Annotated in this window: 59 protein-coding genes and 1 pseudogene (1 of these 60 running past the window's edge); 29 read left to right on the plus strand and 31 right to left on the minus strand. The window is 70.1% G+C overall.

Annotated elements, in window-relative coordinates; genetic code table 11:
• The 4 genes from A5730_RS14905 to rimP all read right to left on the minus strand — a co-directional run.
• A partial coding sequence (locus A5730_RS14905) for a translation initiation factor IF-2 N-terminal domain-containing protein (protein WP_197506264.1) occupies positions 1–742 on the minus strand: 742 nt, incomplete at its 3' end.
• 63 nt (positions 743–805) lie between these two features.
• Positions 806–1189: a YlxR family protein gene (locus tag A5730_RS24375; protein WP_197281099.1), complete on the minus strand. Its 384-nt coding sequence runs from the start codon at positions 1187–1189 to the stop codon at positions 806–808.
• A 94-nt stretch (positions 1190–1283) separates the two neighbouring features.
• Positions 1284–2339: a transcription termination factor NusA gene (gene nusA, locus A5730_RS14910; protein ID WP_067901663.1), complete on the minus strand. Its 1056-nt coding sequence runs from the start codon at positions 2337–2339 to the stop codon at positions 1284–1286.
• A complete protein-coding gene (gene rimP, locus A5730_RS14915) occupies positions 2336–2863 on the minus strand; it encodes a ribosome maturation factor RimP (protein ID WP_067901666.1) in 528 nt (175 codons plus the stop codon). The genes nusA and rimP overlap by 4 nt, the downstream gene beginning before the upstream one ends.
• 204 nt (positions 2864–3067) lie before the next feature.
• Between rimP and A5730_RS14920 the strand changes: the two genes are divergently transcribed.
• Positions 3068–3604: a hypothetical protein gene (locus A5730_RS14920; protein WP_067901873.1), complete on the plus strand. Its 537-nt coding sequence runs from the start codon at positions 3068–3070 to the stop codon at positions 3602–3604.
• The gene (locus A5730_RS14925; protein ID WP_055400388.1) at positions 3601–4047 is read left to right on the plus strand and encodes a ferritin-like domain-containing protein; all 447 of its coding nucleotides are present in this window, start codon (positions 3601–3603) and stop codon (positions 4045–4047) included. The genes A5730_RS14920 and A5730_RS14925 overlap by 4 nt, the downstream gene beginning before the upstream one ends.
• 21 nt (positions 4048–4068) lie before the next feature.
• Here the strand turns inward: A5730_RS14925 and A5730_RS14930 are convergent, their stop codons facing one another.
• From A5730_RS14930 to mqo, 8 genes are all read right to left on the minus strand, one after another.
• Positions 4069–5817, minus strand: a complete 1749-nt coding sequence (locus A5730_RS14930) for a proline--tRNA ligase (RefSeq protein WP_067901670.1) — start codon at positions 5815–5817, stop codon at positions 4069–4071.
• 121 nt (positions 5818–5938) lie between these two features.
• A complete protein-coding gene (locus A5730_RS14935; protein WP_067901673.1) occupies positions 5939–7531 on the minus strand; it encodes an MFS transporter in 1593 nt (530 codons plus the stop codon).
• A 33-nt stretch (positions 7532–7564) separates the two neighbouring features.
• A complete protein-coding gene (gene cobA, locus A5730_RS14940; RefSeq protein ID WP_067901676.1) occupies positions 7565–8770 on the minus strand; it encodes a uroporphyrinogen-III C-methyltransferase in 1206 nt (401 codons plus the stop codon).
• Positions 8771–8837: 67 nt separating this feature from the next.
• Positions 8838–10214, minus strand: a complete 1377-nt coding sequence (locus A5730_RS14945) for a cobyrinate a,c-diamide synthase (protein WP_067901679.1) — start codon at positions 10212–10214, stop codon at positions 8838–8840.
• On the minus strand, positions 10211–10825 hold the full coding sequence (gene cobO / locus A5730_RS14950; protein WP_067901682.1) for a cob(I)yrinic acid a,c-diamide adenosyltransferase: 615 nt from the start codon (positions 10823–10825) through the stop codon (positions 10211–10213). The genes A5730_RS14945 and cobO overlap by 4 nt, the downstream gene beginning before the upstream one ends.
• Positions 10826–10840: 15 nt before the next feature.
• On the minus strand, positions 10841–12676 hold the full coding sequence (locus A5730_RS14955; RefSeq protein ID WP_067901685.1) for a magnesium chelatase subunit D family protein: 1836 nt from the start codon (positions 12674–12676) through the stop codon (positions 10841–10843).
• Positions 12673–13152, minus strand: a complete 480-nt coding sequence (locus tag A5730_RS14960; RefSeq protein WP_067901688.1) for a GNAT family N-acetyltransferase — start codon at positions 13150–13152, stop codon at positions 12673–12675. The genes A5730_RS14955 and A5730_RS14960 overlap by 4 nt, the downstream gene beginning before the upstream one ends.
• A complete protein-coding gene (gene mqo / locus A5730_RS14965) occupies positions 13149–14651 on the minus strand; it encodes a malate dehydrogenase (quinone) (RefSeq protein ID WP_082946845.1) in 1503 nt (500 codons plus the stop codon). Before mqo ends, A5730_RS14960 begins: the two co-directional genes overlap by 4 nt.
• Positions 14652–14761: 110 nt before the next feature.
• Between mqo and A5730_RS14970 the strand changes: the two genes are divergently transcribed.
• Entirely contained in the window at positions 14762–15775 is a 1014-nt protein-coding gene (locus A5730_RS14970; protein ID WP_231994690.1) for an alpha/beta hydrolase, read from the plus strand.
• A 4-nt stretch (positions 15776–15779) separates the two neighbouring features.
• On the plus strand, positions 15780–17168 hold the full coding sequence (gene mtr / locus A5730_RS14975; RefSeq protein WP_067901694.1) for a mycothione reductase: 1389 nt from the start codon (positions 15780–15782) through the stop codon (positions 17166–17168).
• A gap of 7 nt (positions 17169–17175) precedes the next feature.
• On the opposite strand, the gene A5730_RS14980 is transcribed toward mtr, so the two are convergent.
• Positions 17176–17640, minus strand: a complete 465-nt coding sequence (locus tag A5730_RS14980) for a Fur family transcriptional regulator (RefSeq protein ID WP_067815479.1) — start codon at positions 17638–17640, stop codon at positions 17176–17178.
• A gap of 155 nt (positions 17641–17795) precedes the next feature.
• On the opposite strand from A5730_RS14980, the gene A5730_RS14985 reads away from it, so the two are divergent.
• From A5730_RS14985 to A5730_RS15080, 20 genes are all read left to right on the plus strand, one after another.
• Positions 17796–18911: a HoxN/HupN/NixA family nickel/cobalt transporter gene (locus tag A5730_RS14985; RefSeq protein WP_067901697.1), complete on the plus strand. Its 1116-nt coding sequence runs from the start codon at positions 17796–17798 to the stop codon at positions 18909–18911.
• A gap of 73 nt (positions 18912–18984) precedes the next feature.
• On the plus strand, positions 18985–19320 hold the full coding sequence (locus A5730_RS14990; protein WP_055400412.1) for a hydrogenase maturation nickel metallochaperone HypA: 336 nt from the start codon (positions 18985–18987) through the stop codon (positions 19318–19320).
• Positions 19321–19348: 28 nt separating this feature from the next.
• Positions 19349–20119, plus strand: a complete 771-nt coding sequence (gene hypB / locus A5730_RS14995; protein WP_067901700.1) for a hydrogenase nickel incorporation protein HypB — start codon at positions 19349–19351, stop codon at positions 20117–20119.
• A gap of 204 nt (positions 20120–20323) precedes the next feature.
• Complete coding sequence (locus A5730_RS15000) at positions 20324–21379, plus strand: hydrogenase expression protein HypE (protein WP_067901703.1); 1056 nt, start codon at positions 20324–20326, stop codon at positions 21377–21379.
• Between the two features lie 81 nt (positions 21380–21460).
• On the plus strand, positions 21461–23260 hold the full coding sequence (locus tag A5730_RS15005) for a nickel-dependent hydrogenase large subunit (RefSeq protein WP_067901706.1): 1800 nt from the start codon (positions 21461–21463) through the stop codon (positions 23258–23260).
• Between the two features lie 3 nt (positions 23261–23263).
• Complete coding sequence (locus A5730_RS15010) at positions 23264–24163, plus strand: NifU family protein (protein WP_067901709.1); 900 nt, start codon at positions 23264–23266, stop codon at positions 24161–24163.
• Positions 24160–24795: a DUF5947 family protein gene (locus A5730_RS15015; protein ID WP_067901712.1), complete on the plus strand. Its 636-nt coding sequence runs from the start codon at positions 24160–24162 to the stop codon at positions 24793–24795. The genes A5730_RS15010 and A5730_RS15015 overlap by 4 nt, the downstream gene beginning before the upstream one ends.
• Positions 24792–25430, plus strand: coding sequence for a DUF6084 family protein (locus A5730_RS15020; RefSeq protein WP_067901715.1), 639 nt, complete (start codon positions 24792–24794; stop codon positions 25428–25430). The genes A5730_RS15015 and A5730_RS15020 overlap by 4 nt, the downstream gene beginning before the upstream one ends.
• Positions 25427–26746 carry a hypothetical protein gene (locus tag A5730_RS15025; RefSeq protein WP_067901718.1) on the plus strand — a complete coding sequence of 440 codons (1320 nt, stop codon included), beginning with the start codon at positions 25427–25429 and terminating at the stop codon, positions 26744–26746. Before A5730_RS15020 ends, A5730_RS15025 begins: the two co-directional genes overlap by 4 nt.
• 151 nt (positions 26747–26897) lie before the next feature.
• Positions 26898–27407, plus strand: a complete 510-nt coding sequence (locus A5730_RS15030) for a hydrogenase maturation protease (RefSeq protein ID WP_067901721.1) — start codon at positions 26898–26900, stop codon at positions 27405–27407.
• Positions 27398–27664 (plus strand): HypC/HybG/HupF family hydrogenase formation chaperone, encoded by a 267-nt coding sequence (locus A5730_RS15035; protein ID WP_067901724.1) that lies wholly within the window; start codon positions 27398–27400, stop codon positions 27662–27664. The genes A5730_RS15030 and A5730_RS15035 overlap by 10 nt, the downstream gene beginning before the upstream one ends.
• Before the next feature lies 1 nt (position 27665).
• Positions 27666–29999 (plus strand): carbamoyltransferase HypF, encoded by a 2334-nt coding sequence (hypF, locus tag A5730_RS15040; RefSeq protein WP_067901726.1) that lies wholly within the window; start codon positions 27666–27668, stop codon positions 29997–29999.
• Between the two features lie 3 nt (positions 30000–30002).
• Positions 30003–30722: a HypC/HybG/HupF family hydrogenase formation chaperone gene (locus tag A5730_RS15045; protein ID WP_067901728.1), complete on the plus strand. Its 720-nt coding sequence runs from the start codon at positions 30003–30005 to the stop codon at positions 30720–30722.
• The gene (locus tag A5730_RS15050; RefSeq protein WP_067901732.1) at positions 30719–31390 is read left to right on the plus strand and encodes an SIS domain-containing protein; all 672 of its coding nucleotides are present in this window, start codon (positions 30719–30721) and stop codon (positions 31388–31390) included. Before A5730_RS15045 ends, A5730_RS15050 begins: the two co-directional genes overlap by 4 nt.
• Positions 31387–32499 (plus strand): hydrogenase expression/formation protein HypE, encoded by a 1113-nt coding sequence (gene hypE, locus A5730_RS15055; protein ID WP_082946846.1) that lies wholly within the window; start codon positions 31387–31389, stop codon positions 32497–32499. Before A5730_RS15050 ends, hypE begins: the two co-directional genes overlap by 4 nt.
• A 14-nt stretch (positions 32500–32513) precedes the next feature.
• A complete protein-coding gene (locus A5730_RS15060; protein WP_067901734.1) occupies positions 32514–32783 on the plus strand; it encodes a HypC/HybG/HupF family hydrogenase formation chaperone in 270 nt (89 codons plus the stop codon).
• A 14-nt stretch (positions 32784–32797) separates the two neighbouring features.
• Entirely contained in the window at positions 32798–33925 is a 1128-nt protein-coding gene (gene hypD, locus A5730_RS15065) for a hydrogenase formation protein HypD (protein ID WP_067901737.1), read from the plus strand.
• Positions 33922–34662 (plus strand): DUF6390 family protein, encoded by a 741-nt coding sequence (locus A5730_RS15070; RefSeq protein ID WP_255385345.1) that lies wholly within the window; start codon positions 33922–33924, stop codon positions 34660–34662. The genes hypD and A5730_RS15070 overlap by 4 nt, the downstream gene beginning before the upstream one ends.
• Positions 34663–34683: 21 nt before the next feature.
• A complete protein-coding gene (locus tag A5730_RS15075) occupies positions 34684–35811 on the plus strand; it encodes an alkaline phosphatase family protein (RefSeq protein ID WP_067901740.1) in 1128 nt (375 codons plus the stop codon).
• A 596-nt stretch (positions 35812–36407) separates the two neighbouring features.
• A complete protein-coding gene (locus tag A5730_RS15080; RefSeq protein ID WP_067901742.1) occupies positions 36408–37286 on the plus strand; it encodes a PPE family protein in 879 nt (292 codons plus the stop codon).
• On the opposite strand, the gene A5730_RS15085 is transcribed toward A5730_RS15080, so the two are convergent.
• The 10 genes from A5730_RS15085 to dxr form a co-directional block, all read right to left on the minus strand.
• Entirely contained in the window at positions 37283–38041 is a 759-nt protein-coding gene (locus A5730_RS15085; protein WP_067901745.1) for a gamma-glutamyl-gamma-aminobutyrate hydrolase family protein, read from the minus strand. The genes A5730_RS15080 and A5730_RS15085 overlap by 4 nt on opposite strands.
• A gap of 151 nt (positions 38042–38192) precedes the next feature.
• Complete coding sequence (locus tag A5730_RS15090; RefSeq protein ID WP_197506265.1) at positions 38193–38753, minus strand: alpha/beta hydrolase; 561 nt, start codon at positions 38751–38753, stop codon at positions 38193–38195.
• 120 nt (positions 38754–38873) lie between these two features.
• Complete coding sequence (locus tag A5730_RS15095) at positions 38874–40382, minus strand: cobyric acid synthase (RefSeq protein WP_067901748.1); 1509 nt, start codon at positions 40380–40382, stop codon at positions 38874–38876.
• 15 nt (positions 40383–40397) lie between these two features.
• Positions 40398–41255 (minus strand): type I methionyl aminopeptidase, encoded by an 858-nt coding sequence (gene map / locus A5730_RS15100; RefSeq protein WP_067901749.1) that lies wholly within the window; start codon positions 41253–41255, stop codon positions 40398–40400.
• A 10-nt stretch (positions 41256–41265) separates the two neighbouring features.
• Complete coding sequence (locus tag A5730_RS15105) at positions 41266–41877, minus strand: DUF1707 domain-containing protein (RefSeq protein WP_067901751.1); 612 nt, start codon at positions 41875–41877, stop codon at positions 41266–41268.
• Between the two features lie 72 nt (positions 41878–41949).
• A complete protein-coding gene (locus A5730_RS15110; RefSeq protein WP_067901754.1) occupies positions 41950–43764 on the minus strand; it encodes a penicillin-binding transpeptidase domain-containing protein in 1815 nt (604 codons plus the stop codon).
• Positions 43765–43916: 152 nt separating this feature from the next.
• The gene (locus A5730_RS15115; RefSeq protein ID WP_067901757.1) at positions 43917–44771 is read right to left on the minus strand and encodes a GNAT family N-acetyltransferase; all 855 of its coding nucleotides are present in this window, start codon (positions 44769–44771) and stop codon (positions 43917–43919) included.
• 57 nt (positions 44772–44828) lie between these two features.
• Entirely contained in the window at positions 44829–45995 is a 1167-nt protein-coding gene (gene ispG / locus A5730_RS15120; protein WP_067815185.1) for a flavodoxin-dependent (E)-4-hydroxy-3-methylbut-2-enyl-diphosphate synthase, read from the minus strand.
• Positions 45996–46014: 19 nt separating this feature from the next.
• Positions 46015–47238: an RIP metalloprotease gene (locus A5730_RS15125; protein WP_067901889.1), complete on the minus strand. Its 1224-nt coding sequence runs from the start codon at positions 47236–47238 to the stop codon at positions 46015–46017.
• Positions 47239–47258: 20 nt separating this feature from the next.
• A complete protein-coding gene (gene dxr / locus A5730_RS15130) occupies positions 47259–48464 on the minus strand; it encodes a 1-deoxy-D-xylulose-5-phosphate reductoisomerase (protein WP_067901759.1) in 1206 nt (401 codons plus the stop codon).
• Between the two features lie 78 nt (positions 48465–48542).
• Here dxr and A5730_RS25190 point away from each other — a divergent pair, with 78 nt between their 5' ends.
• Positions 48543–48797 (plus strand): DUF2631 domain-containing protein, encoded by a 255-nt coding sequence (locus tag A5730_RS25190; RefSeq protein ID WP_082946849.1) that lies wholly within the window; start codon positions 48543–48545, stop codon positions 48795–48797.
• A 12-nt stretch (positions 48798–48809) separates the two neighbouring features.
• Here the strand turns inward: A5730_RS25190 and A5730_RS15135 are convergent.
• From A5730_RS15135 to pyrH, 6 genes and pseudogenes are all read right to left on the minus strand, one after another.
• Positions 48810–49652: pseudogene (locus tag A5730_RS15135) on the minus strand (cytochrome c biogenesis CcdA family protein); the annotation flags it as partial.
• A complete protein-coding gene (locus A5730_RS15140) occupies positions 49652–50161 on the minus strand; it encodes a protein disulfide oxidoreductase (RefSeq protein ID WP_067901762.1) in 510 nt (169 codons plus the stop codon). The pseudogene A5730_RS15135 and the gene A5730_RS15140, both read right to left, overlap by 1 nt.
• A 56-nt stretch (positions 50162–50217) precedes the next feature.
• Positions 50218–51351 carry a 23S rRNA (adenine(2503)-C(2))-methyltransferase RlmN gene (rlmN, locus tag A5730_RS15145; RefSeq protein ID WP_067901764.1) on the minus strand — a complete coding sequence of 378 codons (1134 nt, stop codon included), beginning with the start codon at positions 51349–51351 and terminating at the stop codon, positions 50218–50220.
• 41 nt (positions 51352–51392) lie between these two features.
• The gene (locus A5730_RS15150; protein WP_369829885.1) at positions 51393–52214 is read right to left on the minus strand and encodes a phosphatidate cytidylyltransferase; all 822 of its coding nucleotides are present in this window, start codon (positions 52212–52214) and stop codon (positions 51393–51395) included.
• 133 nt (positions 52215–52347) lie between these two features.
• Entirely contained in the window at positions 52348–52905 is a 558-nt protein-coding gene (frr, locus tag A5730_RS15155; RefSeq protein WP_067901770.1) for a ribosome recycling factor, read from the minus strand.
• 16 nt (positions 52906–52921) lie between these two features.
• On the minus strand, positions 52922–53692 hold the full coding sequence (gene pyrH, locus A5730_RS15160; RefSeq protein ID WP_067901773.1) for a UMP kinase: 771 nt from the start codon (positions 53690–53692) through the stop codon (positions 52922–52924).
• A 337-nt stretch (positions 53693–54029) separates the two neighbouring features.
• On the opposite strand from pyrH, the gene A5730_RS15165 reads away from it, so the two are divergent.
• The gene (locus A5730_RS15165; RefSeq protein WP_067901776.1) at positions 54030–54266 is read left to right on the plus strand and encodes a CsbD family protein; all 237 of its coding nucleotides are present in this window, start codon (positions 54030–54032) and stop codon (positions 54264–54266) included.
• Positions 54267–54398: 132 nt separating this feature from the next.
• On the plus strand, positions 54399–55145 hold the full coding sequence (locus A5730_RS15170; RefSeq protein WP_067901779.1) for a response regulator transcription factor: 747 nt from the start codon (positions 54399–54401) through the stop codon (positions 55143–55145).
• A gap of 22 nt (positions 55146–55167) precedes the next feature.
• Here A5730_RS15170 and A5730_RS15175 read toward each other — a convergent pair whose 3' ends face one another.
• Both A5730_RS15175 and A5730_RS15180 read right to left on the minus strand, forming a co-directional pair.
• Complete coding sequence (locus tag A5730_RS15175) at positions 55168–56103, minus strand: lysophospholipid acyltransferase family protein (protein ID WP_067901782.1); 936 nt, start codon at positions 56101–56103, stop codon at positions 55168–55170.
• 105 nt (positions 56104–56208) lie between these two features.
• A complete protein-coding gene (locus A5730_RS15180; protein WP_067901785.1) occupies positions 56209–56769 on the minus strand; it encodes an MPT63 family protein in 561 nt (186 codons plus the stop codon).
• Positions 56770–57078: 309 nt separating this feature from the next.
• Here A5730_RS15180 and A5730_RS24985 point away from each other — a divergent pair, with 309 nt between their 5' ends.
• Positions 57079–57249 (plus strand): hypothetical protein, encoded by a 171-nt coding sequence (locus tag A5730_RS24985; protein WP_197506267.1) that lies wholly within the window; start codon positions 57079–57081, stop codon positions 57247–57249.
• 50 nt (positions 57250–57299) lie between these two features.
• On the plus strand, positions 57300–57671 hold the 5' end (the start) of the coding sequence (locus tag A5730_RS15185; protein WP_067901788.1) for an SDR family oxidoreductase. Its footprint extends 468 nt past the window's final position; only the first 372 of its 840 coding nucleotides appear in the window; it begins with the start codon at positions 57300–57302; the stop codon falls past the right edge of the window.

A 57671-nucleotide genomic window follows, 5' to 3' on the forward strand; every position in this document is an offset into this window, starting at 1 on the left:
CACCGCGGTAGTTGCCGCCGCCGCCGTCACGACCGCCGGGCCCGCCGGGGCGGCCACCGCCGGGCCGCGGGGCGCCGGGCCGGGCGGGGCGGCCCTGACCAGCGGCGCCGCCCGGACGGGGCGGCATGTTGCCGGGCGAGGCGCCCGGACGCGCGCCGCCGGGCCGGGGCGCCCCGGGGCGGGGCACCGGACGCGGGATCGGCCGGTCGACGGGCTGCGCGGAAGAGAACGGGTTGTTGCCGACGCGCGGGGTGCGCACGCCGGGCTTCGGCGCCGGGCCGGGCCGCGGGCCGGGCGTCATGCCCGGCTGGGGGCCGGGCTGGGCGGCCGGCTGCCCGGGCGCGGGCGGCTTCGGCTGTCCGGGCGCGGGGCGGCCGGGCACCGGGCCGGGGCGCGCGGGGGCTTCCGTCGATCCGGACGGCGGCGCGGCGGCGGTCGCCGTCGCGGCGGGCGCGCCGCTCGCCTCGCCGTTACCGATGGCCTTGTCGAGCGCCTGGTCGAGCGACTTGTCCGGGCCCCTGGCGGGCGCCCCCGAACCGGACTTGGCCGCCTTGGCCGCGGTCTTCTCCGGGGCGGCCTTGCCGCCGCCGAAGGATTCGCGCAGCCGGCGAGCGACGGGGGCCTCCACCGTCGACGATGCGGATTTTACGAATTCGCCCTGTTCATTCAGCCGGGCGAGGACTTCCTTGCTGGTGACACCGAGTTCCTTAGCCAACTCGTGTACGCGGGCCTTACCTGCCACTACATCTCCTGTCTATGAGGCGACAGACGTGGGGCCGCGCCTCGGTTTAGCTATGACACATTGTCATCGGGACTTCACGGTGTGCTCATGTTCTTTGCTGCCTCTTCTGTTGGTACCGAGGGGATCGGGTGCGCCTAGTGACTCTAGGTGCTCGACCACCGCGGACACGTCCGGGGAACCGGCGATGCGCAGCGCTCTGGTGAAAGCCCGCCGCCGAATCGCCTGTTGCACGCACTGCGGTTCGGGGTGCAGCCACGCACCCCGCCCCGGCAGGCTACTCCTGGTGTCGACGATCACGGCATATCCGCCGTTCCCGTCCGACACAGCCGCTACGCGAAGCAGTTCGACGGCCAACCCTCGCTTCCGGCACCCGACGCACGTGCGGACTGGTCCGTCCACACATTTGTGCGCCCTGGTTTCGGGTGCCGAAGGTTCGCGCTGGATCACGGCTCAGTCTAGCGTCACTTACCCGATGGTCAGAACCGCCCGAGGGTGCGGGCCGCTCTCCCCGGCGACGCGGCCGTCCGGTCGGTTTGCCGCGCTAGCGGTCGTGCGCCCCCGGATGGGGGGCGCCGCGCTCGGGGTGGGCCTGCGAATGCGCGTCGGATGCACCCGGCGTATCGCCGCGGATGTCGATGCGCCACCCGGTGAGCCGGGCCGCCAACCGCGCGTTCTGGCCCTCCTTGCCGATGGCCAGGGAAAGCTGGAAATCGGGCACCACCACGCGGGCGGCCCGGGCGTTCTGGTCGATGATCGACACGGACACCACCTTGGCCGGCGACAACGCGTTGGCGACGAAGCGGGAAGGGTCTTCGTCGTAGTCGATGATGTCGATCTTCTCCCCGGAGAGCTCGCTCATCACGTTGCGGACCCGCTGGCCCATCGGGCCGATGCAGGCCCCTTTCGCGTTCAGGCCGGAGACGTTGGATTTCACCGCGATCTTGGAGCGATGGCCGGCCTCGCGGGCCACCGCCACGATCTCGACCGAACCGTCGGCGATCTCGGGGACCTCGAGGGAGAACAATTTGCGCACCAGGTTGGGGTGCGTCCGCGACAGCGTGATCAGCGGCTCGCGCGACCCGCGGGTCACCCCGATCACGTAGCAGCGCACCCGGTTGCCGTGCTCGTAGCTTTCGCCGGGCACCTGTTCGGCGGCCGGGATGACCCCCTCGGACGCCTTGGTCTCGGTGCCCATTCGGACCACGACCAGACCGCGGGCGTTGGCGCGGCTGTCGCGCTGGATGACGCCCGCGACGATCTCGCCCTCGCGGGTGGAGAACTCGCCGTAGGTGCGCTCGTTTTCGGCGTCCCGGAACCGCTGCAGCATGACCTGACGCGCGGTGGTCGCGGCGATGCGGCCGAAACCCTCGGGGGTGTCGTCCCATTCGCTGATCACGTTGCCGTCGTCGTCGGTCTCGCGGGCGACGACGCGCACCACACCGGTCTTGCGGTCGATCTCGATGCGCGCGTCGTTCTGGTGGCCCTCGGTGTGCCGGTAGGCGGTGAGCAGCGCCGACTTGATTGTCTCGAGCAGCTCGTTGACCGAAATGCCCCGATCCACCTCGATGGCGTGCAGCGCGGCCATGTCGATGTTCATGCTCCGGCCTCCGTCCTGTCGGCCCGGCCCGCGAGCTCCAACTCCGCCTGGGCTGGCGGCGAAAACTCCACCTGGACAACGGCTTTGGCGATATCGGCGAGCGGAATTTCGCGCACCGTGTAGTCGCGGCCCTGGCGAACCACGAGCGCGACGGCGTGGTCCCGGGTCTCCCCGACCCGGCCGGTCATGCGGGAACCGTCCGCCAGGTCGACGTCCACCTTGCGGCCGCGGGCACGACGGAAGTGCTTTTCGCTGGTCAGCGGGCGTTCCACGCCCGGGGAACTCACCTCGAGGACGTAGCGGTCCCGGATTCCGCCGAGGCCGTCCAGCAAAGTCGACGCGGAGCGTGACAGGTCCGCGATGGTGTCCAGGTCAAGGGCTTTGTCACCGTCGGCGACGACCATGATCCGCGGCGGGCGCGTGCGGGCGTCGATGACCACGTCTTCGATCTCATATCCCGCGCGCGCGAACTCTCCACCGAGTAGCTCGATCACCTGCGTCTGCGAAGGTAGCCCGGTGGTCACGGCGAGCTCCTCATCTTGAGTTGTCCGGTCAGCTGGAGGGCGTCGCCGCCCCGCTGGCTTGCGGGCGGCTCCAGTGTCCCGGCGGAACGCGAGGGCTGCCGTTCCGCGAGAGCCAGCTATCAACGATACGCCAGGATTCGCGTCTGACGGCCGGATCGCGTCCTGGCTTCGTACCCACCGCCGCAGCGATGGCAGGATGTGTTTGTGTCTAGCGCAGTTCCCGTCGTCAACCGGCGGGGTGTGCTCGCCGGCGGCGCGGCTCTGGCTGCGCTCGGGGCCCTCACCTCCGCCTGCGGCGAGTCCCCGCCCAAGCCCCCGGCCGTCGAAGAGTTGCTGGGCCCGTTGGATCAGGCCCGCAAGGACAGCGCGCTGGCCGGCGCGGCCGCGGCGGCCGTCGGCAATCCGCCGCAGATAGCCGCCGCGCTGACGGTGGTCGCCAGCCAGCGCGCCGCGCACGCCCGCGCCCTGTCCACGGAGATCTCGCGGGCCGCCGGCAAGATCACCAGCTCGTCGACGAGCGAGACCGCCACCCCGAGCCCGAGCGCGGCCGAACCGGCGGGTCCGCCGCCGCCCCCGCCCCCGGTGTCCGACGTGATCAACGCGTTGCGTGCCTCGGCGGACAGCGCCAGCCGCCTGGTGGCGGGCGAATCCGGCTACCGCGCGGGGCTGCTCGCGTCGATCATCGCGTCGTGCACGGCGTCGTACACGGTCGCCCTGGTGCCCGGGGGCCCGTCGATATGAGCTCCGGTAAGGACGCCGACAACGCGGCATTGTGCGACGCGCTGGCCATCGAACACTCGACGATCTACGGCTACGGCATGGTCTCGGCGCTGTCGCCGCCCAGCGTGAACGGCATGGTGGTGGAGGCCCTGTTACAGCACCGCCAGCGCCGCGACGACGTGATCGCGATGCTGACCGCCCGCAAGGTCAACGCCCCGGTCGCCGCCCCCGGTTACCAGCTGCCGATGCTGATCGGCAGCGCCGCGGACGCGGCGCGCCTGGCCGCCCGGATGGAGAACGACTGCGCGTCGGCCTGGCGGGTGGTGATCGAGCACGCCGAGACGGCCGACGACCGCGCGTTCGCCGCGACGGCGCTGACGCAGAGCGCCGTGATGGCCGCCCGCTGGAACCGCGTGCTGGGCGCCTGGCCCATCACGACGAGCTTCCCGGGAGGAAACGACTAGCGCCGCAAGGAGTTTGGAGCGCTACCCGCTCAGCGCGGCCGCGACGTCGGCGGCCAGCGTCGGCCCGGTGGCCAGCTCACGCGTCTCGCCGCTGAAGCGGTCGCGCAGCTCGACCACGCCGTTGCCCCAGCCGCGGCCCACCACCAGGATCCACGGCACGCCCAGCAACTCGGCGTCCTTGAACTTGACCCCGGGCGAGGCCTGCCGGTCGTCGAGCAGCACCTCGACGCCCAGCCGGTCCAGGTCGGCGGCCAGCGCGGTCGCCCCGGTGCGGGCGTCCGCGTCCTTGTTGGCGATCACCAGGTGCACGTCGAACGGCGCCACCGAGGCCGGCCAGCGCAGGCCCAGCTCGTCGTGGTGCTGCTCGGCGATGACGGCCACCATGCGCGACACCCCGAGCCCGTAGGAGCCCATCGTCAGCCGCACCGGCTTGCCGTCCTCACCGAGCACGTCGGCGGTGAAGGCGTCGGTGTATTTGCGGCCGAGCTGGAAGATGTGCGCGATCTCGATGCCCCGCGCCGACACCACCGGGCCGGCGCCGTCGGGCGACGGATCGCCGTCGCGCACCTCGGCGGCCTCGATGGTGCCGTCGGCGGTGAAATCCCGGCCGGCCACCAGGCCGACGACGTGGCGGCCCTTCTCGTCCGCCCCGGTGATCCAGCTGGTGCCGTCCACCACCCGCGGGTCGACGAGATAGCGAATGCCGTTGTCGCGCAACGCCTTAGGACCGATATAGCCCTTCACCAGGAACGGGTACTTGGGGAAGTCGGCGTCGTCGAGCAACGCGTACTCGGCCGGATCCAGCGCCGCGCCCAGCCTCTTGTCGTCGACCTCGCGGTCGCCGGGCAGCCCGATGGCCAGCAGCTCCCATTCCCCACCCGGCTGGCGGACCTTGAGCAAGACGTTCTTCAGGGTGTCGGCGGCGGTGACGGTGCGGCCGAGGTCGGCCGCGTTGGCCCACTCGACCAGCGTGGCGATGGTCGGGGTGTCACCGGTGTCGTGGACCACCGCCTCGGGCAGCCCCTCGATGGGCTTGGCCTCCGGGCGCGCGGTGACGACTGCCTCGACGTTGGCCGCATATCCGGACTCCAGGCAGCGCACGAAAGTGTCTTCACCGACCGGACTTTCGGCCAAAAACTCCTCGGAGGCGCTGCCGCCCATCGCCCCCGACACGGCGGAGACGATCACGTAGCGCACCTGGAGCCGATTGAAGATGCGCTGGTAGGCCTCCCGGTGCGCGTGGTAGGCAGCCTTGAGCCCGGCGTCGTCGATGTCGAAGGAGTAGGAGTCCTTCATCACGAACTCGCGCACCCGCAGGATGCCCGCCCGCGGCCGCGCCTCGTCGCGGTACTTGTTCTGGATCTGATAGAGCAGCACCGGAAAGTCTTTGTAGGAGCTGTATTCGCCCTTGACGGTCAGGGTGAACACCTCCTCGTGCGTCGGCCCCAGCAGGTAGTCGTTGCCCCGGCGGTCCTTGACCCGGAACACGCCGTCGCCGTATTCGGTCCACCGGTTCGTGGTCTCGTACGGCGCACGGGGCAGCAGGGCGGGGAACAGGATCTCCTGCCCGCCGATGGCGTTCATCTCCTCGCGGACGATCTTTTCGATCCTGCGCAGCACCCGCAGCCCGAGCGGTAGCCAGCTGTACAACCCGGGCGCCACGGGCCGGACGTAGCCGGCCCGGATCAGCAGTTTGTGGCTGGGCACTTCCGCGTCGGCGGGGTCGTCGCGCAATGTGCGCAAGAACAGCTCGGACATCCGGGTGATCACAGCGGGCCAGCCTAACCGGTCGGGGGTTCAGCGATGGCGGGCGCTCACGTCGGGCGAGGACCACATGGTTCCCGGCCCGCTACGGCACGCCCGCTACGGCGTAGAAGCGAAATCCGTTGAGCTACAGCTCGCCGGCGTCGATCGCTTCCTTCACCTCTTGCGCGTGGGCCACCTGCTCCGGCGTGTAGCCGATCAACAGGGCCGCACCGCCGACGATGACGGCCACGCCGGCCACCCACAGCAGGCCGTAGGTATAGCCCTGATCGAGCGCATGCAACTGGAGGTCGTTCATGACCTTCACCGGGCCGGTGGTGCCGCCCAGGTACAGCGTGCGCGAGGTGATCACGGCCTGGATGACGGCCAGCACCAGCGGTCCGCCGAGGCTCTGCAGCATCAACGCGATCGCCGACACCGGGCCGATCTGGTCGAAACCGACCCCGGCGATGGCCGACAGCGTCAGCGGGACAACGCAGATGCCGATGCCGATACCGCCGACGATGATCGGCAGCACCAGGTTGGGGAAATAGGGCACGCCGCGGTGCATGAAGGCCCAGCCGTAAAGCATTGCCCAGAACAGCAGGACGCCGCCGCCGATCGTCAGCACCCGGGGCGAGAACCGCGACACCAGCTGGGAGGAGACGCCCAGGCCGATCCCCATCGCGATGACGAACGGAATGAAGCCGACGCCCGCGCGCAGCGCGCTGTAGCCGAGGATGTCCTGCACGTACAGGCCGATGCAGACGGTCAGGCTGAACATCAGCCCGCCGGCCAGGAAGATCGCGGCGAAGGTCACCAGCCGGTTGCGGTCGCGGAAGAGACTGAATGGGACGACGGGGTTTTCGGCCGTGCGCTCCACGATGACGAAGGCCAGCGCGGCGGCCAGCGCGACGACACCCGAGGCGATGGTGGTGATCGACACCCAGCCCTTCTCCGGTCCCATCGAGAAGGCGTAGACGGCGGCGGTGCACGCCAGGGTGGCGAGCATGGCGCCGGTGGCGTCGAGCTTCATCCGCTCGCGGTTGGTCTCGCGCAGCGCGGTGCGGGCCAGGTAGATCATCACCAGCCCGATCGGCACGTTCACCAGGAAGGCCAGCCGCCAGGACACCTCGGTCAGCGCCCCGCCGACCACCAGGCCCATCACCGAACCGATGGCCGTCATCGCGGCGAACACCGCCGTCGCGAAGTTACGGGCCGGGCCCTTGGGGAACGTGGTCGCGACGAGCGCCAAGCCCGTCGGCGAGGCGATGGCCGACCCGACGCCCTGGGAGAGCCGCGCGATGACCATCGTCGCCTCGTCCCAGGCGACCGCGCACAGCACCGAGGAAATGGTGAACAGCGCGACGCCGACGATGAAGGTGCGCTTGCGTCCGATGGTGTCGCCCAGCCGGCCGCCCAACAGCATCAGGCCGCCGAAGGTGAGCACATACGCGGTGATCACCCAGCTGCGGCCGGCATCCGAGAGGCTCAGCTCGTTCTGGATCCTAGGCAGCGCCACGATGGCAACGGTGCTGTCCATGGTCGCCAGCAACTGCATACCGCCGATGGCGATCACGGCCGCGATGAAGCGACGCGAAGGCAGCCAGGCCGGGTAGTACTTGCTGAGGCGCGTGGAGGCGGTCTCCGCCGGGCGCTCGGCGCGCACCGGGGCCGGACGATCGGGGCGCGCGGACGCGAATTTCCGCACCGCGCGCTCACTGTCGTTGAGGGCCGTCATAAAGGGTTACCTTACAGTAATCTTAAGATCCGTTTAAAGCCCGAAGGCCGCCACCGGCCCGATCACGATGATCGCGGGAGGTCGGATGCCCTCGGCGCGGATCTTTTCGGGCGTGTCGGCAAGGGTGGCCCGCAAAGTCTGCTGTTCGGCCGTCGTGCCGTGCTGGACCACCAACACCGGCGTATCCGCAGGTCGACCACCTTTTATCAAAGCGTCGGCGAAAAGCTCGATGCGTTCGACGGCCATCAGCAAAACGATGGTGCCCGACAATGCGGCCAGCGCATTCCAATTCACTAACGATTCGGGGTGATCGGGCGCCAGATGCCCGCTGACCACGACGAATTCGTGATTTATCGCCCGATGCGTAACCGGAACGCCCGCCAGGGCGGGCACTCCTATGGCACTTGTCACACCCGGGACCACGATGACCGGGATCCCGGCGTCCACGCACGCCTGCACTTCCTCGTAGCCGCGGGCGAAGACGAACGGGTCCCCGCCCTTGAGCCGGACGACGAACTTTCCGGACCGAGCCCGCTCGATCATGACGTCGTTGATCGCGTCCTGGGCCATCGCCCGCCCGTAGGGGATCTTGGCCGCGTCGATCACCTCCACGTGCGGCGGCAGCTCGGCCAGCAGCTCCGGTGGCGCGAGCCGGTCGGCGACGACGACGTCGGCGTGGGCCAGCAGGCGCCGCCCGCGCACCGTGATCAGTTCGGGGTCGCCGGGGCCGCCGCCGACGAGCGCCACCCCGCCGCGCACGACGTCGGAGGTCACCGCGCTGTCCACGGTGATGACCCCGGTCTGCAGCGCCTCCCGGATGGCCGAGCGGATTGCCGCGGAGCGGCGGTGCTCGCCGCCGGCCAGCACCCCGACCGATAACCCCTCATAACGGAAGGACGCCGGGGTCACCGCGGTCCCCTCCACGGCGATGTCGGCGCGGACGCAGAAGAGGTGGCGGCGTTCGGCCTCGGCGACGACGGCCGCGTTCACTTCCGGGTCGTTGGTGGCGGCGATCGCGTACCAGGCCCCGTCGAGGTCACCGTCGCGGTATTCGCGCAGGGACAACGTGATTCCGGTCATCGCCTCGACCGACCTGGTGGCGCTGCGGGAGATGACGTGAACGTCCGCGCCGCTGGCGATCAGCAGGGGCAGCCGGCGTTGGGCGACCGAGCCGCCGCCGACCACGACGACCTTCTTGCCGGCCAGCCGCAGTCCGGCGAGGTAGGCGTTCTCGGTCACCGGGCAAGCCTAGTGGCGATCGCGAGCGCGGCGGGACGCCGGGCGCTGCGGGTCGCCACCATCAGAACTAGTGGCGATCGCCGCCGCGGCGGGCGGCGGCGTGCGCGACGAACCGCGAGACCGCTTCCGGCGCGGCAGCCGGGTGGGTGTGCAGATACGACGCGTGCACGCCGCCGTACACCACGCCGTCGCGCACGGCGTCCACCCCGGCACCCCGGTACACCCAGGCGGGCTGGTAGCTATCGGTGAAAGTGACTGCGGTGCGGTGGAATTCGTGCCCGACCGCGCGCTGTCCGGCGCGATACAGCGGCGAATCGGCGACGGCCACGGCGTCGCGATAGGCCAGCGTCAGGTGCGGCGTGAACCGCGCCGACCCGGCCAGCACGCCGCACATCGGGTAGCCGTCGAGTTCGGTGGCCAGGTAGATGAGGCCGGCGCATTCGGCGTGAATGGGCGCGCCGGCGGCGGCCAGCTCGTTGATCTGCCGGCGCACGACGTCGTTGGCCGAGAGCTCCGCGGTGAACTGTTCCGGAAACCCGCCGGGCAGCAGCACCGCGTCCGTGCCGTCCGGCAACGGGTCGGCCAGCGGGTCGAATTCGACCACCTCGGCACCCGCGGCCTGAAGCAACTCGGCATGCTCGGCGTAGCCGAAGCTGAACGCCTTTCCCGCCGCCATCGCCACGGTGGCCCGCGCGCCGGGAGCCTCGCCCGCCGCCGTCGCCGGGTCCCACGCAGGGCCGGGGCGGCTCGCCGCCACCGCCGCCACGGCCGTCAGGTCGACATGGCGCGCCACCAGGTCGGTCATCGCCTCGACCGCGAGCCGCGCCCGCCGCCCGTACTCCACCGCTGTCACCAGGCCCAAATACCTTGTCGGGAGCTCCAATTCGGCGGTGCGCGGAATCGCGCCCAGCACCGCGACGCCCGACTGCTCGCAGGCCTGCCGCAACACCTGTTCGTGCCGGGCCGAGCCGACGCGGTTGAGGATCACGCCGCGGACCCGCGTCGCGGCATCGAACGTCGAAAAGCCGTGCAGCAGTGCGGCGATGCTGTGGCTCTGGCCGCGTGCGTCGACCACCAGGATGACCGGCGCGCCCAACAGGCCGGCCACGTGGGCGGTGGACCCCTCCGCGGGGCCGGCGGTGGCGGGACCGATCCGCCCGTCGAAGAGGCCCATCACGCCTTCGATCACTGCGATGTCCGCGCCGTCGGCGCCGTGGGCGTACAGCGGGCCGACGAGGCTCTCGCCGACCAGCACCGGGTCCAGGTTGCGGCCGGGGCGCCCGGCGGCCAGGCCGTGATAACCGGGGTCGATGAAATCCGGGCCGACCTTGAACGGCGCCACGGCATGACCGGCGCGCCGCAGGGCGCCGATCAATCCCGTTGCGACGGTGGTCTTTCCGCTGCCCGACGCCGGTGCGGCGACGACCACCGCGGGGACACTCACCACTCGATGCCCTTCTGCCCCTTGCGGCCCGCGTCCATCGGGTGCTTGATCTTCGTCATCTCGGTCACCAGGTCGGCCGCCTCGATCAACCGCTGCGGGGCATCGCGCCCGGTGATGACCACGTGCTGGTGGCCGGGCCGCGCCAGCAGCACGTCCACCACCTCGTCGACGTCCACCCATCCCCACTTCAGCGGGTAGGTGAACTCGTCGAGCACGTAGAAGTCGTGGCGCTGCTCGGCCAGCCGGCGCGAGATCTCGGCCCACCCGTCGGCGGCCGCCGCCGCGTGGTCGAGTTCGCTGCCCGCCTTGCGCGACCAGGACCACCCCGCGCCCATCTTGTGCCATTCGACGGGCCCGCCGATTCGGTGCTCGTCGTGCACGCGGCCGAGTTGCGCGAAGGCCGACTCCTCGCCCACCTTCCATTTGGCGCTCTTGACGAACTGGAAGACCGCGACGGAAAGCCCGACGTTCCACGCCCGCAACGCCATTCCGAACGCGGCCGTCGATTTCCCCTTGCCGGGGCCGGTGTGCACCGCCAGCACCGGGGTGTTGCGCCGGGCCTTGGTGCTCAGCCCGTCGTCGGGCACCTGTTGGGGGCGGCCTTGTGGCATCGGCGAATACCTTTCTCAGGCCGCGCCGCGCACCGCGCGCGTCAGGGAGTCCGCGTGCAACTGCTCGAGCCGCACCGCCGGCGCACCGAGCCGGCGGGCCAGTTGCTCGGCCAGACCCAGCCGCACATGGGACGTCTCGCAGTCCACGACCACCGCGGCGGCGCCTTCGGATACCAGCCGAGCCGCCGCGATGTTGCTGCGGCGCAACGGGTCCGGCCCCGCGGTGGCCCGACCGTCGGTGAGCACCACCACCAGGGCGCGCCTTGCCCGGTCGCGGGCCTTCTCGCGGACGATCAGCTCACGCGCGGCTAGCAGTCCTTCGGCCAGTGGGGTCTTGCCGCCGGTGTCGAATCGGGCCAGTCGCCGCCCGGCGATGTGCGCCGACGACGTCGGCGGCAGCAGCAACCGCGCCTCCTGCTGGCGGAACGTGATCACGGCGACCTTGTCGCGGCGCTGGTACGCGTCGCGCAGCAGTGACAACGTCGCGCCGCTCACCGCGGCCATGCGGTCGCGCGCAGCCATCGAGCCCGACGCGTCCACGACGAAGATGACCAGGTTGCCTTCGCGCCCCTCACGGATCGCGCGGCGCACGTCGTCCGGACCCGGCCGCAACGGCCCGGCGCCGGAGCGCTCGGCGGCCGAGAGCACGGTGGCGAACAGGTGCAGCCCCTGCGCGCCGGAACCCGTGTCGTCGCCGTCGGCGGCCGCGATCACGCGGCCGGTCGCGTTGCGGGCCCGCGACCGCCGCCCGGGCGCGCCCGCGCCGACCCCGGGCACCGTCAGGGCCCGGGCGCGGAAGGTCTGCGACGGCGGCGCGCTGGGACGCGGCGGCTGCGGCTTGGACGCCGGTCGCGAATCACCTTGCGGCGCAATGTCCTCGGCGGCCCCTCCCCCGCCCGACGGGTCGGGCTCGGGATCCGGATCGTCGTCGCCGGCTTGCGCCAGCGCCTCGTCGAGCTGATCACGGTCGATGCCCGGGTCGTCGAACGGGTCGCGGCGGCGCCGATGCGGCAACGCCAGCTCGGCGGCCACCCGGACGTCCTGCTCTTCGACGGACTTCACCCCGCGCCACGCGGCATGCGCGGCGGCGGTGCGGGCCACCACCAGATCGGCCCGCATCCCGTCCACGTCGAACGCCGCGCAGACCGCGGCGATGCGCCGTAACTCGTTGTCGGGCAACGCCACGTCGGCGACCAGGGCCCGCGCGTCGGCGATGCGCCGGGCCAGCTGCGCCTCGGCGTCGGCGTACCGCTCGGCGAACCCATCCGGGTCGGCCTCGTAGGCCATCCGCTGCCGGACCACCTCCACCCGCACGTCGACATCGCGCGACGCGTGCACGTCGACGGTCAGACCGAACCGGTCCAGCAGCTGCGGACGCAGCTCGCCCTCCTCCGGATTCATGGTGCCGATCAGCACGAAGCGCGCCTCATGCGAATGGGAGATGCCGTCGCGTTCGATGTGCACGCGGCCCATGGCCGCGGCGTCGAGCAGCACGTCCACCAGATGGTCGTGCAGCAGGTTGACCTCGTCGACGTAGAGCACGCCGCCGTGCGCGCGGGCCAGCAGCCCCGGCGAGAACGCGTGCTCGCCGTCACGCAGCACCCGCTGCAGGTCCAGCGAACCGATCACCCGGTCTTCGGTTGCGCCGAGCGGCATTTCGACCAGGCCGGCGCCCTCGCCGCCGGTGGCCGCCGAGAGCAGCGCCGCCAGGCCGCGCACCGCCGTCGACTTGGCCGTGCCCTTCTCGCCGCGGATGAGCGCGCCGCCGATCTCCGGGCGCACCGCGCACAACAGCAGCGCCAGGCGCAGCTGGTCGTGCCCGACGATCGCGCTGAACGGATACGGCTTCACGGCAGCTCCGTCAGGCCGGAGCCGGGGCGTGCAGGCTTGAGCATCGGCACGTGCGGAATCCCGTCGTCGACGAAATCCTCACCGGCGCGGACGAACCCGTGCTGGGCGTACATGTCGGCCAGGTAGGTCTGCGCGTCGATCCGGCACGGGTAGTCGCCCACCTCGGCCAGGGCGGCACGCAGCAGCCGGGTCGTGTGTCCCTGTCCGCGCGCGCTGCGCTTGGTGCACAACCGGCCGATCCGGAACGCCTTCTGACCGCCAGCGTGCTCCTCCATCAACCGCAGCGTGCAGATCACCTCGCCGTCGGGCGTCTCCAGCCAGAAGTGCCGCGTCTCGGCGAGCAGGTCGCGCCCGTCCAACTCCGGGTATGGGCACGCCTGCTCCACCACGAACACCTCCACCCGAAGCTTGAGCAGCTCGTAAAGGGTCCGGGCGCCAAGGTCTTTGGCCCAAGACCGACGCAACGCCTCACTCATGACCGAACCCCCGAATCGGACTTCAACCGCAACGCCTCGGTGCCCCAGGACCACACCTCGTCGTACAGCGCCGGTTCGCGAGACAGCTCGACCCCCAGCGACGGCACCATCTCCTTGAGCGCGGGCAGCCAGGACGGATAGCGGTCGGCGAAGCAGCGCGCAAGCACCTCGAGCATGGCCGCCACCGCCGTCGACGCCCCCGGGGAGCCCCCCAGCAGCCCGGCGATGGTGCCATCGGCATCCGCCAGCACGGTGGTGCTGAAGTCCAGCACGCCCCCCTTGCCGCGGTCCCGCCGAATCACCTGCACGCGTTGACCGGCCACGGTCAACTCCCAATCCGAATCGGTTGCGCTGGGCGCGAATTCGCGTAGGGCGTCGATCCGATCGGGTTCGGACAGCCGCAGCTGGCCGATCAGGTACCTCACCAGCGTCAGCTGGGTGAGGCCGACACCGAGCATGGACACCGCGTTGTCCGGTTTCACCGAGCGGGCCAGGTCCGAAAGACGGCCGTGTTTCAAGAACTTCGGTGACCAACCGGCGAAGGGCCCGAACACCAGCCACGACTTGCCGTTGACGAACCGGAGGTCCAGGTGCAGCGCGCCGAGCGGTGGGGCGCCCGCCGCCGGAACGCCGTACACCTTGGCCCGGTGCGCGGCGGTGAGCGCCGGGTTGTCGGTGCGCAGGAACCGGCCGCCGATGGGGAATCCGGCGAAGCCCCTGACCTCCTTGATGCCCGACTTCTGCAACAGCGGCAGCGCGTCGCCGCCGGCTCCGACGAAGACGAATTTGGCTTCCAGCCGGTGTTTTTCGCCGGTGCGGCGATTGCGGAGCCGCAGGGTCCAGCCGCCGTCCGGCCGGCGGGTCAGATCGCGGACCTCGTGGCCGAACAGCGCGGTCGCGCCGCCCTGCACGCAGAAGCCGACGAGCTGGCGGGCCAGCGCGCCGAAGTCGACGTCGGTGCCGTGGGGCGCCCAGTTGAGCGCGGTCGGTTCGGTGAAGTCGCGCCTGGCGGCCATGAACGGTAGCCGGCGGGCGAACTCTTGCGGGTCGTCGATGAATTCGGTGCCGGCGAAGAGCGGGTTGGCCGCGAGGGCCCGCTGCCGGCGCCGCAGAAAGTCGACGCCCTGCGCCCCGCGCACGAAACTCACGTGTGGGAGCGGGTTGAGGAAGTCGGTGTCGGTCAGGATCCCGTTCTCGACGGCGTAGGCCCAGAATTGCCGGCTCACCTGGAACTGCTCGTTGATGCGCACCGCTTTGGTGATGTCGATAGAGCCGTCCGGGTTTTGCGGGGTGTAGTTGAGCTCGCACAGCGCGGAGTGCCCGGTGCCGGCGTTGTTCCAGGGGCTGCTGCTTTCGGCGGCGACGGCGTCCAGCCGTTCGACGATCGTCATCGACCAGTCGGGCTGCAGCCGCCGCAGCAACGCGCCCAGGGTGGCGCTCATGATGCCCGCGCCCACCAGCACGACGTCCGTCCGTGCGGTTCGGGCTAACGACGACACCTGCTCCCGGTCCTTTCCTCGACTGTGCCGGTCCCCAGGCTATCCCGAGGCGAACCGGGCACGACCGGCATGCGCCTCCCCGCGACCAGCAAAACCTCTAAGCTGGCCTCGTGACTGGCTGGGTGCCCGATGTCCTGCCCGGTTATTGGCAGCGCACCATCCCGCTCGGGCCCGACCCGGTCGGTGAGGGCGAGATCGTCGCGACGCTGATCCGGCGCGGCGAGCCGACCGGTCCCCACGGGACCGGCCATGCGGTGCTCGCCGTGCACGGCTACACCGACTACTTCTTCCACACGGCGCTGGCCGATCACTTCGCCGACCGGGGCTTCGCCTTCTACGCGCTGGACCTACAGAAATGCGGACGGTCGCGCCGCGACGGCCAGACGCCGCACTTCATCACCAACCTCGACGACTACGACGCCGAGCTCGGGCAAGCGCTGGCGGTCATCCGCGAAGAGGAGCGGCCCGCCAAGGTCCTGGTGTACGGCCATTCCGCCGGCGGGCTCATCGTGTCGCTGTGGCTGGACCGGCTCCGCCGGCGCGACGCCGCGGCCCACGCCGGCATCGCGGGCTTGGTGCTCAACAGCCCCTTCCTGGACCTGCACGGGCCCGCGGTGCTGCGCCTGTCGGTGACGTCGACGCTGATCGCGGGGCTGTCCCGGGTGCGGTCCAAGGGCGTGGTGCGTTCGCCCACCGAGGGCGGCTACGGCACCACCCTGCACCGCGACTATTACGGCGAGTTCGATTACAACCTGCAGTGGAAACCGGTGGGCGGCTTTCCCATCACGCTCGGTTGGCTGCACGCCGTCCGCCGCGGCCAGGTCCGGCTGCACCGCGGGCTGGACGTCGGGGTGCCCAACCTGATCCTGCGTTCGGATCACACCGTGCGGGAAACCAGCGACGCGGCGTCCATGCAAAGCGGTGACGCGGTTCTCGACGTCAGCCAGATCGCCCGGTGGGCCGGGTGCATCGGGAATCGCAGCACCGTCGTCCCGATCGGCGACGCCAAACACGATGTCTTCCTTTCGCTGCCGGGGCCGCGGGAGGCGGCCTATCGCCAGCTTGACCGCTGGCTGGACGAGTACCTCAACGCCGATCGCACCCAGCCATCGAAGCGGGGGTGAGGAGATGGAGACATACGACCTCGCGATCATCGGGACCGGTTCGGGCAACAGCATTTTCGACGATAGATTCAAGGAGATGCGAACGGCGCTGTGCGAGCACGGCACCTTCGGCGGCACCTGCCTGAACGTGGGCTGCATCCCGACTAAGATGTTCGTCTACGCCGCCGAAGTGGCCACGACGATCCGCGGCGCGGCGCGCTACGGGGTCGACGCGCACATCGACGGGGTGCGCTGGGACGACATCGTCTCGCGCATCTTCGGACGCATCGATCCGATCTCGATGAGCGGCGAAGACTACCGCCGCTCATCACCCAACGTCGACCTGTACGGCCAGCACACCCGGTTCGGGCCGGTTCAGCCCGACGGGCGCTACCTGTTGCGCACCGACGCCGGCGACGAATTCACCGCCGACCGGGTGGTGATCGCGGCGGGGTCGCGGCCGGTGATCCCGCCGGCGATCCTCGACTGCGGCGTCGCCTATCACACCAGCGACACGATCATGCGCATCGCCGAGCTGCCCGGGCACCTCGTCATCGTCGGAAGCGGCTATGTGGCAGCAGAATTCGCTCACGTGTTCTCCTCTCTGGGCGTGCGCGTCACGCTGGTGTGCAGAGGCGCCACCATGCTGCGGAATTCCGACGACACCATCTGCAAACGCTTCACCCGCATCGCCGCCGCCAAATGGGAGCTGCGCATGCACCGCAATGTCGTGGGCGGCAGCAACGAAGGCTCCGGCGTCGCGTTGCGACTCGACGACGGGTCGACGCTGCACGCCGACCTGCTGCTGGTCGCAACGGGCCGGTTGTCCAACGCCGACCTGCTGGACGCCGAACAGGCCGGCGTCGACGTCGAGGACGGCCGGGTGGTGGTCGACGAGTACCAACGCACCTCGGCCCGTGGCGTTTTCGCCCTCGGCGACGTCAGCTCGCCCTACCAGCTCAAGCACGTCGCCAACCACGAGGCCCGCGTCGTTCAGCACAACCTGTTCTGCGACTGGGACGACACCGAGTCGATGGCGCGGACCGACCACCGCTACGTGCCGTCGGCGGTGTTCACCGATCCGCAGCTGGCGGCCGTCGGTCTGACCGAAACACAGGCGATGGCAAGGGGATTCGACATCTCGGTCGCGATCCACGATTACGGCGACGTCGCCTACGGCTGGGCGATGGAGGACACCACCGGGATAGTGAAGCTCATCGCCGAGCGCAACACCGGCTGCTTGCTCGGCGCGCACATCATGGGCCCGCAGGCATCCTCGATCATCCAGCCGCTGATTCAGGCGATGAGCTTCGGGTTGACCGCTCCGGAGATGGCCCGCGGCCAGTACTGGATCCACCCGGCGCTGCCCGAAGTGGTCGAGAACGCGCTACTGGATTTGGGTCGCCACCAGTAGACCGAGCTCAGCGCCGCTGACACTGCGGGCACAGGCCGTGCAGCGTCAGGCCCGCCGCCTCGGACAGCGCGAAGGAACTGCCCGCCATCGCGTGTTCGAGCGCCGAACTGAGCTGGCGGGCGGGCACCTCGATGATCGCGCCGCATTCGGTGCAGACGGCGTGATGGTGCGGCGCGGTGGCCATCCCGTAAGTGGTGACACCGCCGTCGACGGTCAAGGCGTGCAGCACTTTCTGCTCGACCAGGGTGGTCACCGTGCGATAGATGGTCGCCACGTCGGGGGCGTGGGCGCCGTGCGGCAGGCAGGCCCGCACCCGCTTGTGGATCTCTGCCACCGGCAGGTGCCCGTCGACCGGCTCGAGCACGGCCAGCACCTGGATTCGCGACGACATCCGCCGCAGCCCCCGCGCGCGCAGCAGATCGCCGATCCGGGCGGTGACCGACGGGTCGAGTGCCGCTGGCTTGGGCGTCACCCGTTCAGTGTCGCGCCGCCACACCGGCCGCGCCAGTTTTCGGCCGAATTCGCCGGTACCCCCCGTCTCGATTCCTGCGACCCGCTTGCATCTGGCCGACGGCGGCACATACAGTCGTGCCGTCGGTTCCCCCGCCCGACGCTGGAAGGAATCCAGTGGCCAGCACCGAGCTCGACGGGCGCCCGTCATGGACGGCCAAGCTTCGCGACGCGTTGACGCCGGCGGAGTGGTGGCGGCTCGCGGCGATGGCGGCGGTCGTCGTCGCGCTCCACGTGATCGGCTGGTTCACCTTGGTGGCCCTGGTGGCCCCCGCGCAATTCAGCCTCGGCGGCAAGGCATTTGGCGTCGGCGTCGGGCTGACGGCCTACACCCTTGGCCTGCGGCACGCGTTCGACGCCGACCACATCGCCGCCATCGACAACACCACGCGCAAGCTGATGAACGACGGGCAACGACCCCTGGCGGTGGGATTCTTCTTCTCGCTGGGCCATTCCACCGTGGTCTTCGGGCTGGCGGTCCTGCTGGCGTCCGGGGTCAAGACGATCGTCGGACCGGTGCGCGACGACTCGTCCGCGCTGCACCACTACACGGGGCTGATCGGCACCGGCGTCTCCGGGGTCTTCCTCTACGTGATCGCCCTCCTCAACGTGGTTGTGCTGGTGGGCATCCTGCGGGTGTTCGCCCGGCTGCGTCGCGGTGACTACGACCCCGACACCGACGGGGCCGAACTCGAGCGGCAGCTCAACGACCGCGGACTGATGAACCGATTCCTCGGCCGCTTCACCACATCGATCACCAAGTCGTGGCACTCCTATCCGGTCGGGGTGCTGTTCGGGCTCGGCTTCGACACCGCCACCGAGATCGCGCTGCTGGTCCTGGCCGGCAGCAGCGCGGCCGCCGGGTTGCCGTGGTACGCCATCGTGTGCCTGCCGGTGCTGTTCACCGCCGGCATGTGCCTGCTGGACACCATCGACGGCTCGTTCATGAACTTCGCGTACGGCTGGGCCTTTTCCAACCCGGTGCGCAAGATCTACTACAACATCACCATCACCGCGCTGTCGGTCCTCGTCGCGTTGGTGATCGGCAGCGTCGAACTACTAGCCCTGTTCGCCGAGCAGTTCGGCTGGCGGGGGGCGTTCTGGAGCTGGATCGGCGGGCTGGATCTCAACACCGTCGGCTATTTCGTGGTGGGCGCCTTCGTCGTCACCTGGGCGGTGGCGGTGCTGGTCTGGCGCTACGGTCGCCTCGAACAGAAGTGGGCTGCCTCTTGACACCGCTGCGTTCCGGGGCCGTTCGGGTGTAGAACAGTGCTCATGGGCCTGGCGCGGACGAAGGTGGTCGGCGGTGCATGAGCTGTCGCTGTGCGAAGCGATCGCCGGTGTGGCCAAGACGCACGCCGACGGTCGGCACGTGGACGTGGTGCGGGTGCGGATCGGGGCGCTTCGCCAGGTGGTGCCCGAGTCGCTGTCGTTCTGCTGGACGCTGGTGCGCGACGCCGAGAACATGCCGGAGGCCGAGCTGGAACTCGAGTGCGTGGGGGCCGAGGTGCGCTGCCGCGCGTGCGGCCGGCGATCGGAGATCACGTCGGCCTGGTCCATCTGGTGCCCGCGGTGCGACAGCTCCGACGTCGAGGTGTTGCAGGGCAACGAGTTCTTGGTGACGTCCCTGGACGTCTCGTGAAAAGCGACCGTTCCGAACGGATTTGACCATGGGCAGATTTCACCGGCACGACGACGGAACCGTGCACACCCACGACCACGACGATCCGGATCACCAGCACGGCGACCACGGCGGGTACCGGACCGGCAGGCAACGCGTCGACGTGCTGGAGGCCATCTTCGCCGAGAACGACCTCCTCGCCGATGCCAACCGGACGGCATTCGAGACCAATGGGGTGCGCACCCTCAACCTGATGAGCTCGCCGGGATCGGGCAAGACGACCGTCCTGCAGGCCACGCTCGACGAGCTGGCCGGGGAACTCGCGATCGGGGTGATCGAGGGTGACATCGCCACCGATCTGGACGCGGCCAAGCTCAGCGGTCGCGGCGCCCAGGTGTCACTGCTCAACACCAGCAACGGTTTTGGCGGCGAATGCCACCTCGACGCGCCGATGGTCAACCGCGCGCTTCCCGGCCTCGACCTGGCCGCGCTCGACCTGGTGATCATCGAGAACGTCGGCAACCTGGTCTGCCCGGCGGAGTTCGACGTCGGCGAGCACGCCAAGGCCATGGTGTACTCCGTGACCGAGGGCGAGGACAAGCCACTGAAGTATCCGGTGATGTTCCGGTCGGTGGACGTGGTGCTGCTCAACAAGATTGACTTGGTCCCCCACCTCGACGTCGACGTCGACACCTACATCGAGCACGTGCGCAAGGTCAACGCGACGGCGACCATCCTGCCGCTCAGCGCGCGCACCGGCGCCGGGATGGGCGCGTGGTTCGGGTGGCTGCGACGCTTCGCCGCGGAGCCGCCGGGCTAGCGCTCTACTTGCAAGGATTTCGCATGAGGCCGGGGCCCTCCGGTGCGCCCTCGGCAATGCAACGGTTGTCTAAGTACTTTGTGCCGCAGAACCGTTGACACACCTGGCGGTGAGGAGTAGACCCGGAAATTAGCGCTGCGCAAGTGGGCCGACGGTCGACTCCGGCGGCGCAGGGGCCCCAGCCCGGCCCCGGAAAGCTGCAGCATGCCAACAGAAGCAGCAGTCAAAGCGGAAGAAACGTTGATCCACGTTCTATGGATCAATGCCGGGCTCAGTTGTGATGGCGATTCGGTGGCGCTGACTGCCGCCACCCAACCCACCGTCGAGGAGATCGCCCTGGGGGCTTTGCCGGGGCTTCCGAAGGTCGCCGTGCACTGGCCACTGATCGACTTCGAGTGCGGACCCAACGGGGGGGCGGACGACTTCTTGTCCTGGTTCTTCAAAGCCGACCGCGGCGAGTTGGAACCCTTCGTGCTCGTCGTCGAGGGGTCGATCCCCAACGAGAAGATCAAAGACGAGGGCTACTGGTGCGGGTTCGGCAACGATCCGGCCACCGGCCAGCCGATGACCACCAGCGAGTGGCTCGACCGGTTGGCGCCCAAGGCCACCGCGATCGTCGCCGTCGGGACCTGCGCCACCTACGGCGGCATCCACGCCATGGCCGGCAACCCGACGGGCGCGATGGGGGTGCCCGACTACCTGGGGTGGGAGTGGAAGAGCAAGGCCGGCATTCCGATCGTGTGCGTGCCCGGTTGCCCCATCCATCCCGACAACCTGTCGGAGACGCTGACCTATCTGCTCTACATGGCGACGGGTCAGGCTCCGATGATTCCGCTCGACGACGCGCTGCGCCCGAAGTGGTTGTTCGGCAACACCGTCCACGAGGGCTGCGACCGGGCCGGCTACTACGAGCAGGGCGACTTCGCCACCGAATACGGATCGCCGAAATGCATTGTGAAGCTGGGCTGTTGGGGCCCGGTAGTCAAATGCAACGTGCCGAAGCGGGGATGGATCAACGGCGTCGGCGGCTGCCCGAACGTAGGCGGGATCTGCATCGGCTGCACCATGCCGGGCTTCCCCGACAAGTTCATGCCGTTCATGGACGAGCCGCCGGGCGGCAAGGTTTCCACGACCGCGTCGGGCCTGTACGGCACCGTGATTCGCAATTTGAGGGGTATCACGGCGCGCACCGTCGACAAGGAACCGCGGTGGCGCCACAACGGGAACCAACTCACCACCGGGGCGCGCCGGACCTGGTAGGTCACCTACCCGGTCGGCGCGCTTCGTTCTCACCATCTGAGCCTTCGGGCTGCCGAGCCCACAGCGGGAAGAAGAAGTGCGATGACAACCATCATTCCGGAACCCACCCACGCCAAGCGGGAGCCCGGCCAGCTGGTCGACATGGCGTGGGACCCGATCACCAGGATCGTGGGCAGCCTGGGCATCTACACGAAGATCGACTTCGAGAACCGCGAAGTCGTCGAGTGCCACAGCACCTCGTCGATCTTCCGCGGCTACTCGATCTTCATGAAGGGCAAGGATCCTCGCGACGCCCACTTCATCACCAGCCGCATCTGCGGCATCTGCGGCGACAACCACGCCACCTGCTCGTGCTACGCGCAGAACATGGCCTACGGCGTCAAGCCGCCGCACCTCGGCGAGTGGATCGTCAACCTGGGCGAGGCCGCGGAATACATGTTCGACCACAACATCTTCCAGGAGAACCTGGTCGGCGTGGACTTCTGCGAGAAGATGGTCTCCGAGACCAATCCGAGCGTGCTGTCGCTGGCGGAGAAGACGCCGGCGCCGCAGGCGGAGGCGCACGGCTACCGGACGATCGCCGACATCATGCGCTCGCTCAACCCGTTCACCGGTGAGTTCTACCGGGAGGCGCTGGCGGTCAGCCGCTGGACGCGAGAGATGTTCTGCCTCATGGAGGGCCGCCACGTGCACCCGTCCACCCTGTACCCCGGCGGGGTGGGCACGGTCGCGACCATCCAGTTGATGACCGACTACATGACCCGGCTGATGCGCTATGTGGAGTTCATGAAGAAGGTCGTGCCCATGCACGACGACCTGTTCGACTTCTTCTATGAGGCGCTGCCCGGTTACGAGAAGGTCGGGCTGCGCCGCACCCTGCTCGGCTGCTGGGGCTCGTTCCAGGACCCCGAGGTGTGCAACTTCGAGTACAAGGACATGGAACGCTGGGGCAACGCGATGTTCGTGACCCCGGGCGTGGTGGTGGACGGCAAGTTGGTCACCCACTCGCTGGTGGACATCAACCTGGGCATCCGAATCCTTTTGGGCAGTTCGTATTACGACGACTGGACCGATCAGGAGATGTTCGTCAAGACCGACCCGCTCGGCAACGCGGTGGACCGGCGCCACCCGTGGAACCAGCACACCAACCCGCATCCGCAGAAGCGGGACATGGACGGCGGCAAGTACAGCTGGGTGATGTCGCCGCGCTGGTTCGACGGCACGGACCACCTGGCGCTGGACACCGGCGGCGGGCCGCTGGCCCGGTTGTGGGCGACGGCGCTGGCCGGGCTCGTCGACATCGGCTACGTCAAGGCGACCGGCAACAGCGTGAAGATCAACCTGCCCAAGACGGCGCTCAAACCCCCGGTGGAGTTCGAGTGGAAGGTGCCCAAGTACGGCAGCAACACGATCGAACGCGACCGCGCGCGCACCTACTTCCAGGCCTACGCGGCCGCGTGCGCGCTGCACTTCGCCGAGAAGGCGCTCGAGGAGATCCGCGCCGGGCGCACCAAGACGTGGGAGCGCTTCGAGGTGCCCGACGAGGCCATCGGGTGCGGGTTCACCGAGGCGGTGCGCGGCGTGCTCAGCCACCACCTGGTGATCCGGGACGGCAAGATCGCCAACTACCACCCGTACCCGCCCACCCCGTGGAACGCCAACCCCCGCGACAGCTACGGCACCCCGGGGCCCTACGAGGACGCGGTGCAGGGCCAGCCGATCTTCGAGGAGAACGACCGGGAGAACTTCAAGGGCATCGACGTGATGCGCACGGTGCGCAGCTTCGACCCGTGCCTGCCCTGCGGTGTGCACATGTATCTGGGTAAGGGCAAGACCCTCGACAGACTGCACACACCAACCCAGTCGCCCGCCGGGGAGTGAGCAATGGTGGATCGCCCGGAGACCGTTGACGACAGCGAGGCGCGGTGGCGCACAGCGGGCGATCGGATCCAGACCCTGCTGGATTCCTGCGCGGCGGGTGGGGCCGCCGGGCGGGAACGCGCCCAACAATTGGTCCGCGAGGTGGTCGGGCTCTACGGGGCCGGCCTGGAACGGATCATGACGTTGGCCCGGCAGGCGCAGGATCCCACTCTGGCCGAGCGGCTGGCCACCGACGACCTGGTGGCCAGCCTGCTCCTGGTTCACGGCCTGCACCCGCACGACGTGCGTCGTCGGGTGTCCGACGCGCTCGACCGGGTGCGGCCGTATCTGGGCTCGCACGGCGGGGACGTCGACCTGCTCGGAATCGACGGTGACACCGTGCGGTTGGCGTTCAAGGGCAGCTGCAAGAGCTGCCCGTCGTCGGCGGTGACGCTCGAGTTGGCCGTCCAGGACGCCGTGCTCGCCGCGGCGCCCGAGGTGTCGTCGATCGAGGTGGTGACCGCTGACCCGGGAGGCGCGAGCGTCATCCCCGCCGAATCCCTACTGGCGCACGTCCATTCGACCGGCAGCTGGCATCCGGTTCCCGAGCTGGGCGGGCTGGCGCCCGGGGAGGTCGGCGGCTTTCGGGTCGACGGAACGACGCTGCTGGCCTGCCGCGTCGACGACCGGTCGTTCGCGTACCGGGACCACTGCCCCGTGTGTGACGACACCCTCGCCGGCGCCGCGCTGCTGGGGCCGCTGCTCGAATGTCCGCGCTGCGGCTCCCGTTTCGACGTCGTGCGCGCCGGCGCCGGGCCCGACGGCGCGCACCTGGATCCGCTCCCCCTGCTGCCGCGCGACGGCGTGCTGTCGGTGGCGCTGCCGGACCGCAGCCCGGCGCGAGCGATGGGCGCCCCGGCATGACGACCCCCTACGAGGTGCTCACCCGCATCCGCAGCGCCAGGCCGGCCCAAGAGCCGGCGGGCGAGCGGTGCGAGATGTGCTCGGAATCGATCGCCGACTCTCACCAGCACGTGGTCAACGTCGCCGATCGGCAGCTCATGTGCGTGTGCCGCGCCTGCTACCTGCTGTTCACCGATGCACGGGCCGAACTGCGCTACCGCGCCGTGCCCGAGAGGTACCTGTGGTTCCCGGACTTCGCGCTGGACCGCCGCGCCTGGGAGGCGCTGCAGATCCCCGTCGGCGTCGCCTTCTTCTTCGCCAACTCCGCCCTCGGACGCACCGTCGCCTTCTACCCGGGGCCGGCCGGCGCCTGCGAATCCGAACTGGCACTGGATGTTTGGGACGCGATCGCCGGCGCCGACGCGCGGGTGGGCCTGCTGGCCGACGACGTCGAGGCGCTGCTGGTAAGGGTTCCCGAATCCGGCCCGCCGCAGAGCTTCCTCGTCCCGATCGACGCCTGCTACGAATTCGTCGGGCGGCTGCGCCTGCTGTGGCGCGGGTTCGACGGGGGGCAGGAGGCCCGCGAATTCATCGCCGGCTTCTTTGCCGACATCGAAGCCCGGGCCCTGAAAATGCCCGTGACACCGCCATGATCGACCTCGACTTCGCGGTCCTCGACGTGGCGCCCGAACCGTACACCGTCAGCCCGGTGCTGACCGCCCGCGTCGCCGTGGCCGCCGGGGACGACCCGGTGCACGCGATCGCCCTGCGCTGCCAGGTCCGCATCGAACCGCTGCGCCGGCCGTACTCCAACGACGAAGCCGCTGGGCTGACCGATTTGTTCGGCCCGCGTGAGCGCTGGGCGAGCACCCAGCGGACCTTCCTGTGGCAGCACTGCGCCGCGATGGTGCCGGGGTTCACCGGCACCACGACGGCGGCGCTCACGCTGGACTGCACCTACGACTTCGAGGTCGCCGCTTCCAAATACCTGCACGCGTTGCGCGACGGCGCGCTGCCGCTGCAGTTCCTGTTCAGCGGAACGATTTTCGTCAAATCCGATCGCGGGTTTTCCGTCCAACAGGTCCCCTGGGACTGCGAAAGCCGTTACGACATGCCGGTCGCGGTCTGGCGGCAGTTGATCGCCCAGCACTACCCGAACGCCGGCTGGCTGCGGCTGAGCCACGAGACCATCCGCGCGCTGGCCGCCTACAAGTCGGCGCACGGGCTGCTCGACCTCGACCACGCGATCACCGCCCTGCTGGCCGCGGACCGGGAGGCGGCGCGGTGACCGAGGATAGGGACCGGGCCCGCGCCGTCGCCGACGCGGTGCTCTACGAGGGTTACCTGCTCTACCCGTACCGCGGAACGTCGAGCAAAAACCAATCCCGCTGGCAGTTCGGCGTTTTGGGCCCGCCCGGCGCCGCGGCGGCGGGTCTGGGCGAGGACGATGCCCTGGCGGCGCAGTTCCTCGTCGAGGGGGCGCGGGAGCTGCGCCTGGTGGTGCGGTTCCTGCAGTTGCAGCACCGCCGGGCCGAGCGCGAAGTCGGCGGGGGCGAATACGAGCCCGTCGACGAGCTGACGACCCCGACCGGGTCGTGGCTCACCTGGGACGAGGCGGTCGAATGCGAGAGGTCCTTCGGCCCTGTCGCGCTGGACGGCCGGCCGTGGACACTGGCCGTGACGGCGGATGCGGGCACCGACATCGAATTCCTCGATGGCGGGCGCCTCGTGCGCCAACGACGGGAGGTGCGTGGCGTGCTCACGGTCGCCAGCGAGGCGGACGGCGACCTGTGCCGGGTGTCGGTGCGGGTCAGCAACGTCGGCGATGGCGCGGTGGACAAGAACGACGCGATCGCGCGGTCCATGATCGGAACGCACCTGATCGCCGAACTCGAGACCGGACAGTTCGTCTCGCTGCTCGAGCCGCCCCAGGAGGCGGCCGATGCGGCCGCCCGCTGCAGCCACCACCGGTGCTTCCCGGTGCTGGCCGGCGCGCCCGGCACGCGGGATCTGCTGCTGATCTCGCCGATCATCCTCTACGACCATCCCGAGGTCGCCGAACAGAGCGACACCGCGCTGTACGACTGCACGGAGATCGACGAGATCCTCACCCTGCGCGTGATGACCATGACCGAGGAGGAGAAGGCGCAGGCCCGGGCCACCGATCCGCGGGCGGCGCGCATCATCGACCAGTGCGACGCCATGTCCCCCGAGGCGATGGCGCGCCTGCACGGCGTGCTGCGCGACCCGCACGAGATCCGGGGTCTGGTCCCCGAGATACCGGAGGGCGTCGACTGGTGGGATCCGCTGGCCGACAACGCCGTCCGACCGGAAATCGATGCGGTACTGGTCAACGGGGTTCGGGTGGCCCGCGGCAGCCGGGTGCGGCTGCGGCCGAGGCGCAACGCCGACGCGCAGGACATCTTCGTCGCCGGCAAGACCGCGCGCGTCACCTCGGTGCACTCGGACGTCGAGGGCAACACGCACGTCGGCGTCGTGGTCGGCGACGACCCGGCCGCCGACCTGCACGACTGGTACGGCCGCTACCTGTACTTCTCCCCCGACGAAATCGAGCCGTTGGGAGCGCAACGCAGCCCGGCGTGAAAGGAGTCGAAAGATGGAGATCATGGGTTGGATATTCGTCGCGATCATCGCGCTGGTGCTCGTGGTCGGATTGGCCCTGGGATTGGTGTCCCTGCCCGACGCGCGCCGGTACCTGAAACTGAGGCGGATGTAACTTGCTCGGACAGCGGAGATGACAGCGCGCATCCTGGTCGCCGGCATCGGCAACATCTTCCTGGGCGATGACGGATTCGGATCCGAAGTGATCCGCACCGCCGCCATCGCGCAGGACGACGCGTCCGTCCGCGTCACCGACTACGGCATCAGCGGCATGCACCTGGCCTACGACCTGCTCGAGGACTGGGACACGCTGGTCCTCATCGACGCGGTCCCCAGCCGCGGCAACCCCGGAACCTTGCACGTCTTCCAGGCCGACCACGAATCGGATTCGGCCGCAGCCGGTTTCGACGGGCACGGGATGGATCCGGCCGCGGTGTTCGCCAGCCTGCGGGCGCTGGGCGGCAACCCGCCCTACACGGTCGTCGTCGGGTGCGAGGCGGGCAGCGTCGAGGAGGGCATCGGCCTCACCGAGCCCGTGGCCAAGGCGGTCCCCCGCGCCGCGCGCGCCGTCGAGGAGATCGTCGCGGCGTTGCAGGCGCACCCGGTCGCGACCAGCCGAGGGGACGCGGAGCCATGTGTCTAGGGATTCCCGGCCAAGTGATCCGGATGTTGGACGGCTTCGAGGGGCAGCTCGCGCTGGTCGACGTCACCGGCCAACAGCGCAAGATCAACGTCGGCATGCTGCCGGAAGAGACGTTCGCCCCCGGCGACTGGATCATCATCCACATGGGTTTCGCCGTCGAGAAGACGGACCGCGCGGGCGCCGAGCAGGCGATGGCGGGCCTGGAGCTGATGGGCCGGGGCGGCCCGGGCCCGACGGACTCTCCGGAGGCCGGCTGAGATGACCTCCGCCCCCCTGCTACTTCGACACGCCGAGGTACGGCAGCGCCTTACCGTGACCGGTGTCGTGCAGGGGGTTGGCTTCCGGCCCTTCGTCCACCGCCTCGCGACCGAGCTCGGGCTGTCCGGGTTCGTCGGCAACGATTCGGGCGCCGTCTTCCTCGAGGTGCAGGGCGAGCGCGAACGCGTGAACGAATTCGGCCGGCGGCTGCGCGCCGAGGCGCCCCCGCTGGCCCGAATCGTCGACGTCACAATCAGCGAGCTGCCGGCCGACGCCGCCCGCCAACGCGGATTCCGAATCGTGACCAGCCGGGCCGTCCCCGGCGTCGCCACGCCGATCCCGCCGGACATCGCGGTGTGCGACGAATGCGTCACCGAGCTGTTCGACCCGGACGACCGACGCTACCGCCACCCCTTCGTCACGTGCACCAACTGCGGGCCGCGGTTCACCATCATCCGCGAGCTGCCCTATGATCGCCCGGCGACCACGATGTCGGGGTTCGGAATGTGCGCGCGCTGCGCCGCCGAATACCACGACCCCGCCGATCGCCGGTTCCACGCGCAGCCCATCGCCTGCCCCGCTTGCGGGCCGTCGCTGTGGTTCTCCTCGGCGGCCGGGCGCGTCGACGGGGCGGACGCCGCGCTGGCGGCCACCCAACGCGCGCTGGCGGCGGGGGCGGTGGTCGCCATCAAGGGTGTCGGCGGCTACCACCTGGCCTGCACCGCCGCCGACGGCACGGTCTTCGCCGCGGTGCGGGAGCGAAAGGCCCGCGGCGGCAAGCCGTTTGCCATGCTGGTCCGCGACCTCGCCGTGGCCCGCCGCTACGCCCACGTCGACGACAGCGAGGCCGCGGTGCTGCTGAGCCCCGCCCGCCCCATCGTGCTGCTCAGGCGCCGGCCGGACGCGCCCGTCGCCGACGCCGTCGCGCCCGGCAGCCCGCTGCTCGGACTGATGCTGCCCTACTCCCCCGTCCATCACCTGCTGCTGGCGCCCGTGCCCGGCGCCGCCGCGCCGGCCCCGAGCGCGCTGGTGCTCACCAGCGCCAACCGGTCCGACGAACCCATCTGCTTCACCGAAGACGATGCGGCGCAACGACTCCCGGCGCTCTGCGATGCGGTGCTCGACCACGACCGCCCCATCCACGTCCCGTGCGACGACTCGGTGGTGCGCGTCGTCGATGGCGGTGAACTGCCGATCCGCCGGTCCCGCGGCTACGCGCCGCTGCCGGTCGGCCTGAACCTCGCCGGCCCTGCGGTGCTGGCCGTCGGCGGGGAATTGAAGAACACCTTCTGCCTCACCGACGGCCCGCGCGCCTACCTGTCCGGGCACATCGGCGACATGGCCAGCTGGGAGACGCTGCGGGCGTTCGAGCGGGCGGTAAGCCAGCTCGGCGAAATACGCGGCGAGCCCGCGCGGTTGGCCGCCGACCTGCATCCGGGATACCACACCCGCGGCTGGGCGGAGCGCCGCGCGGACGACCGGCCGCTGGACCTGGTTCAGCACCACCACGCGCACGTGGTGTCGCTGCTCGCCGAGCATGGGCGCATCGGCGAACCCGTCGTCGGGGTCTCGTTCGACGGCACCGGGTACGGATGCGACCAGACCATCTGGGGCGGGGAGATCCTCCGGCTCGGCCGCGACAGCCACCGATTCGTCCGGGCCGGTCATCTGTTACCGGTGCCCCTGCCCGGCGGCGACGCGGCGGTGCGCAACCCGTGGCGGATGGCGCTGTCCCAGCTGTGGTCGGCCGGCATCGCCTGGACCCCCGATCTGGCGCCCGTCGCGGCGGCGAGCAGGGACGAATTGCGCGCCACCCGTTCGCAATTGGAGACGGGCTTCGGATGCGTGCCCTGCTCGAGCATGGGCCGCCTGTTCGACGCGGTCGCATCCTTGCTCGGCGTGCGGCACCGCATCGACTACGAGGGCCAGGCCGCGATCGAGCTCGAGGCGCTGGCGGAATCGGCTGGCGGCGAGGCCGGTCCGTCGCTGACTCTGATGGTGGGCACCGACGGTGTGATCGATCCCGCCCCGATGGTGCAGGACCTGGTGTCGGCGCTGTATGCCGGGGCCCAACCCGCGACGCTGGCCCTGGCGTTCCACGAGGCCGTCGCCGACGCCGTCGCCAGGGTGGTAGCGCAGGCGGCCGGCGCCACCCGGCTGGTGGGCCTGACCGGCGGGGTGTTCCAAAACGTGTTGTTACTCAAGGCGTGTCGGCAGCGATTGCGGCGGGCCGGATTCGAGGTGCTGACCCACCACACCGTTCCGCCGAACGACGGCGGGCTCGCGCTGGGTCAGGCCGTGGTCAGCATGCTGACCGCGCGGGAGGGAGGCTGAACCATGACCACCACTGCCATCGATCGCGGGTTGAGCGCCGAACTGGCCGAAGACCTTGCGGCCACAGCGTTCACGCTCGCCAAGCGGTTCGCCGCGGGCGCGACCATGTGGTCCCTCGCACCGTCGTGGGAACCGCACGCGCTGCACATCGCGGTCGAATTCGTGCACCCGGTGATCATGGGCAAACGGGCCCTGCCCGCGGTGGCGCTGACCGGACCCGACCTGGTGGACCTGGCGCGGGTGTCCGTGCGGCCCGGTGACATCGTGGTCGCGGTGTCCGGCGCCGACGACACGCAGGTCCGCTCGCTGATGCGGCGCGCCCCCGCATGGGGCGCCACCACGATCTGGATCGGCAGCGGCGAGCGGCCCGAGGCGGGGATGGCCGATCACGTGCTGTGGCTCGACGATCCCGATCCGCGCGTGCCCGCGACGGGAGGCTTCGTGCTGTTCTATCACCTGCTGTGGGAGCTGACCCACGTGTGTTTCGAGCACCCCGGGCTGCTCAAACCCGAAGTCGCCGAGTCGGTTTGCGTCACCTGCAGCGACGAGGGTCGCCCGGGCGAAGTGGTGACGGCCTCGGCCGACGGACACGGCACGGTGCGCACCGCCCGGGGCGTCGAGAACGTGGTGACCACGCTGATCGACCCGGTCGAAGCCGGGGATCTGATCCTGGTGCACGCCGGCATGGCGATCGGCAGGCTGGAAGCGGAGGAGGGCCGATGAGCGACGACGAACCCACCAACTTCCTGTACCCCTTCATCGACGCGCAGGAAGACGATCCCGCGTCGCTGCTGGCCGACCTGGCGGCGTCGGCGCAGGCGAAGGCGGCCGAAAGCCTGGCGCTGCGGCGCTCCACGCTGGAGGCCAACGCCGCGCTGCTGGGCCAGGCCGCCGCCGAGGTGGCGCGGCGCTTCACGGCGGGCGGGCGCATGTTCACCTTCGGAAACGGCGGCAGCTGCACCGATTCCACCACCCTGGCGCGGCTGTTCGCCCGGCCACCGGTCGGCAAGCCACTGCCGGCGTGGCCGTTGACCACCGATCAGGCCATCTTGACCGCGCTGGGCAACGACGTCGGGTTCGAGCTGGTCTTCGCCCGGCAGTTGATCGCCCGCGCCACCACCGGTGACATCGCCATCGCGATGTCGACCAGCGGCGGCTCGCCGAACCTGCTCGCCGCGCTGGCCGAGGCGCGCCAGCGCGACCTGTACACCATCGGATTCGCCGGCTATGACGGCGGCGCCTTCGCCGGCAACCCAAATGTGGACGCCTGCTTCGTCGTTCGTTCGCAAAGCGTGCACCGGATCCAGGAATCGCAGGCGCTGCTCGGTTATCAGCTGTGGCTGAGCGTGCATCAATGCCTCGGCGGCGAACAAGGTTTGGGGGCGGCATGAAAAACTCTGCGGGTGAATACCTTTCTTCGGGACCGCGGTTCGCCGAGGGCGAGGTGATCGAACGCATCGAATCGTTCCGCAGGCGCCGCCCCCGCCTCCTCGACGACCACGTGACGCTGGCGCACGGCGCGGGCGGCAAGGCCTCGGCCGCGCTGGTGGACGCGGTGTTCATGGAGGCGCTTCGCAACCCGCTGCTGGAGTCGCTCGGCGACAGCGCGGTTTTGACGCTGCCGAGCGGTGAACGCCTGGCGATGTCCACCGACTCGTTCGTGGTGCAGCCCAGGCGCTTTCCCGGCGGTTCCATCGGCTCGCTGGCCGTGCACGGCACCTGCAACGACCTCGCGATGGCCGGGGCGGTGCCGTCGTGGATCTCGGCGGCGTTCGTGCTCGAAGAGGGCTTCCCCATCGCCGAGTTGAAGGAGATCGTCGCCGACATGGCGGCGGCGGCCGCCGCGGCGGACGTGCGGGTGGTCACCGGCGACACCAAGGTGGTGCCCAAGGGCGCCGCCGACGGCCTGTTCGTGACCACCACCGGCACGGGGGTCATCCCGGCGGGGCGCGCGCTGTCCGCGGCGTCGGTGCGGCCGGGTGACCGTGTGCTGCTCTCGGGTTCGATGGGCGATCACGGGATGGCGGTCATGCTCGCGCGGGGCGATCTGGCCATCGAGGCCGACATCGCGTCCGACACCGCGTCGGTCAGCCCGCTGGTGGAGCTGTTGCTGACGGCCGCGCCGTCGACCCGCTGGTTGCGCGACGCGACCCGCGGCGGGGTCGGCACCGTTTGCAACGAGCTGGCTCAGGCGTGCGGCCTGGGGGTGCTGCTCTCCGAGGAGCGACTTCCGGTGCGGCCCATGGTCAATGGCGCGTGCGAGCTGCTCGGCATCGACCCCTTGTACGTGGCCAACGAGGGCAAGTTCGTCGCGGTCGTCGCGCCGGAGGAGGCCGACGCGGGGCTGGCCGCGCTGCGGTCGCATCCGTTGGGCGCCGACGCGGCCGAGGTCGGGGAAATCGTCGCCGAACCCGCCGAAACCGTGGTGCTGCGCACCGGGTTCGGCGGAACGCGGATCGTCGACATGCTCGTCGGTGACCCGCTGCCGAGGATTTGCTGAAAGGGGTAACGCGGATGTGTCTGGGGATTCCGGGTCGGATCGTCGAAATCACCGATCCGGCAAACTATTTGGCGAAGGTCGACGTCAGCGGCGTGCAGCGCACCATCAGCGTCCGGCTGCTCGAGGACATGCCTGCACCGGACGATTGGGTGCTGGTTCACGTCGGGTTCGCGATGGCCAAGATCGACGAGACCGAGGCGCTGCTCACGCTGGCGGCCGTCCAAAAGCTCGGGGACGCCTACGCCACCGAGCTGGAAGCCTTCGACTCGTCGGCCATTATCTAAAAGGGGGCACGAGCATGAAATTCGTTGACGAGTTCCGGGATCCGGCCGCGGCCCGCAAGCTGCTGGGCGCCATCGGGCGGCTGGCCGGCCCCGGCGACAAGTTCAAGTTCATGGAGGTGTGCGGCGGGCACACCCACACGATCTACCGGCACGGCATTGAGCACCTGTTGCCCGACAACGTCGAACTGGTGCACGGGCCCGGCTGCCCGGTCTGCGTCATCCCGATGGGCCGCATCGACGACGCCATGTGGCTGGCCGGCCAGCCCGACGTGATCTTCACCTGCTTCGGCGACATGATGCGGGTGCCGGGCTCGGCCGGCAGCCTGCTGGACGCCAAGGCGCGCGGCGCCGATGTGCGATTCGTCTACTCGCCACTGGACGCGCTGAAGATCGCGCTCGACAATCCCGACAAGCACGTCGTGTTCTTCGCCATCGGTTTCGAGACCACCGCGCCCTCGACCGCGGTCACCCTGGTGCGCGCACGCGACCTGGGGCTGACCAACTTCAGCGTGTTCTGCAATCACGTCATGATCGTGCCGCCCATCAAGGCCATCCTCGAGTCGCCGGACCTGCGGCTGTCGGGGTTCATCGGGCCCGGGCACGTGTCGACGGTGGTGGGCAACCGGCCCTACCGGTTCGTGCCGGAGGTGTACCGAAAGCCGTTGGTGGTGGCGGGTTTCGAACCGCTGGACATTCTGGCGGCGGTCGCGATGCTGTTGACCCAGATCCGCGAGGGCCGCTGCGAGGTGGAGAACCAGTACAAGCGCGTGGTGCCCGAGCACGGCAACCCGGCGGCGCTGGCCCTGATGGGCAAGGTGTTCGCGCTGCGCCCGCACTTCGAATGGCGCGGGCTGGGCTTCATCTCGCAGAGCGCGCTGCGCCTGCACGACGACTTCGCGGAATTCGACGCCGAGCTGCGGTTCGCGATGCCGGGCGTGCGGGTCGCCGACCCGAAGGCGTGCCAGTGCGGCGAGGTGCTCAAGGGTGTGCTCAAGCCCTGGGAGTGCAAGGTTTTCGGCACCGCCTGCACACCGGAGACCCCGATCGGCACCTGCATGGTGTCCCCGGAGGGGGCCTGCGCGGCCTACTACAACTTCGGCCGCATGCATCGCGACGCGGTCAAGCTCGTGGGGCAGACTTGACCGACGCTGACGCCCGCGGCGTCGAGATGTTCGCGCGCTACGCCCACGCGCCCAACGCGCTGGGCTATTGCGGTCCGCCCCTCGGCGCCACCCTGCGCGACGGCTCGGTCGACGAGGTGCGCCGGGCGGCGACGAGGTTTTCCGGGGCGTGGCCATACCTGCGGGTGCTCTCGACGCTCACCGGGATCGCCGACCCGCTGGATCATCGACTCGTCGAGTCGTACTGGCTGGGCGGCGGCGTCGGCGCGGATCTGGACCCGCAAGACTTCTTCGGCGCGTTGCTGGCGATCATCGGCCCGCAAGCGGGCCGTTACTGGTCACACCTCACACCGGACCTGGCCACCGAGGCCGCCGCCAATCACTGCTTTCACGTGTTCGGGGTCTATCCGTGGACGCGGTTGTTGGGCCGCGGCATGGATGAACATCCCCTCAACGTGCTCGACAACTGCCGCATCACCTGGGGCACGGTGCTCTCCCGCGACCGAGACCGGATCGAGGTGCGATGCCGACGCCTGGTGCTCGACGGTGAGGCGCTGGCCCTGTCCGAGCCGTCGTCCCGGGTGTACGACGTCTGGACCGACGGGTACAGCGCGGTGCCCGACGCGGCCGCCGGTGACGAGGTCGCGTTGCACTGGGGGCGGCTGTGTGGCCGGTTGTCGCCGGGCCAGGTCCGCGCCCTGTCCGACGCGACGGACCGTCAGCTGCGGATGACGAGCAACCGACTGGCGCGTGTGTAATTTCGTGTCAGACTGGCCCCCGTGCCCGGTTCCCTGTGCGACGTGTTGCCCGCCGCCGCCGCCCTGCTCGGAGCGCCGGGCGCCGTCGACAGGCTGTCGCTGGCCGACTGGGCCGGCGACGTCGACCGGGTCGCGGTTGTGCTGGTGGACGGGCTGGGCTGGCACCTGCTGAGCGAGCTGGCCGGCAGCGCGCCGCTGCTCGCCTCGGTGCTCGCCGGGCAGACCGGGCGTCTGACCGAGCTCACCTGCACGTTTCCGTCGACCACCCCGACCAGCCTGGTTTCGCTCGGCACCGGGGTGCAGCCCGGCGAACACGGGATCCTCGGCTTCACGCTGAACGTCCCGGGCACGGATCGGGTGCTCAATCACATCCTGTGGCGCGACGATCCGCCGCACGCCGAGTGGCAGCCGCTGCCCACCTGGTTCGGGCGGCTCAACGAGTCCGGGATCGGCGCGCGCGCCGTGTTGCCGGCCGCGTTCATGGGCAGCGGGCTGACCGATTCGGCCTACCGCGGCGCCGAATTCCGCCCAATTGAGCCGGCGGACGACAACGCGCAGCGGCTGGCCCCGGAGCTGCACGCCGCGCCGGGCCTGGTCTACGGCTACACCGGCGCGCTGGACTTCGCGGCGCACGCGTTCGGGGTCGGGTCGTCCCAATGGCACGAAGCGGCGGCCCAGATCGACACGCTGCTGACCCGGGTGGTCGACCGGCTGCCCGGCCACGCGGCGCTGCTGGTCACCGCCGACCACGGCGGCTTCAACGTTCCTCCGGACGCGCGGGTTGACCTCGACACCGACCCGCGGCTGACCGCGGGGGTCCGCGTCGTCGCCGGCGAGCCGCGGGTGCGCTACCTGCACACCGAGGCCGGCGCCGCGGCGGACGTGCAGGCGGCCTGGGCCGAGATCCTCGACGGCAAGGCGCACGTCTACAGCCGCGAGCAGGCGGTGGCCACGGGCATGTTCGGCCCGGTCAACCCCGCGCACCTGCCGCGGATCGGCGACGTCGTCGTCGTCTGCACCGGGGATGCGGCCGTGCTGGCGACGGGACACGAGCCGCCGGAAACGGCCAGGCTGGTCGGCTTTCACGGCGCGGCGACGCCCGCCGAGATGGCGATCCCGCTGATCGCGTTGAACCACAACGGACTTTGATCGTTTTCACAGCTCGCCGGGATGGGCTGTCCAGCCTCGTGTAGTAATTTCGGGCCCACTGTGACAGGCGGGGGTGCGGGTAAAGCTCGACGACGGCGGTCGGCCGTCGCGATCGTTGCGGCGCTCGGCGTGTTCTGCGCGGTCACCACGGGCTGGGCGGCGCGCGGAACCGCGCCCGGGCTGCCGCAGCCCGCGGCCGGCGTGAATGTGGCTCGCGCGCAAGCACACAACGCGAACCCCGCCCCCGGCTCCGCACCGAGCCATCACAAGACCACCAAGACGGCGTGGATGACCCGGGATCGGCCGCCGACGTGGGCCCGCTCGGCGCCGCCTGCTATCGGGTCGCCGCTACCGACTTCGTTTGCGCCCGCGGTATTCCGGCTGCCCCGCGCGCCGTCGTGCGCGTCGGGGGCGGTTGCACCGGACGATCTGTTGACGCGGCTCTGCGTCGCGCGCTGCTGAGGGCTCGATCACCCGCGGCGGGCGCCGTCGTTGCACCGCCGCGTGCGCGAGTAGGCCTGTAACCCCCATGCCTACGTCCCAACAGAAGAGTCCACATTCGCGGCTCGTACCGCCGTCGTTAGGCAGAGACAGCAATGAATTTCACCACGCTTGCGCCGGAAATCATCTCCGGTGAAATCCATGACGGCCCCGGTTCGGGGTCGCTCGCCGAGGCCGCGACGGCCTGGGCCGGCCTGGCCATTCGGCTGCACACCGCGGTCGCCGACTACCGCGCGGTGACCTCGAAACTGGTGGCCCGCTGCGACGGCCCCGCGCCGGCCAGCGCGGCGCCCTACATCGCTTGGCTCACCACCACCGCGATCCTGGCCGAACAGGCCGCCACCGGGGCCGCCGCGGCAACGAGCGCCCACCAGGCGGTGTTGGCGGCGACGGTGCCGCCGGCCGCGATCGCGGCCAATCGCGCGCTGCGCGGATCGCTGATCCTGGGTAACCGCCTGGGACAGGGCGCCCCGGCCATCGCCGACACCGAGGCCGACTACGAACGGATGTGGGCCCGCAACGCCGCGGCCATGTACGCCTACGCCGCGGACTCGGCGGACGCGGCGGCCCTCACGCCGTTCACCTTGCCGCCCGGCGAGGCGGGCCAAGCCACGTGGGCGCTGCGCTCGGCGCCCGAGGTCGTGGCGGCGGGCCGGCAGCTGATCTCGGCCGCGCCCGGCGCGCTGCGGGCGCTGTCGGCGTCTCCGCTGGCGACGTTCGACGTCTCCCTCGCGTCGGCGACCTGCCCGCTGTCGAAGTTGAGCTCGCTGACGGCGCCGTCCGGGGTGGCGATCGCCCGGCTCAATTCCCTCAACAAGGCCGCCGCGCTGCGGTGCCTGCTGCCCGGCCGGCGTGGCGTCGGCGGCGCCGCCATCGCGGTCGGCCGCGCGGCCTCGGTCGGGGCGCTGGCGGTGCCACGGACGTGGACAGCGGCCGCCGCACCGACGGTGGTATACCGCGGAACCGTCGCCTAACGCCCGTCGCGCGCGGCATACGACCGCGCGGCGTCCACGATCGCGGCGAACAGGCGCATGTCGTCCAGGGTCTGCTCCGGATGCCATTGCACCGCAAGCACAAACGTGTCACCGGGCAACTCCAGCGCCTCGACGACGCCGTCGGGATCCCACGCGCTGACCACCAGGCCCGCACCGACCTTGTCGATCGCCTGATGGTGGTAGCACGGCGCGTCGGTGGACTCCCCCACCAGCGCGGCCAGCCGGCTGCCCGCCACGGTGCGCACCGGCAACCGGGTGAACACCCCGTTGCCCGCCCGGTGTCCGTCGTGCCCGAGGACGTCGGGCAGGTGCTGGTGCAGGCTCCCGCCGAACGCCACGTTGAGCACCTGAGCGCCGCGGCAGATGCCCAGCACCGGCAGGCCGCGGTCCAGCGCGCCGCGCAACAACGCGAATTCCCAGGCGTCGCGGTCGGCGCGCGGTGGATCGGTGGCCGGATGGGGTTGCTGGCCATAGGCCGCGGGGTCCACGTCGTAGCCGCCGGTGATCACCAGCGCGTGCAGGCCGTCGAGGACCGCGCCGAGGGTCTCGGGTTCCGCCGGTTGCGGTGGGAGCAACACCGCGGCGCCGCCGGCCGCGACGACGCCTTGAAAGTAGTCGGCCGGCAGATAGCCCGCGGGGATGTCCCAGATCCCCGCCTGGACGCGCTCCAGGTAGGAGGTCAGGCCCACCACCGGCCGCCCCTTGGCGTTCACAACCGCGCATCCTTTCCGCATCGGTGTGCTGAGCGACCGCTCGGCACAACGGGTCTGGGCTCCGGTCGAAACGGTACCGCCCCCCGGCGATCAGCGCCGCGCGTGGCCTACGCCACGCGTGGCGGGGACCAATTCGATTGTGCGAATGGGGTTTCCGCGCACCGACCGGCGGCTACCAGGTGCTGGTGCGCAACACGATCTCGGCGGCCAGCTGCGCCGTCGACTCCTGGACCGTGCGCCGGCCCAGGTGCACCACGCGGTATTCGGCGTACACATACTGCTGGCTGGCCTGGGCGACGGCCCTGGTGGCCGGCGAGCTGACCAGGACCGTGGTGCCGATCTCCACCGGCGGGCAGTGCTCGTCTTGGACCACGCCGTCGCGATTGGGCACCCGCGGGTGACCGCGGTCGATCACCACGAGGCCGACGAACCGGCCGAGTTTCGTCGCCGCGAGCTCCCAGGCCAGCTCGGCGCCGGCGCGATCCCCCATCACCACGGCCCATCCGATGCCGAGCGCGTCGAGGATGCCGACCACCGACTTGGGCGTCAGGCGCGCGTCGAGACCGATGACGACCGTCCGGAGTGAGGCGGTGTGCAGACGCTCGCACACCGCGTCGTACGCGGCGGGGACGCGATCCTCGTCGCCCAGGATGACGACGACGACGCCCTGCTCCGGACCGGCCACGGCTACCGGGACCGGGAACCCGTCGAGCGTGGTCATCATGGAGGGCATCTACGCACGCTACAGGGAACCGGTCTGCGCGCGCGACGATTTCTACAACATCCTTGCGCGCGCAGCGGGTCTGCATCGCCGTCAATTCGACCTTCACGCGTGCACACCTGAGTGAATGTCCTACGGCCGCAAGCGAGTTGCGATGTGCGGTCGGCGCGGCGGTGGACCGTCGAGCAAAGCGAAAACCGCGTCGACGTCGAGATGGGCGGCGAGCAGATCGGCGATCGCGTCGAGCTGCGCATCGCGCCGGGCGGCGACGTTGGTTTCGACGGCGACGAACCCGCGTCCGGCCGCGGCCGCCACGCGGATGAGCCAGGCGCGGCGGAACTCGTCGTTGTCGAGCAGGCCGTGCCAGTGCGTGCCGAACACCGCGCCGCGCACCAGCCCGTGCGGCCGGCAGTCGCGCCCGCCCTCGGCGCCGAACCAGCTCTGCTCGGCGAACCGAGACACCCTGCCGTGATGAATTTCGTATCCGGTGAGCGGTGGCGGCCACCGCCGCAGAATCTTGGCCTCGCCGAAGGCGATGTCGGCGTCCAACAGGCCCAGCCCCGCGACCTCGCCGGCCCCGGATTCCACGGCGTCGTCGATGCGCCGGCACAGCATCTGAAAGCCGCCGCAGATGCCCAGCACCGGTTTTGCGGCTGCGGCGTGCGCGGTGATCGCCTCGGCCAGGCCGCGCTCCCGCAGCCAGGCCAGGTCGGCGACGGTGGACTTGCTCCCCGGGATCACGATCAGGTCGGTGTCGGCCAGGTCGGCGGGGTCGGTGGCCCAGCGCACCAGCACGCCCGGTTCGCAGGCCAGCGCCTCGATGTCGGTGGAGTTGGAGATCCGCGGCAGCCGGATCGCGGCCACCCGCAGCCACTCGCGCCCGCGCGGCGGTTCCGGGGCGCCGACGACGCGGTGCGCGACCACCGACAGCGAGTCCTCGGCGTCCAGCCAGAGCTCGTCGGCGTAGGGCAGCACCCCATAGGTCGGGCGGCCGGTCATCGCATGCAGCTGGCGCAGACCGGGTTCCAGCAGTGCGGGGTCGCCGCGGAACTTGTTGACGACGAAGCCGGCGATCAACGCCTGGTCGTCCGGCTCGAGCACCGCGACCGTCCCGAACAGGTGGGCCAGCAGGCCGCCGCGGTCGATGTCACCGACGAGGATGACCGGCAGGTTCGCGGCCCGGGCCAGCCCCATGTTCGCCAAATCCGTGGCACGCAGGTTGATTTCGGCCGGCGACCCGGCGCCCTCGCAGATGACCGCGTCGAATTCGGCACGCAGGCAGGACAATTCGTCGGCGACGATCCCGGCGAGGCGGTCGCGATGCCGCACATAGCTCGCCGCCGTCACCGAGTCGGCGACCTGACCGCGGATCACCAGCTGCGACGTCCGGTCGCTGCCCGGTTTGAGGAGGATCGGGTTGAACCGCACGCTGGGCTCCAGCCCCGCCGCCCGCGCCTGCAGCGCCTGCGCGCGACCGATCTCGCCGCCCTCGACGGTGACCACGGAGTTGTTGGACATGTTCTGCGCCTTGAACGGCGCCACCCGCACCCCGCGGCGCGCCAGCAGCCGGCACAGTCCCGCGGCGACCACCGATTTCCCGGCGTCGGAGCTGGTGCCGGCGACCAGCAGCGCCCCGCTCAAGGGTTCACGGCCCGGCTATACCGAAGTGAGGATTTCGACGCCGGTGTCGGTGACCAGCAGGGTGTGCTCGAACTGCGCGGTCCACTTGCGGTCCTTGGTGACCACCGTCCAGCCGTCGTCCCAGATCTCGTAGTCCAGCCCGCCGAGGTTGATCATCGGTTCGATGGTGAACGTCATGCCCGGCTGCATGACCGTGGTGACCGAGGGCTGGTCGTAGTGCAGCACCACCAAGCCGTTGTGGAACGTGGTGCCGATGCCGTGGCCGGTGAAGTCACGAACGACGTTGTACCCGAACCGATTCGCGTACGCCTCGATGACGCGGCCGACGACGGACAGCGCCCGCCCCGGCTTGACGGCGTTGATCGCGCGCATCGTCGCCTCCCGGGTGCGCTCCACCAGCAGCCGGTGCTCCTCGGATACGTCGCCGGCCAGGAAGGTCGCGTTGGTGTCGCCGTGCACGCCGTCGATGTAGGCCGTGACGTCGATGTTGACGATGTCGCCGTCCTCGACCACCGTCGAGTCGGGGATGCCGTGGCAGATGACCTCGTTGAGCGACGTGCAGCACGACTTTGGGAAGCCCTTGTAGCCCAGGGTCGACGGGTAGGCCCCGTGGTCGACCATGTAGTCGTGGGCGATCCGGTCCAGTTCGTCGGTCGTGATCCCGGGCGCCACCGCCTTGCCCGCCTCCTGCAACGCGCCGGCCGCGATCCGGCCGGCGACGCGCATCTTCTCGATCACCTCCGGCGTCTGCACCCACGGCTCGCTGCCCTCCCGCACCGTGGACTTCCACGCGTACTCCGGGCGGGGGATGCGGACGGGCACCGGCAGAGTCGGGGACAACTCTCCGGGGGCAAGCGCGGTGCGAGCAGGCATGCCGACCAGCTTAACCGCGCGCTCGCCCCCGATGCGGGCCCTCGAGACGGCCGCGGATCAACGAGCGCCGCGGCCCTCGGATGGTGACCGAGCCGCACACCACCCGGCCCGTCAACACCACGTGGGGCCGCCCCTCGCCCGGCGCGTCCCTGCGGCGGTCGCGGGCGCTGCCCACATAGACCTGGACGTCGTCGATCGAGGCGCTGGCCCCGTCGGGCAGCCGGATGTCCACCGAGCCGCCTCTCACGTCGAGTTCGATGACCACCACCGGGCCGGCGAACCGCGCCCTGGTCAGGTCGAGATCGATCGAGCCCAGCCGGCGGACCAGCGCCAGGCGGGTGGGCACCGTCCATTCGCCCTGGCGTTTCAGCGAGCCGGCCCAGCCGCGCAGTTCGACGCGGTCGGCCGCGGACGTGACGATCGCGCCCGGTCCGGGCAGGTCGCCGACCAGCCCGTCCAGCTCACCCCGGGTGCGCGCGTAGGACACCTGCGACGAGCGCTGCTCGAACTCGTCGATGTCTATCAGCCCGAGCGCGACGGCGTTGTGCAGTCGCCGCATCGTGCCGTTGCGGTCGGCGTCGGAGACGCGCAGCGCCACCATGTCGCCGCCGGAATCCGTCATGATCGCAATTTACCGCCGAGCGGCCCGCCGGCGTCAGGCCAGATGGCGCTAGCGCCGCGCTTGCGAACGGCGCTAGGCCAGGAAGTCGGGCGGCAGCGATTCGAACATCACCTTGGTCATCCGCACCGCGTACTCCGAGCTGCCGCCCCCGACGATCAGCGAGGCGAACGCCAGGTCGCCGCGGTAGCCGGCGAACCAGGAATGCGAGCCGCCCGGGAACTCGGCCTCACCGGTCTTCCCGTACACCGCGCCGCACCCGGCGATCTCCTTGGCGGTCCCGTTGGTGACGACCAGCCGCATCATCGGCCGCAACGCGTCCACCATCTTCGGGCTGATCGGGGTGGCGTCGCCCTGCACGGCGGTCGGCCGACCCGCGATGAGCTGCGGCGTCGGTGTCTTGCCCGCGGCGACGGTGGCCGCCACCAGCGCCATGCCGAACGGGCTGGCCAGCACCTTGCCCTGGCCGAAGCCGTCCTCGGTGCGCTCGGCGAGGTCCACCGTCGGGGGCACCGAGCCGGTCACGGTGGTGAGGCCGTCCACCTGATAGTCCAGCCCGATCCCGTACTGGGTGGCCGCCTGCGTCAGGCCGCGCGGCGGCATCCTGCTGCTGAGCTCGGCGAAGGTGGTGTTGCACGAACTGGCGAACGCCCGCGACATCGGCACCACGCCGAGGTCGAAGCCGCCGTAGTTGGGGATGGTGCGATGCCCGATGTCCAGATGGCCGGGGCAACCCAGCATGGTGTTGGGGGTGGCCATGTCGCGGTCGACGGCGGCGCCGGCCGTGACCATCTTGAACGTCGACCCCGGCGGGAACAGGCCGGTGGTGGCGAGCAGGCCTTCGGCGTCGGCGCCCCCGTTCTGCGCGATCGCCAGGATCTCCCCGGTGGACGGCTTGATGACAACCATCATCGCCTTGCCGCCGCGGGTATCCACCGCGCGCTGGGCGGCGTTCTGCACCACCCGGTCCAGCGTGATCGAGACCGACGGCGCGGGTGACCCCGGCACCTCGTGCAGGACCTCGACCTCGACGCCGTTCTGGTTGACGCTGACCACCCGCCAGCCGGCCTGGCCGTCGAGCTGGTCGATCACCGCCTTCTTCACCTCCGACATCACCGCGGGCGCGAAATGCGGGTCGGTGGGCAGGATTTCGGGCTGGGGCGTGACGACGACGCCGGGTAGCCGGCCGATCGCCGGGAAGACCTTGTCGTTGTCGTCGGGGTGCAGCGTCACCAGGTCCACCGGCTGGGTCGCCGAGCTGGCCTGCTCGGCGAGCAGCTGCGGGTCGCTCAGCCCGCCGTTGAAGGGGTGCAGGACGTCGACGATCGCGTGCGCCGTCCCGATCAGCGCCGCGCCGGATCCGGCCTGGGTGGCGTCGAGCGTGTAGTGGTACAGGTAGCCCGGGACCAGCACGTCGCTGCCGCCGAGCTCGTTCACCGAGGCGCGCCGCGGCGCATCGGCCCGCAGCGCGAACGTCTGGTGCTCGCCCAGTTTGGGGTGCAGGCCGGTGGTGGTCCAGCGCACCTGCCAGCGCCCCTCGTCGCGGGCCATTTTGAGCTGCCCGTCGTAAGTCCAGGTCCGGTTCTTGGGCAGGTGCCAGGTGAAGCGGTAGGCGACGGTGCCGGTGTCCTCGGCGTACTTGGCGTTGAGGATCTGCGTGTCGAGGTGGGTCGCCTGCAGCCCGGCCCACGCCGCGTTCAGCGCTTCGCGGGCGTCGTTGGGGTTGTCGCTGAGCTGGGCGGCCGTGGCAGTGTCGCCGATGGCCAGGGCGGCGAAGAACTTCTCGGCCGCCGGGCCGGGGCCGTCGGGCCGGGGGGTGCAGCCGGACATCGCGACGGCCGCCAGCAGCAGCCCGGCCGCCACGATTACCAGTGGGGTTTTTGTGACCATTGGTACAGATGTTATGAAGCGGGGCCCGTCGCCCGGCGTCGACACACCGAGATCGGATCGTGATGTAACGCGGGCGTTCCCCGAGCGTGCGGCCAGCCGCACGTTGGACGCCGAGCGTGCGGCCAGCCGCACACTCGCGGGCTGCAGCCGCGCTAGTCCAGCAGGACCGTCGCGAAGGTGCCCACCTCGGCGAAGCCGACCCGGGCGTACGCCGCGCGGGCGACCGTGTTGAAGCTGTTCACGTACAGGCTGGCGGTGCGCCCGCTGCCGACGATCACGGCGGCCACGGTCGCGGTGCCTGCGGTCCCGATGCCCAGGCCCCGCCATTCGGGGTGCACCCACACCCCCTGGATCTGGCCGACGCCCGGCGACTGCGAGCCCACCTCGGCCTTGAACACGACCTGGCCCTGCTCGAAGCGGGCCCACGCGCGCCCCGCCGCGATGAGGCTGGCCACCCGGCGGCGATAACCCCGCCCGCCATCGCCGAGGCGGGGGTCGACGCCCACCTCACCGATGAACATGTCGACGGCGGCCACCAGGTAGGCGTCCAGCTCGTCCGGCCGCACCTGGCGCACCCCGACGTCGATGTCGCAGTCGGGGTGCCGGGACAACGCCAGCAGCGGCTGATGGTCGCGCACGTCGCGCGCGGGACCCCAGGCCGACTCGAGCCGCTCCCACATCCGCATCACCAATTCGGCCCTGCCGACCAGCGACGAACAGCGCCGGGTTCCGCTCATCGCCTCGTGGGCGAAGGCGTCCAGGTCCGCCGGGGCGCCGCGCAGCGGGATCAGGTTGGCGCCGGCGAAGCACAGCGACTCTTCGGCGCCGCGCAGGGTCCACAGTTCCCCGCCGATGGAGTTGGGATCGATGCCGTGGTCGGCCACCCGGGCCGCGACCATGCACGACCCGACCGGATCGTCGTCGAACACCCGCCAGACGGCGGCGGCGTCGCGCACCACGGACACCCGTCGCTCGCCGACAAGGCGGAACAGGGGCGGAGCCGACATCTGGCGAACTCTCTTCTGATGCGAACTAATGGACCGGCGGCTGGGAACCGGCCCCCATCAGCTTACGGTGACGATCGGCGAACCGCTTGATGTTGTTTCAGGACCGTGATCGGTCCCCATCTCCGACGCCAGACGCATGGCCTCTTCGATGAGCGTCTCGACGATCTGCGCCTCGGGCACGGTCTTGATCACCTCGCCGCGAACGAAGATCTGCCCCTTGCCATTTCCGGACGCGACGCCCAGGTCGGCCTCGCGCGCCTCGCCCGGACCGTTCACCACGCAGCCCATCACGGCGACGCGCAGCGGCACGTCCATACCCTCCAGGCCGGCGGTGACCTCGTTGGCCAGGGTGTAGACGTCGACCTGCGCGCGACCGCAGGACGGGCAGGACACGATCTCGAGCCCGCGCGGCCGCAGGTTCAGCGACTCGAGAATCTGGATGCCGACCTTGACCTCTTCGACCGGCGGCGCGGACAGCGATACCCGGACGGTGTCGCCGATCCCCCGCGACAGCAACGCGCCGAAGGCCACCGCGGACTTGATGGTGCCCTGGAACGCCGGGCCGGCCTCGGTCACGCCGAGGTGCAGCGGATAGTCGCACTGGGCGGCCAGCTGCTCGTAGGCGGCGACCATCACGACGGGGTCGTTGTGCTTGACGCTGATCTTGATGTCGCCGAAGCCGTGCTCCTCGAACAGCGAGGCCTCCCACAGCGCGGATTCGACGAGCGCCTCGGGCGTGGCCTTGCCGTACTTCTCCATGAAGCGCTTGTCCAGCGAGCCGGCGTTGACGCCGATGCGGATCGGGATGCCCGCCGCGGCGGCCGCCTTGGCCACCTCGCCCACCCGGCCGTCGAACTCCTTGATGTTGCCGGGGTTCACCCGCACCGCCGCGCAGCCGGCGTCGATGGCCGCAAAGATGTACTTCGGCTGGAAGTGGATGTCGGCGATCACCGGGATGTTGCTGTGCTTGGCGATCTCGGAGAGCGCGTCGGCGTCCTCCTGGCGCGGGCACGCCACCCGGACGATGTCGCAGCCGGCGGCGGTCAGCTCGGCGATCTGCTGCAGGGTCGCGTTGACGTCGTGGGTTTTGGTGGTGCACATCGACTGCACCGAGATCGGATAGTCGCTGCCCACCCCGACGTCGCGGACCATGAGTTGGCGCGTCTTGCGCCGGGGGGCGAGCGTGGGCGCCGGAGCGTCCGGCATGCCCAGGCCAATGGTCACTTTCGTTCCTTCACGTCGATTACTGGAAGAGCCTGATGGGGTTGACCAGATCAGCGGTCACGGTCAGCAACATGTAGCCGACCACGAACACCAGCACCACGTAGGTGGCCGGCATCAGCTTGAGGTAGTTCACCGGTGCGGCCGCGACCTTGCCGCGGGCCGACCTGACCAGGTTGCGGATCTTTTCGAACACGGCGATGGCGATGTGGCCGCCGTCGAACGGCAGCAGCGGCACCAGGTTGATCGCGCCCAGGATGAGGTTCAGCTGGGCCAGGAAGAACCAGAACGCCACCCACAGCCCATGGTCGACGGTGTCGCCGCCGATGATGCTGGCGCCCACCACGCTCATCGGGGTCTGCGGGTCGCGCTGCCCGCCGCCGATGGCGTGCACCAGGGCGCCGACCTTCGTCGGGATGGTGACCAGCGCCTTGCCGACCTCGCCGGTCAGGTCCCCCGCGAACGCGAGGGTGCCGGGCACCGCGGACAGGACGCCGTAGTGGGTGGGCGCGAGCTTGACCGCGGCGACGCCGATGGCGCCGACCGTCGCGGGCGCCGGCTGACCGCCCTGGGCGTTGGCGCCGTTGGTCACGAAGCGTTGGGTGGGCGTCACGTCGACGTAGGTGGTGATGGTGTTGCCGCCCCGCTCGACGACGACCGGAACGGTGCCGTGCAGCTTGCGGATCGCCGCGGCCATGTCCTCGAAGGTGGAGACCGGGGTGTCGCCGACCTTGACGACGACGTCGCCGGCGCGGATCCCGGCCAGCGCGGCCGGGCCGGGGCCGGTGCAGTCCGCGATCTTGCCGGGCGCCACTTCCGGTGCGACGCAAGCGGTTTCACCAATCACCGCCCGGGTCGGCGGGTGCAGGTTCGGCAGCCCCCAGACCAGTGCGATGCCATAGATCAGGACCAGGCAGATGACGAAGTTCATGGCCGGACCGGCGAACAGCACCGCGACGCGCTTCCAGACGTCCTGCTTGAACATGGCCCGTTCGGTTTCGTCGGGGGCCAGCTCCTCCACCGAGGTCATCCCGGCGATGTCGCAGAAGCCGCCCAACGGCACGGCCTTGAGGCCGTACTCGGTCTCCCCACGCCGCGTCGACCACAGCGTGGGCCCGAACCCGACGAAATAGCGGCGGACCTTCATGCCGGTGGCGCGGGCGACCCACATGTGGCCGCACTCGTGTAGCGCCACCGAGATCAGGATGGCGAGGGCGAACAGCACAATGCCGATAACGAACATCATCTCCGACTGCAGGACCTTTCTCACACCATTCCGGAGGCGTTGACGGGGGCCTGGGTGGGCCGTGCGTGTGCGACTCGATCGATTCGGCGCCTGGCGTTTTCCCTAGCCCAGCGCTGCGCGTCTAGTACCTCATCCACGTTAGCGGGTGAAACCGCCCATTGGTCTGCGGCGTGCAGCACGTCGGCGATGGTTTTCACGATCTCGGGGAATCCCACCCGGCCCTCGAGGAACGCCGCCGCGGCTTCTTCGTTGGCCGCGTTGTACACCGCGGTCATGCAGCCGCCGGTCTGGCCGGCGTAGCGGGCCAGCTCGACGGCGGGGAAAACCTCGCTGTCCAGCGGCTCGAAGTCCCAGCTAGCGGCGGTGCTGAAGTCGCAGGCCGCGGCCACCCCGGGCACCCGGGCCGGCCAGCCGAGCGCCAGCGAGATGGGCAACTTCATGTCCGGCGGGCTGGCCTGGGCGATCGTCGAGCCGTCGACGAAGGTGACCATCGAATGAACAATCGACTGCGGGTGCACCACGACCTCGATGCGGTCGTACGGGATGCCGAACAGCAGGTGGGTTTCGATGAGCTCGAGGCCCTTGTTGACCAGCGAGGCCGAGTTCAGGGTGTTCATCGGGCCCATCGACCAGGTCGGGTGGGCGCCGGCCTGTTCGGGGGTGACGCCCTCCAACTGCGCGGCGGTCCTGCCGCGAAACGGCCCCCCCGACGCGGTCAGCACCAGCTTGGCGACCTCGTCGGGAGCGCCGCCGCGCAGGCACTGGGCCAGCGCGGAGTGCTCGGAGTCGACCGGCACGATCTGGCCCGGTCGCGCCGCCTGCACAACCAGCGGTCCGCCGGCGACCAGCGATTCCTTGTTGGCCAGCGCGAGCCGGGCGCCCGATTCCAGCGCGGCCAGCGTCGGCCGCAGGCCCAGCGCCCCCACCAGCGCGTTGAGGACGACGTCGGCCTCGGTGTCTTCGACCAGGCGGGTCACCGCGTCGGAACCGCGGTAGGGGACGTCGGCGATCTGTGCCGCGCGTTCGTCGGCGACGGCGATGTTGGTGACCCCGGTCTGCTCGCGCTGCCGCAGCAGGGTGCCCAGGTTCGCGCCCCCCGCGGCCAGGCCGACGACCTCGAAGCGGTCCGGATGGGCCGCTATCACCTCCAGCGCCTGGGTACCGATCGAACCGGTGCTGCCCAGCACCAGCACGCGCAGGCGGCCCTCGGGTGTCGCGGTTGTCACTCACTCATTGTGCCCGCTCGGTCCCGCGACCGGTGTGCCAGAATCTCTCCTACCAGCCGATCACGAAGGGGATTCACCGTGGCCAGTACCGAGGTGGAACAGTTCACCGGCGTCGACGCCGTCGAGGTGCCGTCGGCGAAGTGGGGTTGGAGCAGGATCAATCACCGCACCTGGCACATCACCGGCCTGGTCATCATCGTGTTCCTGCTGGCGATGCTGCGCGGCAACCACGTCGGCCACATCGAGAACTGGTTCCTGATCGGGTTCGCCACGCTGGTGCTGGTCGCCCTGGTCCGCGACCTGTGGGGCCGCCGGCGCGGCTGGATCAGGTAGCGCCGCCGCCCCGGCGCGGGTCCGGCGGTACCACGTGCCGCCGATGACGACGACCGTCAGCGCGACCGCGGCCAGCGCCCATGGCCACATCCCGTGTTGGTGCACCCAGCCGGCCAGCGTCCCCTGTAGGCGCCCGGCCGCGGTGATCACCGCATCCCGCGGGTCGGCGTTCGCGCCCAGCAGGCGCACCTCGTAGGCGCCGTAATAGGCGACGTACAGGCCGACCAGCATCAGCACGGCGCCACCGATCCGGTCGACGAACGGCAGGACGCGCCGCAGGCGGTCGGCCATCGCCGAGCTCGCGGTCGCCGCGGCGACGGCGAGGACGCCGACGACCGAGGTCAGTCCCCCGATGTAGGCGAGGTAGATCGCCACCGCCGTGACGATCGACCCGCCCCGCAGGCCCGCCGCCGTGACCGCCAGAAACGGGCCGACGGTGCACGACAGCGAGGCGATCGCGTAGCTGACGCCGTAGGAGTACATGGAGCTCAGGCGGACCGTGGGCGCCCAGCGATCCACCACCGGCCGCGGGGTGAGCGCCGCCAGCCCGCGGCCCGACAGCAGCCACCCGCCCAGCGCGACGAGCGCGACGCCGACGATGACCGTGGCGTACGGCACGTATCGCTGGACCGCGCCGGCGGCCGAGACGGTCAGCGTGCCGAACAGGCCGAAGACCGTCAGGAAGCCGAGCGCCATGACCGCGGTGGCCGCCAGGGCCCGCCCGGCCGCGGCCACCCCCGTCCGCGGCCCGCGCACCACCAGCAGGAGGTAGGCGGGCAGCATGGCAAACCCGCACGGGTTCAGGGCCGCCACCAGCCCGGCCGCGAAGGCCAGGCCGATGAGACCCCGATCCATCAGGACCTCAGCGCGGCGACCCGGTCAGACAACTCCTGCTGCGGCATCGCCGAGGTCGGATTGTTCACGAACGTCGAGCTGCCGTCCGCGCGGTAGAACACGTAGGCGGGCTGCCAGGGGACGTTGTACCGGGCCCAGATCGCGCCGTCGGTGTCGTTGAGGTTGGTGAAGTTCAGGTTGTACTTGGCGACGAAGTTCTGCATTGCCGCGACGTCCGAGTGGGCCGCGACGCCCACGAACGTGACGCCGGGATTGGCCGCGGCCACCTGGCTCACGCCCGGCGCCTCGGCGTTGCAGAACGGGCACCACGGCGTCCAGAACCACAACACCGCGGGCTTGCCCTGCAGGCTGGCGCCGTTGAACGGCGCACCGCTCAGGGTCGTGCCCGTGAATTGCAGACGGTCGTCGGCGGCGGCGGAGCGCGGCGCGTCGCCGAGCCCGAATATCAAGGCGGCGGCGAAAAGCGCCGCGGCCACAAGCCGGAGTGGGGTCAGGAACCGAACAATCATGGCGTCACCTCGTTTGCTGGTCTATGCCTGTTAGACGTGGGGGACGCCGTCCCGGTTCAGCTCTCGGCGGCCAGTTGCCGGCCTTCGGCGGCCAGCTGTCGGCCTTCGGCGGCCAGCTGTCCGCAGGCGGCACTGATCTCGCGCCCGCGGGTGTCCCGCACTGTGCATGAGACGCCCTGCGCCCGCACCCGCCGCACGAACTCCCGCTCCACCGGCTTGGGGCTGGCGTCCCACGCGCTGCCGGGGGTCGGGTTGAGCGGAATCAGGTTCACGTGCACCAGCGGGCCGAGTGCCCGGTGCAGCCGTTTGCCCAGCAGGTCGGCCCGCCACGGCTGGTCGTTGACGTCGCGGATCAACGCGTACTCCACCGAAACCCGGCGGCCCGTGACGTCGGCGTAGTAGCGGGCGGCGTCGAGCGCCTCGGCGATCTTCCATCGGTTGTTGACCGGCACGAGGGTGTCGCGCAGTTCGTCGTCGGGCGCGTGCAACGACAGCGCCAGCGTCACCCCGAGCCGTTCGTCGGCGAGTTTGCGGATGGCCGGCGCCAGGCCGACCGTCGAGACGGTGACCGAGCGGGCCGAGATGCCGAAGCCGTGCGGCGGCGGTTCGGTGATGCCCCGCACCGCGGCCAGCACCCGGGCGTAGTTGGCCAGCGGCTCCCCCATGCCCATGAACACGACGTTGGACAGCCGATCGCCGAAGTCGTCGCGCAGGGCGACGGCCGCGGACCGGACCTGCTCCAGGATCTCCGCGGTGGACAGGTTGCGGGTCAGCCCGCCCTGCCCGGTCGCGCAGAACGGGCAGGCCATGCCGCAGCCGGCCTGCGACGAGATGCACACGGTGTTGCGCTGCGGGTAGCGCATCAGCACCGACTCGAACGTCGTCCCATCGGTGCCGCGCCACAACGTCTTTCGGGTCTCGCCCGCGTCGCACGTCACCTCGGCGGCCGACGTGAGCAGGCGCGGGAACATCGCCTCGGCGATCCGGTCGCGCACGGCCGCCGGCAGGTCGGTCATCTCGCGCGGATCGGCGATCAGCCGGCCGTAGTACTGATGCGCGAGCTGCTTGGCGCGGAACGCGGGCAGGCCCAGCTCGGCGACGGCCGACGCACGGCCGGCGGCGTCGAGGTCGGCCAGGTGCCGCGGCGGCCTGCTGGGGCGGGGTTCGGTGAAGACCAGTTGCTGGACCATGACCCGTCCAGTATCGGCCACCTCGGGGCTGCCCGGAAAACCTAGGAAAGAAGCGTCAGGACGATCCACGCGGCGACCGCCGACGGGAGCACGCCGTCGAGCCGGTCCATCAGGCCGCCGTGGCCGGGCAGCAGCCGGCCCATGTCCTTGATGCCCAGGTCGCGCTTGATCTGTGACTCGACCAGATCCCCCAGCGTGCAGGTGAGGACCAGCACGACACCCAGCAGCGCGCCGATCCAGGGCGGTTTGCCCGCCAGGAACGTCGCGGTCAGGATCGCCGCGGTGATGCCGAAGAAGAGCGAACCGGCGAACCCCTCCCAGGATTTCTTCGGGCTGATCGCCGGAACCATCGGGTGCTTGCCGAGCAGCACGCCCACCGCGTAGCCGCCCACGTCGGAGGCGACGACGGTAACCATCAGGCAAAAGACCCGGCCCGCGCCGTCCTGCGGGTAGACCAGCAGGACGCCGAACGAGGCGAACAGCGGCACCCAGGCGGCCAGGAACACGGTCGCGGAGGCGTCGCGCAGGTAGTTGGCCGACGGCGACCCGGCGAACGGCTCGGGCCGTTTGCGGTTGTCCTGCATGAACAGCCGCCAGACGTTGCAGACCACCACGGTGGCGCCGAAACCGCCTAGGGCGCCGGCGGCGTGGTACGGCCACGTCAGCCAGACGGTGGCCTGACCGCCGATCAGCAGCGGGACCAGCGGGATGACGTAGCCGGCCTCGCGCAGGCGCCGCACCACCTCGTGGGTGGCGACCGGGATGGCGATCGCGACGATGGCCACCCAGAAGCGCGGCGCGAACACCAGCGTCACGATGAGGACGCCGCCGATGCCGGCGCCCACGGCGATGGCGGCGCGCAGGTCGCGTCCCGCCCGGGACGTCTTCTCGGCCGGCGGCGAGGTGGTTTCCTCGGCCTCAGGCGCCGGCTCGTCGGGCGGGCTGGCTGCGCCGGTGGTTGCCACGGACCTGGGTGAACTCAGCTACTGGGGGCCGCTAGACCTCCAGCAGCTCGCCTTCTTTGTGCTTGACCAGGTCTTCGATCTGGGTGATGTACTGGTGGGTGGTCTTGTCGAGGTCCTTCTCCGCCCGACCGACCTCGTCCTCGCCCGCCTCGCCATCCTTGCGGATGCGGTGCAGCTCCTCCATCGCCTTGCGGCGGATGTTGCGCACCGAAACCTTGGCGTCCTCGCCCTTGCCCTTGGCCTGCTTGACCAGCTCGCGGCGTCGTTCCTCGGTGAGCTGCGGCACGGCCACCCGGATCAGGGTGCCGTCGTTGGTGGGGTTGACGCCAAGATCGGAGTTGCGGATCGCCGTTTCGATGGCGCCCAGCTGGCTGGCCTCGTAGGGCTTGATGACGACAAGCCGCGCCTCGGGCACGTTGATGCTGGCCAGCTGCGTGATGGGGGTGGTGGCGCCGTAGTAGTCGATGGCGATCCGGGAGAACATGCCCGGGTTGGCGCGGCCGGTCCGAATGGTTGACAAGTCGTCACGGGCCACCGCTACGGCCTTCTCCATTTTCTCTTCAGCGTCGAAGAGAGCCTCGTCAATCATTTCTTCGCACTTCCCCTCAGGTGGTGACCAGTGTCCCGATTTTCTCACCGGCGACCGCGCGGGCGATATTGCCATTGGTCAGCAGGTTGAACACCAGGATCGGCATGCCATTGTCCATGCACAGGCTGAACGCCGTGGCATCGGCCACTCGCAGCCCCCGGTCGATCACCTCGCGGTGACTGATCGCGGCGATCAGCTCGGCCTGCGGATTCACCCGCGGGTCCGCCGAGAACACCCCGTCCACCGCCTTGGCCATCAGGACCACCTCCGCGCCGATCTCCAGCGCCCGCTGCGCGGCCGTGGTGTCGGTGGAGAAGTACGGCAGCCCCATGCCGGCCCCGAAGATCACCACCCTGCCCTTCTCCAGGTGGCGAACGGCCCGCAGCGGTAGGTAGGGCTCGGCGACCTGACCCATGGTGATCGCGGTCTGCACGCGCGTGACGATGCCTTCCTTTTCCAGAAAGTCCTGCAGCGCCAGGCTGTTCATCACGGTGCCGAGCATGCCCATGTAGTCCGAACGGGTGCGTTCCATGCCGCGCTGCTGCAGCTGCGCGCCGCGGAAGAAGTTGCCGCCGCCGATGACGACCGCGACCTGAACACCGTCGCGGACCACCTCGGCGATCTGGCGGGCCACCCGCGCCACGACGTCGGGATCCAGCCCGACCTGGCCGCCGCCGAACATTTCGCCGCCCAGCTTCAGCAAGACCCTGGAGTACTTGGGCCGCGTTCGCGGCTGCCCGGCAACTGATCCATTCTCCGGCGCCGTGGGCTCCCTGGACTCCGTCATCAGGCTCCTCGCATGAGAGTGCCATCCCGGCGTGAGCTCATCCGGAACGGCATTTCACATCCTGCCTCATCGCAGCACAACGCGGTGCCGGTGGGGTGCGTTATGCGCAGAGTTGGCGATCCCGGCGGCTTTTCGCGGCTATCGGCGCAGGTGACACCGGCGGCGGACCCTCGTCGGACCACGGATGTTTGAGCGATGGGCGACTGGGGGAATCCGCAGCATCGCGGTGGGAATTTTCGGTCTTGAGAAACAAGGGCCGGCCTCGCCGTAGGACCGGACCGGCCGCGTGGCGGCCGGCGGATCGCTCAAAAGTACGCCTACTAGGAGGAACTGATCCATGGCGGACAACAACTCGGGACCTGCTGAAGCCGTCAAGGGCGTCGTCGAGGACGTCAAGGGCAAGGCGAAGGAGGCCGTTGGCGCGGTGGCGGGTCGTGACGACCTCACCCGCGAGGGCCAGGCCCAGCAGGACAAGGCGGAAGCACAGCGCGACGCGGCGAAGAAGGAAGCCGAGGCCGAGGCGGCGCGAGGCGGCGCCGAGGCGGCTGAGGAGCGCCAGAAGGCCAATCAGTAGCTTGCTGGGAGGATGGGCTCGGTCTGTGCACACGGACCGGGCCCATCGACCTTTTTGGGGGCTTTGCATAGTTTCCCGACGAGCGGGTATTCAGCGCTGCGCTGGCAGAACCACAGATTTCGGAGATGTCGTTTGGACGTGCTGTTGCTGACCGACGCGGACGACTTCGATCGCGTTCTGCCGCACCTGAATTCGTTCGTGCGGACCATGCGGCGCGCACCGCTCACCGGTGACGGGCACGGGCCGGCCAATTGCGGGGACGTGGCGATAGTCGACGCTCGTGGCGACGCCGAGGCGGCCCAGACCGCGTGCCGTCGGCTGACGACGGACGCTCCCGCCACCGCGGTGGTGGCGGTGGTGGCACCGGCCGGCGACGTGGCCGTCGGCGAAGACTGGACCGTCGACGATGTCGTGGCCCCCGGCGCCGACGCGGACGAGCTGCAGGAGCGGCTGGGGCGCGCTATCGCCCACCGGCGCAGCGCCGTCGACGGCAGCCTGAGATACGGGCCCTTGCTGTTGCACCCGACGAGTTTCACCGGATCGCTGGAGGGCAAGGACCTGGGTCTGACGCTGACCGAGTTCAAGCTGCTGAGTTTCCTGGTGGAGCACGCCGGCCGGCCGTTCACCCGCACCCGCCTGATGCACGAGGCGTGGGGCTATGAGTGCAACGGCCGGGTCCGTTCCGTCGACGTTCACGTCCGGCGGCTGCGCGCCAAGCTCGGTGCCGAGCACCAGTCGATGATCGGCACCGTCCGGGGCGTCGGTTACCAGGCGGCGACTCCCCCGCATTCGGAATGGATCGTCAGCGAGGCGGCGCCGACGCCGGCGGGGGCGACGACTCAGCCGGCGCCCGAGCCGGGGTTGACACCCGCGAGTTGATCTTCTTGTGGCAGTACGGCTTTCAGCCGAACAGCGGGAAGGCGCGCTTGCGCGCGAGCGCGTCCATTCCGTCCTGAATGGCGTCCTGGACCTCGTTGTACTTGCGGTCGATGTAGGCCTCGTCCTCCGCGCGCGCCGGATCGTGGTCGAGCTCTACGGGAGGCATGAACCGGGTCCTGATCTTGGCCGGCAGCGGCAGCTGCGGCAGCGCCGCCGGGGCGATCCCCCACGGCAGGGAAACCGCCAGGGGGAACACCTTGAGGCGAAGCAGGCGGTCCAGCTGTAGGGCTTTCGACAGCTTGTCGCCGCGGATCAGCACCGGCATGGCGTCGCCGCCGCCGACCGTGGCGATCGGCACGATCGGCACGCCGGCCCGAATCGCCATCTTCACGAAGCCTTTTCGGCCCGCCAGGTTGGCCTGGTCACGCTCGGTCCACGGGCGCAGCGAGTCCACCTCCCCGCCGGGCCACAGCGCCACGTCCCGCCCTTCGGCCAAGGCGGTGGCGATCGCGTCGGGGGCGGCCGGCAGCACACCCATCGAGCGGAAATACCGGCCGATCATCGGGATCGCCATCAACGCGTCGTGAGCGGTGCCGTGCAGCGGGCGTTCCTGCCCAAACCGCCGCCACCATTGCAGGCCGACGGTCCAGGCATCCCACACGAAGGGAGCGCCGGAGTGGATCCCGATCAGCAACGCAGGCGGTTCCGGAATGTTCTCCCAACCGTCGATTTCCATGCGAAACCAGTAGTCCACCAGCACATTCCACAGATACTTCTGCCGCTGCAGGGTCTTCTCGTCCTGCCCGCTGAGGTCCCACCTGCCCGCGCGCTCGGCGACCCAGCCGCTGACCCCGCCCCGCTGATCGCTGCGCTTCTCCTCCATGGTCGAACGCGCTCGCTCCACGTTCCGTTGCGCCTGCTTGCGGACGGCGGCCGGCCTGTGATCGGGATTACTCATGGCTGCCGGGTACCCGATTCGCGCCCACACGATGCAACACCCGGGCCCTTAAAAGCGGACCTCCCCGCGTCGCACGCGACGCGGGGAGCTTTTCCGCAAGCCGGATTAGGTGTGTGTCGGGCTGGGCGGAGCACCGGGCGCGGGGCTCGGGCTGGGGCTCGGGGCCCCCGGCGCAGCGGCGCTCGGCACGTTCGACGTCCACATCAGGATGTCCTGCAATCCGTCGTTGTAGACGACGCCGTTCGGGGGCGCGCCGGTCACGTCGAAGTACAGCGTCCCGGTGGACTCGCTGCCCTGCGGGATGGGCGCGGGGTTCAGGCCGTTCGGCACCCCCACCTTGTCGATCACGCGGTAGTTCTGGCCGTTGGGGCCGCGCGCGATGAAGTCGTTGACCATCGGGGTCACCAGCCCGCCGTCCGACCGAGCGGTGACGTCAGCCTGGTAGAGCGTTCCCTTGGGCGTGTACCCCGGGATGGCGACGTTGCTCGGCTGCAGGTTGCTGACCGTGTAGTTGGTGACCAGCGGCCCGTCGACGAGTTGCTCGCTGGTGCCGAAACCCTGGATGTTGGGCGGTGCGGCGGACGCCGTCGCCGCGGCGAAAACGCTTGCCACCGCGATACCCCCGGCAGCTGCAGCGGTCTTGACGGCCGTCTTGCTGACCTTCATTGCTCATTCCTTTCGTGTCGAACAATCGCCCCCCGTAAGGGCAATACGCACTAGGCGGCACATATCCATTAGCCGTCCGCTTTAAACATGTGCGTTCGCTTAAATTCGCAATTTTCGGGCCGTTAGCTGCCGGAACGCGGTTGTTTTGTTGGACAGCACCTTTCGCATCAGTTATTTACATCCGTATCGCTATTCACGTCGCCGCATCGACGCGCCGCCGGCCACCGCGACCCCCGGGACGAGCGATTAGCCCCAGCCCTGGCGGGTAGTCGGAGCCAGGCGAAGGCGACGAGGACGAAAGGGGCCGTCATGGAACGCGGCAGCTCGAAGCACAGTCCGCGGGAGGACGAGGAACTCAAGCACGAATTGGAGGGCACGCTGCGCGGTAACCGGTCGAACCGCGCCGAAGAATGGCGCGACCCCGAACCGCCGGCCGACGACGATCCCGACGTTCCCACCGCGGGTCCAAGCGAACGGTAACCGCGCGCGATTGCCGGCAATATTTCTCGATCACGAATAAGGGGAAACCGATGGGCTTTGCGCCTCAGCAACAAACCGCCCCGGGTGTGCAGGCGAAGATGACGCCGGTTCCCGATTGCGGCGAAAACACTTACCAGGGCTCGGGAAAACTCGCGGGCAAGCGGGCGATCATCACCGGCGGCGACAGCGGCATCGGCCGCGCGGTCGCGATCGCGTTCGCGCGCGAGGGCGCCGACGTGCTGATCTCCTATCTCAACGAGGACGACGACGCCCGCGACGTCGCCCGCTACGTGGAGGACGCGGGGCGCAAGTGCGTGCTGATGCCCGGGGACCTGTCGGATGCGGCGCACTGCCGCGCCGTGGTCGATCGCGCCGTCCAGGAACTCGGCGGCATCGACATCCTGGTCAACAACGCCGCCTAC

It is taken from the genome of Mycobacterium sp. ACS4054 (assembly GCF_001667275.1).
Classification (GTDB): domain Bacteria; phylum Actinomycetota; class Actinomycetes; order Mycobacteriales; family Mycobacteriaceae; genus Mycobacterium.

Bases quoted from the DNA above. Each gene is read 5' to 3' on its own strand.
- A5730_RS15000 (WP_067901703.1), top strand. From the start codon at position 20,324: ATGCCAACAGAAGCAGCAGTCAAAGCGGAAGAAACGTTGATCCACGTT.
- cobO (WP_067901682.1), bottom strand. From the start codon at position 10,825: ATGCCACAAGGCCGCCCCCAACAGGTGCCCGACGACGGGCTGAGCACC.
- A5730_RS15035 (WP_067901724.1), top strand. From the start codon at position 27,398: ATGTGTCTAGGGATTCCCGGCCAAGTGATCCGGATGTTGGACGGCTTC.
- A5730_RS15090 (WP_197506265.1), bottom strand. From the start codon at position 38,753: ATGCCCTCCATGATGACCACGCTCGACGGGTTCCCGGTCCCGGTAGCC.
- A5730_RS14960 (WP_067901688.1), bottom strand. From the start codon at position 13,152: ATGAGTGAGGCGTTGCGTCGGTCTTGGGCCAAAGACCTTGGCGCCCGG.
- hypB (WP_067901700.1), top strand. From the start codon at position 19,349: ATGGGCAGATTTCACCGGCACGACGACGGAACCGTGCACACCCACGAC.
- A5730_RS15045 (WP_067901728.1), top strand. From the start codon at position 30,003: ATGACCACCACTGCCATCGATCGCGGGTTGAGCGCCGAACTGGCCGAA.
- pyrH (WP_067901773.1), bottom strand. From the start codon at position 53,692: ATGACGGAGTCCAGGGAGCCCACGGCGCCGGAGAATGGATCAGTTGCC.
- A5730_RS15140 (WP_067901762.1), bottom strand. From the start codon at position 50,161: ATGATTGTTCGGTTCCTGACCCCACTCCGGCTTGTGGCCGCGGCGCTT.
- A5730_RS14935 (WP_067901673.1), bottom strand. From the start codon at position 7,531: ATGACGGCCCTCAACGACAGTGAGCGCGCGGTGCGGAAATTCGCGTCC.
- A5730_RS15110 (WP_067901754.1), bottom strand. From the start codon at position 43,764: ATGGTCACAAAAACCCCACTGGTAATCGTGGCGGCCGGGCTGCTGCTG.
- A5730_RS15105 (WP_067901751.1), bottom strand. From the start codon at position 41,877: ATGACGGATTCCGGCGGCGACATGGTGGCGCTGCGCGTCTCCGACGCC.
- A5730_RS15165 (WP_067901776.1), top strand. From the start codon at position 54,030: ATGGCGGACAACAACTCGGGACCTGCTGAAGCCGTCAAGGGCGTCGTC.
- rlmN (WP_067901764.1), bottom strand. From the start codon at position 51,351: ATGGTCCAGCAACTGGTCTTCACCGAACCCCGCCCCAGCAGGCCGCCG.
- A5730_RS15175 (WP_067901782.1), bottom strand. From the start codon at position 56,103: ATGAGTAATCCCGATCACAGGCCGGCCGCCGTCCGCAAGCAGGCGCAA.
- A5730_RS15180 (WP_067901785.1), bottom strand. From the start codon at position 56,769: ATGAAGGTCAGCAAGACGGCCGTCAAGACCGCTGCAGCTGCCGGGGGT.
- frr (WP_067901770.1), bottom strand. From the start codon at position 52,905: ATGATTGACGAGGCTCTCTTCGACGCTGAAGAGAAAATGGAGAAGGCC.
- A5730_RS15085 (WP_067901745.1), bottom strand. From the start codon at position 38,041: ATGCGGAAAGGATGCGCGGTTGTGAACGCCAAGGGGCGGCCGGTGGTG.
- A5730_RS15030 (WP_067901721.1), top strand. From the start codon at position 26,898: ATGACAGCGCGCATCCTGGTCGCCGGCATCGGCAACATCTTCCTGGGC.
- A5730_RS14925 (WP_055400388.1), top strand. From the start codon at position 3,601: ATGAGCTCCGGTAAGGACGCCGACAACGCGGCATTGTGCGACGCGCTG.
- A5730_RS15060 (WP_067901734.1), top strand. From the start codon at position 32,514: ATGTGTCTGGGGATTCCGGGTCGGATCGTCGAAATCACCGATCCGGCA.
- A5730_RS15015 (WP_067901712.1), top strand. From the start codon at position 24,160: ATGACGACCCCCTACGAGGTGCTCACCCGCATCCGCAGCGCCAGGCCG.
- A5730_RS15115 (WP_067901757.1), bottom strand. From the start codon at position 44,771: ATGTCGGCTCCGCCCCTGTTCCGCCTTGTCGGCGAGCGACGGGTGTCC.
- hypF (WP_067901726.1), top strand. From the start codon at position 27,666: ATGACCTCCGCCCCCCTGCTACTTCGACACGCCGAGGTACGGCAGCGC.
- hypD (WP_067901737.1), top strand. From the start codon at position 32,798: ATGAAATTCGTTGACGAGTTCCGGGATCCGGCCGCGGCCCGCAAGCTG.
- hypE (WP_082946846.1), top strand. From the start codon at position 31,387: ATGAAAAACTCTGCGGGTGAATACCTTTCTTCGGGACCGCGGTTCGCC.
- mtr (WP_067901694.1), top strand. From the start codon at position 15,780: ATGGAGACATACGACCTCGCGATCATCGGGACCGGTTCGGGCAACAGC.
- nusA (WP_067901663.1), bottom strand. From the start codon at position 2,339: ATGAACATCGACATGGCCGCGCTGCACGCCATCGAGGTGGATCGGGGC.
- A5730_RS24985 (WP_197506267.1), top strand. From the start codon at position 57,079: ATGGAACGCGGCAGCTCGAAGCACAGTCCGCGGGAGGACGAGGAACTC.
- A5730_RS15010 (WP_067901709.1), top strand. From the start codon at position 23,264: ATGGTGGATCGCCCGGAGACCGTTGACGACAGCGAGGCGCGGTGGCGC.
- map (WP_067901749.1), bottom strand. From the start codon at position 41,255: ATGCCTGCTCGCACCGCGCTTGCCCCCGGAGAGTTGTCCCCGACTCTG.
- A5730_RS15005 (WP_067901706.1), top strand. From the start codon at position 21,461: ATGACAACCATCATTCCGGAACCCACCCACGCCAAGCGGGAGCCCGGC.
- A5730_RS15020 (WP_067901715.1), top strand. From the start codon at position 24,792: ATGATCGACCTCGACTTCGCGGTCCTCGACGTGGCGCCCGAACCGTAC.
- A5730_RS15125 (WP_067901889.1), bottom strand. From the start codon at position 47,238: ATGATGTTCGTTATCGGCATTGTGCTGTTCGCCCTCGCCATCCTGATC.
- A5730_RS15080 (WP_067901742.1), top strand. From the start codon at position 36,408: ATGAATTTCACCACGCTTGCGCCGGAAATCATCTCCGGTGAAATCCAT.
- A5730_RS15050 (WP_067901732.1), top strand. From the start codon at position 30,719: ATGAGCGACGACGAACCCACCAACTTCCTGTACCCCTTCATCGACGCG.